This window comes from Acinetobacter sp. ANC 5045 (genome assembly GCF_004331005.1).
Lineage (GTDB): Bacteria > Pseudomonadota > Gammaproteobacteria > Pseudomonadales > Moraxellaceae > Acinetobacter > Acinetobacter towneri.
Window position 1 is genome coordinate 57,672 of record NZ_SJNS01000010.1, and the last position, 57,671, is coordinate 115,342.

The following is a 57,671-nucleotide window of genomic DNA, read 5'->3' on the forward strand; positions in this document are numbered from 1 at the left end:
GTTTTACGGTAGTACATGTTGTAACCACGACGCACACCATCAATCGTGAAGTATGGATCAGTCACACTCAGGTTATAGTAATCTTGTGTTTCAGAACGTGATAAATCAATCGAAACCGAATTACCCGTACCTAAGAAGTTAGTTTGGCTTAAACCAGCTTGGAACGTCACACCACCGCTTTGCGAGAAACCTACCGCTAAAGTACTGGTACCTGAGTGCTGTTCTTCTACATTAACATTTAAGTCAATTTGGTCTGGCACATTAGGAATACGTACTGGCTTAACATCGACGGTTTTAAAGAAACCTGTACGTTCTAAACGAACTTTAGACAAGTCAATTTTTTCATTGCTTGCCAATGCGCCTTCCATTTGACGCATTTCACGACGTAGCACTTCATCGGCAGTTTTACTGTTACCTGCGAAGTTAATACGACGCACTGTAACTTGCTGACCTGGATTAATGTAGTAGTTTAAATCGACCAGTTTAGTTTCTTTGTCAATTTGCGGAACAATATTCACTTCGGCATAGTAATAGCCTGCATTACCATATTTACGCAGCAACAATTGTTTCACCGCATTCACTTTTTCTTGTGAATAGGTTTCACCATCTTTATAAATTTTCAGTGCCGTAAGTTCTTCTGGTTTGTATAAAGCATCGCCCAAGAACTTGCTTTCGCCAAACTTGAATTGCTCACCTTCATCCACCGAAACTTCAACAAAAATATGCTTTTTGTCTTCGCTCAAATTCAAGCTAGAGTTAGTGATATTGAAGTTGATATAACCTTTATTAAGATATAACGCACGTAATGCTTCCAAGCTTGCTGCCATTTTTTCGCGTGCATAGCGGTCATTACGGGTAACAATCGAACTCCAGCTACTTTCTTTAACTGCAAACGCCTGCTTAATGTCGCTTTCTTTAAATACCGTATTACCAATGATGTTGATATCTACCACTTTGGCAGCTTTGCCTTCAACAAACTCTACAGTTAAATCTACACGGTTATTTGGACGTGCTGTGGTAATGACACGTACATCCGCATCATAACGACCTTGCTGCATATACTGCTGTTCAAGTTCAGATTCTAAAGTTTGTAGTGCTGACTTTTTCAGTACTTCACCTTCAGCCACACCCATTTTCTTTAAACCATCTTCCAACGCTTCTTTTGGAATCAGTTTATTGCCTTTAAATTCAACCTTAGAAATGATTGGGCGCTCAACCACTTTAAACACTAAAGTGTCGGCTTCACGACTGGCCTGAATGTCATCAAACAAACCTGTGGCATAGAGTGAACGAATCGCATTGGCCAACACTGCTTCATTGACACGATCACCACTATTCACTGGAATCATTCCATAGACATTGGCTGGCGTTAAACGAACAAGACCATCTATTTTTATATCTCGCGCAATAAATTCATCTGCTGCATATACTTGTTGTGTTGCCGCCATTGCACTAACCAGTGCCAAGGGCATAAATAAATGTGTGTGCTGCATGCCAGTCTTTTCCAGTGTTAAATTTATTTCGTATCTACGTTGTTATAAACGCATAATGTCATTAAATAATGCAAGGAGCATCATACTTCCAAGCAGTACCATACCAATTTTTAAACCAACTAATTGTATTTGTTCAGAAACAGGTTTTCCACGAATCAGCTCGATAAAATAATAAACTAAATGCCCGCCATCCAACATTGGAATTGGCAATAAATTTAGAATTCCTAAGCTTACGCTCATAAGTGCCATAAAGGAAATAAAAGTTTGCCACCCCATTTCCGCACTTTGCCCTGCGACTTTGGCAATAGTAATTGGGCCTGATAAGTTATCTAAACCAATTAAACCACGTACCATTTTGACAATAGAATTCAGAATCATGCTAGACAGCTGACCTGTTTTATCTACCGCCATAAATAAAGCTTCACTCGGGCTGTATTGAATGGTTTGCTTAAAATCTACTGGAATGACAATTTTTCCAGGATCACTTTGCACACCCAATACACCCGAAACATTGCCCATATTGTCACGTTTGCCTTGCGGCATCACTTCCAGTTGCTGTACTTGATTGTTACGCAGCACATCTACTTTCAGTAATTTTTCTGGCGATGCTTGAACAACTTGTACCACATCGTACCAGTCATTCATTTTTACGCCATCAATCGCAACAATTCGATCGCCTTCTTGCATGCCTTGACGAATGGCCGCGCCATCTTCACTTAACTTGCTGACAATCGCAGGAATTTGTGGACGATACGGTGTAAAACCCAAGATATCTAAAGGTGATTGGGATTGATCATTTAAGAAATTTTGAATGGGTAAGCTAAATGTTTTGATTTCACCTGCGCGTTCCGCCTGTACCTGGATCTTGCCTGTTTCACCTACACGATCTACCAAGGCAAAGTTCAGCTTTTCCCATGTCGTCACAGGCGTACCATCAATGGCGGTAATCTTATCACCTACTTGCATTTGCGCTGCCGCCGCAGGTGTATCTGCCAGTACCTTACCCACACGGGTATTCAACTGTTCTTGAGAGGGTAAAAATAATAGCCAGAACAATAATATGGCAAAAATCAGGTTGATTAACGGACCTGCTGCCACAATCACAATACGTTTCCACGGATGCTGACGATTAAAGGCATAAGGTAGGTCTGCTTCTGCAACGTTTTCTTCGCGTTCATCAAGCATTTTGACATAGCCACCCAAAGGCAGTGCCGAAAGCTGATATTGAATCCCCGATTTTTTAGACGTCCATTTTAAAATGGTTGGCCCAAAGCCTATGGAATACACCAAAACTTTGACACCTAATTTACGTGCAACAAAGTAGTGCCCAAACTCATGAATTGCAATTAAAGGTCCTAGCAAAAGAATCGCTGCAACCACAATAAATAAGGCACTCATGCTTTAGCTTCCTTTATTCAACACAAAATGCTGTGCAACAGTACGGGCATTTTGGTCTGCCTGCAAAATCAGTTCAATAGTTTCTGCAGCTGAATTTTGTATTTGGTTCAAAGTATGCTCAACCACTGTCGCAATTTCGGTAAAACGAATTTTTTGCTGTAAGAATGCTGCAACTGCAATTTCATTTGCTGCATTTAAAATAGCAGGCGCCAGACCACCTTCTTGCATGGCTTGACGTGCCAAACTTAAAGCAGGAAAACGTATGGTATCGGGTGCTTGAAAATCAAGCTGATGATTGACAAACAAATCTAAAGGCGGAACATGCGTTTGGATACGCTGCGGCCATGCCAAAGCATGCGCAATAGGCGTACACATATCAGGATTACCCATTTGCGCCAAAGTTGAACCATCCACATATTGAACCATGGAGTGAATAATACTCTGTGGATGCACAACGACTGTAACAAAATGTTCTGAAATTGCAAAAAGATGGCACGCTTCAATTAATTCCAGCCCTTTATTCATTAAGGTTGCAGAATCAACTGAAATTTTTTGCCCCATAGACCAGTTTGGATGTTTGCAGGCTTGTGCAGGAGTAACGTGTTGTAATTCTTCTAGGCTATGTTTTAAAAAAGGGCCACCTGAAGCGGTCAATAGAATTTGCGATACACCCAATTTAGGCTGTCCATTGCGTTCCGCTTGTAAATAATGTTCAGGCAAGCACTGAAAAATCGCATTATGTTCAGAGTCTACAGGCAATAACAAAGCGCCATGTTCACGTGCTGCCTGCATCATAATGTCACCCGACATCACCAATGCTTCTTTATTGGCCAATAATACACGCTTGCCTGCTTTAACTGCTGCCAGTGTTGGCAACAAGCCAGCAGCACCAACAATAGCTGCCATGACCACATCCACTTCCGGATGTTCAGCAACTGCGATCAGCCCCGCTTCATCGCTTAGAATTTCAGTATTTGAAATTTGATTTTGGCTAAACAGTTGCTGTAATTCATCTACTTTGGCGGCAGGTACAACCACAATTTTAGGATGGTACTGTTTGCATATTTGAACCAGTTCTTGAATTCGGCTGTGTGCCGTCACGGCAAAAACTGAATACTGCTCTGGATGTTGTTGCAGTACTTTTAGGGTGCTTTGTCCAATTGAACCTGTCACACCCAAGATACAAACAGCTTGTGACATTTATAAATCTACGCCAATAAGTTTTAAAACATACATACCTGCAGCAAAAATTGGAGCTGCTGCAAGTAAAGAATCAATCCGATCTAGCACACCACCATGACCTGGCAAAACTCGCCCAGAGTCTTTAATACCTGCACGGCGCTTGATCATGGATTCAAACAGATCGCCCAATACTGAGCTAAATACCGTAAATACCGAAAGAATCAAAAATAAAATATGTTGTGCCAAAGTTAGGTCCAAATACACCACTTCGACAACAATCACAATTAGCATGGCTGTAAACACACCGCCATATAAGCCTTCTACTGACTTGTTTGGACTGACATTTGGTGCAAGTTTTTTCTTGCCTAGTTTGCGTCCAACAAAATAAGCACCTGAGTCTGCACCCCAAACCAACAAGAACAAGTACATTAACCACCACGGCGAACTATTCCATACGGAAAAAATTGCAGTGACCGCAGCAGAAATTAGAATAAAACCAATAAAACTTAAGCTTGGGTTATACCATGCATCGTATTCTGGATAAGACTTGACCCAATAAATACTGAGTAACCATGTCAAAATAGAAGCTGCCCAAAGTAACAAGGCAATATCACTAAAATAAAGTGCCATTGCTGCCAAAGCGGCAGTCAATACACCAAAACCCCAAGCCACAGGTTTGAGGACATATTTAGTTTTTCTTGGCATGAGTTTGAACCACTCATAGCCCGCAACCCCTGCTGCAACAATCATCAGCATAAACATTGGATAGTGCGACTGAGTTGCAAACATACAACTCAACACCACAGCAACCAATACCAATGCGGTAATAATCCGCTCTAACATGTATTAATTCTCAATTTTCTCTTGTTGAATTTGCTCAGAAGTTTTACCAAAACGACGTTCGCGACCACCAAATACTGCCAGTGCATCGTCAAATTCTTCTATGCTAAATTCAGGCCACAAGGTTTGGGTAAAATACAATTCAGCATACGCAGCTTGCCAAAGTAAAAAGTTGGACAATCTAAAATCGCCACCTGTACGAATCAACAGATCGACAGGTGGTAGGTCTGCCAGACTGACATATTGACCAAAAAGTTGTGTATCTATTTGTTCAATATCAATTTTATGCGCCACAATATCTGCAGCAATTTGTTTTGCAGCTTGTGCCATATCCCACATACCACCATAACTAATGGCAATTGTGAGTGTCATGCTGTTGAAATTAGCAGTCCTTTGTTCGGCATGCAACATTAACTCACGCAAATGCGGCGACAAACGTGAACGGTCACCAATAAAACGTAAGGCAATATTGAATTTTTCCATGCGTGGTAATTGCTCATGAATTGTGGTTTCCAGCAATTGCATGAGTAAATCCACTTCAAACTGCGGACGATTCCAGTTTTCACTCGAAAAAGCAAAAACGGTTAAAGCTTGAATGTGTTTTTTTCTACAATGTTCAACAATCGGGTCAAGTACATCTTTACCAGAGCGATGTCCTTCCCCTTTTTGCATTTGATTTTTTTTTGCAAAACGATTGTTGCCATCCATAATGATGGCAACATGTTTTGGCAAAGACGCGCTGTCTTCCGATGTGGTCATTGATTAGACCTTCATCAACTCAGCTTCTTTTGCAGCAAGACGCTTGTCTACTTCTGCAACGTATTTGTCTGTGATTTTTTGGATGTCATCTGCTGCACGGCGCTCATCATCTTCAGAAATTTCTTTTTCTTTCAATAATGCTTTGATGTCGCCCAATACATCACGGCGGATGTTACGAATAGCAACTTTGGCATTTTCTGCTTCAGAACGCGCAACTTTTTGCATGTCACGACGAGTTTCTTCAGTCAATGCTGCAAGCGGTACACGAATTGCATCGGCTGTGATTGGGTTTAGACCCAAATCTGACTCACGAATTGCTTTATCAATTGCAGACACCATTGAACGCTCAAATGGCTGAACCAATAAGGTACGTGAATCTTCTACACCAATGTTGGCTACTTGGTTAAGTGGCACATCGGAACCGTAGTAAGAAACCATCACACCATTTAAAATTGATGGATGTGCACGACCTGTACGTACTTTGGCAAAACCATGTTCTAAAGACTCTAAAGTCTTGCTCATACGTTCTTCGCTGTCTTTTTTAAGATCGTTAATCATAAGATCTTCCTTACTGTATTCTAAAATTTGAGTCAAAATATAGGGTTAAATTAAACCGTAGTATAAAGAGCTTTGTGGCTCACGTACATTAGTTCGTAACGTGAGTTCCTTCTTTTTCGCCCATCACTACAGAAAGCAATGCACCTGCTTTATTCATATCAAAAACTTGCAACGGCACATTGTGATCGCGGCATAAGCAGATTGCAGTTAAATCCATAACACCTAATTTTTCATCCAACACCTGGTCAAATGTAAGTGTGTCATATTTCACCGCATCTTCGTATTTGCTTGGATCTTTGTTATATACGCCATCTACTTTGGTCGCTTTTAAGATCAAGTTAGCTTCGATTTCGATACCACGTAAACATGCTGCTGTATCTGTGGTAAAGAATGGATTGCCTGTACCCGCAACGAACACACACACTTCACCTTGAGTCAGGTGACGAATCGCATCACGGCTTGAGTAAGACTCAACCACTGTACCAATAGGCAATGCAGACATTAAACGGGTTTTGATGTTACGGCGCACCAAGGCATCACGCATGGCTAAACCGTTCATCACCGTTGCCAACATACCCATTTGGTCGCCTGTTACACGGCCGACTAAACCATCTTTTTGTAATTGGCTGCCACGGTATAAGTTACCACCACCGACAACAATACCCACTTGCACACCTAAACCGACCAAGTGTGCAATTGCCAAAGACATTTGATCGAGCACTTGCGCATCAATCCCCATGTCTTTATTACCCGCAAGTGCCTCACCCGATAGTTTCAACAAGATACGTGCATAACGTGGCTTTTTTGAATCTAACATTGTCATTACTCCAATTCTAAATTCTAAACTTTAATTTTTTACAATTTGTATGGCTTACAGCTAGCAATCCAAATCTGCAAAGCATTATGCAGATTTGACCTGAATCAGCTTGGCAAATAAGTCGTATTCATCGGCATCGGTAATTTCAACTTCAAGTAAATCACCTGCTTTAATCACGCTCTTGTCAATATCTTCTACAAAGACGTTGCCATCAATTTCTGGCGCATCTGCATAAGAACGTGCCACTGCGACTGGAAATTCTTCTTCCAAATCATCTACCAACACGGTCATGGTTTGACCAATACGTTTTTGCAGTTTAGCTGCTGAAATTTCTTGCTGAACCTGCATAAAACGCTCATAGCGTTCTTGCTTGATTTCTTCTGGCACATGATCTGGCAAGTCGTTTGCTGCCGCACCTTCAACAGGTGAATAAGTAAAGCAACCAACACGGTCTAATTGCGCTTCTTTTAGCCAGTCGAGCAAAATTTGGAAATCTTCTTCTGTTTCGCCTGGAAAACCCACCACAAAGGTTGAACGAATCACCAGCTCAGGGCATTTTTCACGCCAAAGTTTTAAACGCTCCAACGTGTTTTCGCTGTGCGCAGGTCGCTTCATCAACTTTAATACTTTCGGGCTGGCATGTTGGAATGGAATATCCAAATAAGGCAAAATTTTGCCTTGTGCCATTAAATCAATTACAGCATCCACATGCGGATATGGATAGACATAGTGCAAACGCACCCAAATACCCAATTGCCCTAAGGCTTCACACATATCATAGAATTTGGTTTTAACAGGCTGACCGTTCCAAAAGTCCAATTTGTATTTGGTATCTACGCCGTAGGCAGAAGTATCTTGAGAAATTACCAATACTTCTTTTACGCCTGCACGTTTCAGTGCTGCAGCTTCTTCTAATACCGAACCCACAGGACGCGAAACTAAATCGCCACGCATGCTTGGAATGATGCAGAAAGTACAGCGATGGTTACAGCCTTCTGAAATTTTAAGATAGGCATAATGTTTAGGCGTCAAACGAATGCCTTGTTCAGGTACCAAATCAATAAATGGATTATGTTTTGGTGGCTCAGGAACATATTGATGCACCGCTTCCATCACGTCCTGATAAGCAGCCGCGCCAGTCACTTTTAATACGTTGGGATGCATTTGACGAATTTTATCTTCATCTTTACCCAAGCAACCTGTCACAATGACACGACCATTGGCATTCATGGCTTCGCCAATCGCGTCTAAGGACTCTTGTACTGCAGATTCAATAAAACCACATGTATTGACAACAACTAAGTCAGCACCTTCATAATCAGATGCGACATCATAACCTTCAGTTTTTAACTGAGTTAAAATTCGTTCGGAATCTACCAATGCCTTAGGACAACCTAAAGAAACAAAACCGACTTTGGGGGATTTCATAGAATCTGCACTCCACTAGAATGCGCGTATTGTATGACTTTTCTTTGCATAAAAATAGAGAAATAGCCGACTCTTTGCATAATGCACCAAAATACAACCATTCAGGCTGAATGATTTAAATATTGCACCATTTTAATGCATTTTTTTATTTACAGTGTTTCTGTTATCCGTTATATCTTGAAAATTCAGTCCAGTTCCTGCGCATTTTTCCGATTCTTCAGTGATAAATGCACTAAAAACGAAAAGTTGGCGTGCATTTTGCTTAATTCGCCTCAATTCGATCCAAATTTGGAACATGGCTGACACATGACAATGCCCTTGCACAATATTTCATACAGGAAGCATTCACGAATGGATCAGACCCAGAGCATTGACTATCGTCTTTTGGTGGATAACCTCAGCACCGCAATTTTACTGGTTGATCGTGACCTGAATATTTTTTATTTAAACTCGTCTTGTGAAGCATTGTTTGATATCAGTTTAATTCGCGCTTCGGGGCAACCCGTTTTAAATTTGCTGCACATGCCTGATGATGAGTTCAATACGCAAGAGGCTTTCCTGAATACCATCAAAACTGGTCAACCCTACACCCGCCGTGAAGCGACCATTAATGTCAATTTTAAAGATATTCATGTCGATTACACTGCATCACAGTTAAATGCAGGCAAGCCTTATCATCCTCTTTTGCTGATTGAATTGAATCCGATTGATCGGATGCTCAAAATTTCCAAAGAAGAAAACTTTATTCAACAGCATCAAGTCGCACGTCAGCTGATTCGTGGTGTGGCACATGAAATTAAAAACCCGCTTGCAGGAATTCGTGGTGCGACACAACTGTTAGCACGAAGTTTAAATGACCCGAAATATGATGAATTTACCGACATTATTATTAGCGAGGTAGATCGTTTAAGAAACTTGGCCGATACCATGCTCGGCTCACGCCAACTACCAAGCTATGAACTGGTCAATATTCACGAACCTTTAGAACGGGTGCGCAGCCTGATCGTCAATCAAACTAAAAACAAAATAAATATTATCCGTGATTATGACCTTTCTTTACCTGAAGTCATGGCAGACCGCGATCAATTGATTCAAGTCATGCTGAATATTTGCGCCAATGCAGTACAAGCCATGACCGAACATCCCGATTTCTTTACCGAGCATCGACCTGAATTGATTTTAAGAACTCGTATTCAACGCTTGGTTACCATTAATGGTGTGCTGAATCGTTCTACCGTACGTGTTGATATTGAAGATAACGGCCCAGGCGTACCTGAAGACATTTTAGAATCCGTGTTTTATCCATTGGTGACTGGACGCGCAAACGGTACAGGACTTGGTTTGAGCATCGCACAAAATATTATGCATCAACATAACGGAATGATTGAATGCCAATCCATTCCAGGAAAAACAATATTTAGCTTATATTTACCTTGGGAGGCGAGTCATGTCGCGAAATAAAATTTGGGTGATTGATGATGACCGTGCAATGCGCTGGGTACTGGAAAAAACTTTTAGAGAAGAAGGTTTTGAAGTCACCAGTTTTGAAGAAGCACAGTCTGCACTAGATGAGTTAAACCAAGATGCACCCGATGTAATTTTGACCGACATTCGCATGCCTGGAATTGATGGTTTAACTTTTCTTGGCAAAGTCAAAGTCAGTTATCCCGACTTGCCTGTGATTATTATGACTGCGCACTCCGATTTAGAATCGGCAGTATCTAGCTATCAAACAGGTGCATTTGAATACCTACCCAAGCCTTTTGATATTGATGAAGCACTTGCTTTAGTCAATCGTGCAATTTTGCATATCACCAAACTACAACAGCAAGAATCTGCAAAATCGACAGTGCAGCCAATTCAATCGACAGAAATTATTGGTGAATCGCCTGCCATGCAGGAAGTGTTTCGTGCGATTGGTCGTTTATCGCAATCACACATTACTGTGCTCATTAATGGTGAATCAGGTACAGGCAAAGAGTTGGTGGCGCATGCACTGCATCGCCACTCACCGCGTAGCAGCAAACCATTTATTGCGCTGAATATGGCAGCCATTCCGAAAGATTTGATTGAAACCGAACTTTTTGGACATGAAAAAGGTGCATTTACAGGTGCCAATACACAACGTCAGGGACGCTTTGAACAAGCCAACGGCGGCACCTTGTTTTTAGATGAAATTGGTGATATGCCTTTTGAAACCCAAACCCGCTTATTGCGCGTCTTGGCAGATGGTGAATTTTATCGGGTTGGTGGACATATTCCTGTCAAAGTGGATGTACGGATTGTCGCAGCAACACATCAGGATTTGGAAAAACTGGTACAAGATGGACGCTTCCGTGAAGACTTATATCATCGCCTGAACGTCATTCGGATTCATATTCCTAAACTGGCGCATCGCAGTGAAGATATTCCAATGTTGGCACAGCACTTTTTGGCACGTGCAGGCAAAGAATTAGGCGTGAGTCCAAAAATATTGCGTCCTGAAACAGTCGAATATATGCAGCAATTGCCGTGGCAAGGTAACGTGCGCCAATTGGAAAACACTTGTCGCTGGCTTACCGTGATGATTACAGGACGTGAGGTCTATCCTGAAGATTTACCAACCGAACTCAAGCAAATTCCAATTGAAAAATTAGCCGAACATTCTGCGCTTCATGTGGCAGATCGGGTATCTATGCAGCATTGGGATGAATTACTTGGGCAATGGGCAGTACAAAAGTTAAAAAATGGCGAGATGAAACTTCTGGATATCGCCATTCCAATGTTTGAACGCACCTTAATTAATGCTGCACTGCAACAAACCCGTGGACGTAAACGTCATGCCGCTGAATTATTGGGTTGGGGACGTAATACTTTGACGCGAAAACTCAAAGAATTAGGAATGGACAGTGCCGATGATGAAATAGAAGAAGATATGGAGAGCTAAACGCAGAAAAAATATCTAATCCATCAAAATATAGGGAAATTCAGCTTTTGAATTTCCCTATTTTTATATCTTAGACTCTCTAAGTTAAGTGCAATTAAGCCGCGGTAAATCCAACATAGCGAGATAAACCTTGCACGCCTAAATCCGTTTTATAAATCAAATATTGCGGATAACGACTTGAAGTCAGTTCTTGCCACATATCCAACTGATCATCATGTGCATGAATTTCATCGACACTGCGTGGCATGCTTTGTTCAAATACATCTGAGGCATATTCAAAACCCAAATCCATTGCGACAAACAAAGTATGCTCGCAAGGCTGAATATATTGTTCTTCTGCCCAATCAATAACAGCATGTTGGCAATGTGGGCAAAGCAAATTTTCAGTCGCAGGCGTATTCAGTTCAATGAGTTGATATGGCATAGAGCAGCATCACCAATAGTAAAATAGATAAACATAAAATCTGTTTGCATCATAACAAGCAATTTCTATATTTTGCGCTAAGCACGGCTTATAATTATAGAAATTTTTTTAATTATACTTATGGCAACTCTAGAAAATGCAATTACACTTGCAGTACAACAACATACAGGGCAGCTAGATAAAGGCGGTCAGCCTTATATTTTGCATCCCTTACGTGTAATGTTGCAATTACAACAGCCCGATCAGCAAATTGTCGCTGTACTGCACGACATTCTTGAAGATACCCACACCACAGCACAAGACCTGCAAAATTTAGGATTTCAAACGCATATTATTCAAGCAATTCAGGCGCTCACCAAACTGCCGCATGAAACTCGTGTTCAAGCGGCTATGCGTACTGCACAAAACCCGCTTGCCTGTGCTGTAAAAATTGCAGATGTGCAAGACAACATGAATTTAACGCGGATTCCCAATCCTACAGCACGTGATTTAGCCCGTTTAGAAGAATACCGACAAGTTTTAGAGATTCTGCAAAAAGCACAGCAATAAAGCACAATTAAAGATTGACAACATGCAACGATGCCACTTTAATTTAAGTATTGTTGCATAAATGGAATTTAGTCATGCTTACAGATTTGGATGATTTTTATTGTTTTGCCCAAGTGGTCGAACATGGTGGATTTAGTGCAGCAGAACGCGCCACCGATATTCCAAAATCCAAACTTAGCCGACGCGTACACAACCTAGAAGAACGCTTAGGTGTGCGTTTAATTCAGCGCAGCTCACGTCATTTTGCGGTCACAGAAATTGGTATGAATGTGTATCGGCATGCGCAAGTAATGATGAATGCTGCCCAAGCCGCGCACGACTTGGTCGATCACCTAAGTATTCAACCGCGTGGTGTAATTAAAGTCAGCTTACCTGTTTCAATTGCACAAAATGAAATTGCCAAAATCTTGCCTGAGTTTTTGAAAGCCTACCCTGAAATTAAAGTACAGCTAATTGTCAGCAACCGTCGTGTCGATATCGTCAACGAAGGGATCGACATTGCCCTGCGTGTCCGCTCAAATTTAGATGATGATCCAAGTTTGGTGATTCGCAAATTCAGCAACATCGAACAACATCTATTTGCCAGTCAGGCTTATTTGAATGAATTTGGCGATTTGAAAAAACCTGAAGATTTAAGTCATCATAAAATTTTAAGCATGTCGGATGAGCATTTAGATCAATACATGGTTGTGCATGATCAACAACAGCAACCGAAAAAAATTAAGGTCAACCCTACAGTCATGGGTTCAGATTTAATGATGCTAGCGCAATTGGCACGACAAAATTGTGGCATTGTGTTGTTGCCTGACACGATTGTTGAAGATTATGTTGCATCGGGTGAATTGGTTCGTGTTTTACCCGACTGGCACGCACCGCATGGTATTTTCCATGCCGTCTATCCATCACGCCGTGGTTTATTACCTGCTGTACGTGTATTTATCGACTATTTGGTCGAAAAGCTAACCATTCGTTAGCACATAGGATCTTTTGATTTCAGATACGAAACAGCAAAAAAAAAGCTTATCTAAGACAGATAAGCTTTGAAAACTACAATCTAAAATAAGAAAGCTAAAACAAAGAAACTACAGCAAGTATCTTTGACTTCAATTATAGCGATTGTTCATTTTTTAACAAATAGTTTAAAACTAAAGTCTAAGATGTTTTATCTATCAGTCTTAACCTGAAAGCATTCGTGCATTAAATTTCAGGATAACTCCCCGTACCTTCTGGCCACGGCGATAACACTTCAAAGCCTGTATCAGTCACAGCAACCATGTGTTCCCATTGTGCAGAAAGTGATTTATCTGTCGTCACCACCGTCCAGCCATCTTTCAGTTCTTTCACACGCGCTTTGCCCGCATTCACCATCGGCTCAATGGTAAATACCATGCCTTTTTTAAGCACCAAGCCTTGTCCAGGCTGACCATAATGCAGCACACTTGGTTGTTCGTGATACACCTGCCCAATACCATGTCCGCAATATTCACGCACAATGCTAAACCCTTCACGATGCGCCACACTTTGAATGGCATAGCCAATATCGCCCAAAGTCGCGCCCGGTTTCACCGCATGAATCCCTGCGCGCATCGCCTCATAAGTGGTATCGACCAGTTTTTTCGCTTCTGGTTTCACCTGACCCACATAGTACATACGACTGGTATCACCATAAAAACCATCTTTAATCACTGCCACATCAATATTAATAATGTCGCCATCTTTTAAAATGGTTTTGGATGATGGAATACCATGACAGACCACTTCATTGGGTGAAATACAGGTGGTTTTGGTATAACCGTGATAGCCCACATTGGCAGGAATGACTTTTAAGGTATTTACAATATAATCGTGACACAAATCATCTAAGTATTCTGTCGTGACTCCGGGTTTGACATGCTCACCAATCATCTGCAACACCTGAGCAGCCAAACGCCCCGAAATGCGTAATTTCTCAATATCTTGCTCTGATTTAATGCTGACTTTAAGGGCACGCATGATGAACTCCTGACCTGAAGCCTGAGATTATAGCCCTTTCGGCTTGTAAAATCAGCTCAAGCTGCCAAACAAGTATCCATCGTCATGCGACCAACAGTTTTGTTTAAGAACTGCGCATTTAAAATAGCAACCAAAACTTATACTAGATAAGCCATCTATACTATGTGGGATCAGCATTTTTCAAAAATACATCAGATAAACAGTAAGTTATTTAATTTTTATAGTGAAGATTAAAATAGCCTACAAACACATATCATAAAAAATATTCATATGACCTATAAAATAAATTAGAAAATCATAGCTCGATCTACTAAAATCGCTTTCTTTTGTTTACATCTTATTTCTCTCCCATGACGAATTTACGCACACGGGATATTATTGCCTTGGGTTTTATGACCTTTGCGCTGTTTATTGGTGCAGGTAATATTATTTTCCCACCTATCGTGGCACAGCAAGCGGGCGAACACGTCTGGCTTGCTGCGCTCGGTTTTCTCATTACCGCAGTTGGCTTACCCGTGATTACCATTATGGCGTTGTCACGTGTCGAAGGTTCTATACAAATTTTAAGTTCGCCTTTAGGCAAAATCGCGAGCTTAATTTTAACAGTCGTCTGTTATTTAGCGGTTGGCCCGCTTTTCGCCACACCACGTACCGCTACCGTATCTTATGAAATTGGTTTCTCTGCCTATTTTGGCGATTCCGCGAGCACCTTATTCATTTATAGCGCCATCTATTTTGCCTTGGTGATGTTAGTTTCACTGTATCCACACAAAATTTTAGATACAGTGGGCTATGTACTTTCCCCGCTTAAAATTCTGTCATTACTAATTTTAGGCATCACTGCATTTATTATTCCGACAGGTACAATTTCACCTGCCATTCACAATTATGTGAACAGTCCTGTATCTGAAGGCTTTATTAACGGTTATCTCACTATGGATACCTTAGGTGCATTGGTATTCGGGATTGTGATTATTAATGCGATTCGTTCACGTGGCGTAACTGATAAAAAACTCATCACCCGCTATGCGGTATGGGCAAGTTTAATTTCAGGGATCGGTTTAACTTTAGTTTATCTAAGCCTATTTAAACTGGGGATGGGCAGTCACGATGTTGCCGCCAATGCCAGTAATGGTGCAGTCATTTTACATGCCTATGTGCAACATGCTTTTGGCGGATTTGGCTCGGTATTTTTAGCTGCAATGATTTTTATTGCCTGCATGGTTACGGCAATTGGACTGACATGCGCATGTGCTGGATATTTTGAGCAAATTACTAAAATTCATTATCGCCGTTGGGTATTTATTTTAGTGGGCTTTGCCTTTGTTATTTCCAATCTTGGACTCACCAAACTCATTGCAGTTTCAGTGCCTATTTTAAGCGCGATTTATCCACCTGCAATTGTGGTCATTCTACTCAGCTTTTTCTGGGGATTATTCCGTATTCCAACCCGCGTGATTGCACCTACTGCCGCAGTTGCATTGCTCTTTGGCATCATTGATGCAATGAAGGCCGCAGACTTAGCTAGATTCTTGCCAGCCACACTGACCAATTTTCCCCTGAGTGAACAAAACCTCGCTTGGTTGATTCCTGCATTACTGATTTTTGTATTCGCTACAATTCATGATCGAATGAAAAAATAGCCAGTACGGACTTCGAGCTCGGCTATTTTTTCAAGTCATGCTCTATTTTCGAGCTGTATTGTATTAAAGTCGTGTTTTATCCAAATACGAATTTAAGTTAGACAATAATTGTCAGGTTTTACCCAAACCCGCACTTATTGTTTCTTGTGCTAAAACTGCCTCTTTTTAAGGCAATTTATCAGTCAAGATAATAGCAACCCAAATAATTATTTGGTATAAATAAACAAATGAAATTAAAATATTTTCAATAAAAAACTAAAACAAAATAAATCATTCACCCATTTTAAGCAGAGCTCAAATTAACGCTAAAGTCGTATAGTCGCCCTCAAAATTAGCTGGCATAAAATATGCAAGTACGATTGAAATCGTATTTAAATGGCTTAAAAAACACACTACTTTTTATTATTTTGTAAATAAATGATAACAAATAGTAGTATTTCATATGAAAATGATGTTTTTTATCAAAATATGACTATAAGGGCTTGAAATAGTTTGCTAAACAAGGTAGAACAATAAAACCAATCTGACTAAAATGCTCTGATTTTAGTGATTTATAACAAGGAGGGATGGAGATGTTTTCACATTTCAATACGCAAGTCTTCATTAACGCTCTGAAGGCTAACCAAAATCTAGTTACTTTTTTAAGCACCACTTTTGCACTGATGCTGACCCTATTGCTCCAAGGCTCAATTCAAGGCAACTTGAAACCAACCTATTTTTTATATGCCTTATTGGTATGTATAGCCTTTGCGATTTGGACATCCATTGACCAAAAGTTTCGTGAACATAAAAACGTAGAAGTTCATTAATCATACCCTAGCACCCACTCATTTTAGCTTTTTCGCTTTCACTTTGCGGCAGATGGATCACTCCTCTGCCGCCAAACTCAAAAAGTAGATTCTAATCATCATTCCTGATCTACAGCAAAAATCTCAAAATCTTCTACGGGCTACCAAGAAAAAATTAAACTGAGCAATTAGAATTACAACAATCCATAGATTGCGCCAAGCAATAACACACTAGTCCCACCCAATTCAGCCACAATCAATAACAGCATCGCCAAACTCATGCACCAACTTGGCAATGTCCATGCTGCAATTTGATGCGGTTGTTTAAATTGATTAGTGGTATCTTTAAGCAATCCATGCAAGATATAACTCAGAATAGAAAAGCTAAAAAATACTAAATTTAGAATCACACAAATTAAAATTACAGTGGCATCCCAAATACAAAAATAAGCCAAGACCGCTAAAATTAAACTTGCAGGTGCATATAACAAACTACTGCGATGTGCGATATCCACATAATAATGAGCACGCGCTTGGGCAGAAGCACGAATTTGCCAATATTTCCACACGCCTGTAAGCATCCCCACCCACAAAAATATTCCACTGAAAATAATCGCAAGGCGCACTGCCAAAGATAAACTTTCCATGTTTAACACTCTTTTATTTTTCGTGTGGCTATTTAACTACACTCGCAGACTACTAAGCTTGACTTTAGAGTCAGAATAAATACAAGTTTCTTTTTGGAACTCGTGTAAAGTAACTTTATTCTCATCATCCTTAAAACATTATGAGCACATTTGAAAGCTTAAATATTATATGTGCAGATGGTTATGCCCTCGCTGCCCGTTATTATCCAAATCAATATACACAAGCACAGCGTCTACCCGTCTTGATTTGTCCCGCGACAGGCATTACCAAGAATTTTTATCACGCTTTTGCCACATGGCTAAATGAACAAGGCTATGCTGTGCTGTGTTTTGATTTTCGTGGTATTGGTGATTCGTTACACGAACCATTGAAACAATGTGAAGCCAGTATTGTTGATTGGGGGCAGTTAGATATTCCTGCAGCAGTAAATACTTTGCTGCAAAAAACGCAAGCTGAACAAGTGGTTTTATTGGGACACAGCGCAGGCGGACAATTACTGGGGATTAATCCTGAATATCATAAAGTGGCAAAAGTCGTAGCTGTTTCAGGCTCTACAGGCCACACAAAAGGTTTAAAAGGTCGTACTCGCCTACTTGCCCCTGTGATGTTTAAAGTTATTTTTCCACTTGCCAGAATCACACATGGTTATGGCCCAACCAATGCAATTGGCATGGGCGAAAACCTACCTAAAAATGTGGCCCAACAATGGGCACAATTTTGCAGCAAACCCGGCTATGTCATCAATGCTATAGGCAAAACAGTTTCACAGCATTATCACGATAAAATTCGTTGCCCGATTACTGCTATTTGGAGTTCGGATGATGAGATTGCCACCGAAGCCAATGTGAAAGATTTACTCCGTCTCTATCCCCATGCATCGACTAATATGATTGAACTTAAACCAAAGCGTTATCAGCATAAAGCCATTGGGCATATGGCGATGTTTAAAAAGTCACATCGAAATTTATGGAATGTGATTGAAAATCAATTGGCAGTTTAATTTTTAGTGGCGAAGTCACATACAAATTAAACATTTGTTTTAGTTTCTCGCTTTTTCTTTTCCCTATTTAAGCAACCAAATTTGTAATCCTGTTTGGTTGTTTCTTTTTTTCTATTCCATGCCACATTTCATGTTCAGCTTTTAAAATCCAGACTTATCGCTGATACACATTTTCAGGATGAAACATCACAATCTTTTTATTACACCATAAAAAAGCTCCACCATTTCGGTAGAGCTTTTTGAGTGATTTAATTCAAAGCTTAGTAATTAGCGTAAGCGAATCATCACAGTTTTAATACGGTTACCATCAAGTTCTGTCACTTCAAAGTGCACACCTTGATAATCCAACTGCGTGCCGACCTGAACTTCACCTTGGGTTTTATCTAAAATCAAACCTGCAACGCTAATGTAGCCTGCATCTTCTTCAATCAGATCCATCATACCCAGTTCAAGTTCAAGCTGGTATAAATCCAGCATACCTGTTGCTTTCCATTCGTTTTCATTGGTTTTAACCAAATCTAACTGTTCGTCTGCATCAGGGAATTCACCTGCAATCGCTTCAAACACATCAAGCGGTGAAATCAAACCTTGAACATTACCAAACTCATCGCTGACTAAAACCAAAGAACCTTTAGAGGTACGTAACGTATTGATCGCATCAATCACTTTCATTTTTTCAAAAATGTAAATTGGACGCTGACGTTTAATTAAAGCTTTAAGCTCTTCTTCTTCGTCCAATACATCCAACAACTCTTTGGCACGTACAATACTAATGACTTTATCTAAACTACCACGACACACTGGGAATAAGCTGTGTGGTACAGATAGAATCTGTTCGCGGATTTGTTCAGGTGAATCTTCAATATCGACCCATGAAATTTGGCTACGTGGCGTCATAATTGATGCGACTGAACGCTCTGCCAAGGTCAAGACACCACCAATCATGTAGCGTTCTTCATCTGCAAACGCTTCTTGCGCTTCGTTATGCAAATCAGGGCTACTGGTTTCAACTCGCCCCCCCATCAATTTTAAAATTGAATCTGCAGTACGGTGACGTAACGGAATTTTTGCTTCATGTTTTGCAACATTGCGCTGACCAAATTGGTTAAACGCTTCAATAGCAATCGCAACACCAATACCCGAATAGATATAACCTTTAGGGATATGGAAGCCAAAACCTTCTGCAATCAAGCTGATACCAATTAATAGTAAGAAGCTTAAACACAAAATCACCACTGTTGGATGACGGTTCACAAAAGCAGTTAATGGCTTAGATGCAAGTAACATCACCAACATTGCAACCACCATGGCAACCATCATCACATAGATGTTGTCGACCATGCCAATTGCGGTAATGACTGAGTCTAAAGAGAAAACTGCATCTAGAACAACAATTTGTGCTACAACTGCGGCAAAACTTGCATAAACCACATTGGTCGTGACTTTGACTTCGGGTTTGCCTTCCATCTTCTCATGCAACTCTCCTACCGCCTTATAGACGAGGAACAAACCGCCACCCAAGAGAATGAGGTCACGCCCTGAAAAGGTTTTTTCAAATAAGGTAATTAACGGTTCGGTTAAAGTAACCAACCAAGAGATTGCAAATAACAATCCTAAACGCATAAACAACGCTAAAGATAAGCCAATCACACGGGCTTTATCACGCTGTTCTGGGGGTAATTTTTCTGCAAGAATTGCAATAAAGACTAGGTTATCAATACCTAATACGATTTCTAGAATAATAAGTGTAATTAAACCAACCCATATTCCCGGATCTAATAAAAACTCCATTAGTTCATAGCTCCGAGATAGTTAGCAGAAATCGAAATATAAAGTAGACCTGCGCACGGCGACGGATCCATAAAAGTAACCTTTTTAGCAATAGATAGCTTAATTATGCACAATCTTGAACATTTGTAATTAAATTTTTAATTTTTTTGAATAAAACTAAACAGTACGATCTATAAGAAGGTTTTTACTTTATTTTTCACATTCTTAATTTTTTTAGAGCGATGACAGCCAAACAAAAGCCGTGAGAATGGATTAAAAATGTCAAATGAATTGTAATGTATTTTTAGACGCATTAGTCATAGATTACAACTGTAAGCCAACCCACACTTTAATCTAAACTTAAAATATTGATAAAAAACAACTATTGTTAAAAGATTAGACCAAAGCTTATAATTTTTTTGCAAAATTCAACGCAATAACCCGCACTTTTACCTAAAAGCCAAGTGTACAAATGTATTTTTTTAACTAAAATGCAGCCTAAGTTGATGGTTAAATTGATAATTCAACTTATAAAACCAGATAACTCACTACTAATCCAAACTAAAACAATTCTATAGGATTAATTGATATGACACATGAATATGGATTGAACTTAAACAAATGCCTACGCGCTTGGAAAAATAGCCATTTCAAAGCCAGCTTCTAAATCGAGATTCATCATATTTCGTCAGATTTCAACCAAATTTTAGCCACTGAAAGCATCTTGCTAAGCACATGAGTTTTCACATAAAATGTGAAATATCAAAAATACAATTAAAACAATGCAGGGAATATGCAATGTCCAAGAAATATTCAAAATTTCTACCATCCGCCGACCAATATGATATTGAACAATTTCCGTATTATTGGGTCACACAAGTACATGCTCAATATGTACAGAATGTCGATCAGGCACTTAAAAAGTATGGTTTAGATAATTCTCGCCGTCGTATTTTATTGGCATTAAGGTCAAAAGCACATGCGAGTGTGTCTGATTTGTCAGACATGGTGGTGTCAAAAATGTCAACTACAACTAAAATTGTTTATCGTTTAAAAGATGAAGGTTTGGTTGAAACTTATTCTTGTGATGATGATGCGCGTATCACTCGTGTCGTGCTTACTGAAAAAGGTAATGAGATGACCAACAAAATTAATGATCTGACTAGCGTTGTTTTAGAGCAGTCATTTGATGGTTTAACTCCACTACAAATTGAAAAAATGATGGAAAGTTTACGTCATATTTTTAATAATTTAGCACGCTAAACATCACGTTATTGTTCCACATCTGTTCTTATCCTATATAAGCACAAGATGTACTTAAAGATCGAAAAAATTGAGCTGGGGGCTTACTTTTTCGATCTTTGCTTTTGGTACATGTGAACACTCAAACTCGTCTAAAGGAAAGCCCTGCACAAAGCTGTGTATGTTCGGTGTTTTCAAACTTAGCCATTCATCTAAACGTGCATGTGGAATAACAATAACAGAACGTTTGACTGGCCCAGGCTCATGAAATTCCTTCATCATCGCGTGATCAATTGCGTCCATGGTAATCATACTCGCAGAACGGCCAATTTCTTCCGTGCCTTGCCCATCCTTTAAACGGCAAATTTCATACAGTGCTGCAATAAAAAAGGCCTGTCCATCTTTACGACGTACACCCCAACGCTGCGGTTTACTGTCTATATATTTGGATTCATAAAATTCTGACACAACAATCGCGCCAAATTTACACTTATAAGCAGTTTCACTAAAACTTGGTTTTTCTAATAAAGTTTCGTTACGGCAATTATAGGTTTTTTGCGCAATACTTCTGTCTTCCGCCCATTTGGGAATCAAGCCAAAATTCACCGAGCGCCACTCTAAACCTTGTTCAGACTTAAACAATAGTGGCACACTCGAATTTGGATACGCTTCTTCAGCATATTCAAACGGAATTTCAGGCAGACCTAATGCAGATAATTGCGCTATGCTTATTGGTTTAAAATTGGCACACATATACAAATTGGATGATTAGACACACGCACTATATTATGCGTTTTGATCATGAACAGTAAGTGCGCACCCACGCATTCCTTCTTACTCAAACAAAACGCAGGACAAATAATTACCGTTAAGCTGGCAATGTCAGCCAATGCGTGCGGGTAAATTCTTCAAATATCCAGCGCCCATTAAAACGACCTAAGCCTGAGTTTTTCTCACCACCAAACGGTGCATTGGCATGATCGGCAACGGTAATACCATTAATATGTGTCATTCCAACATCAAACTGTGCTGCAAATTCTGCACCGCGTTCTACATTTGTAGTGCATACAGCAGCAGATAAACCATAGCGTGTATCGTTCGCTAACTGTAAGGCATGTGCGGTATCTGCTGCTTTGAGAATCGGTAAAATAGGTCCAAAACTTTCATTTTGTACAATTTCTGAATCGGCAGCGACATTCACAAAAACATGTGGTGCAACTAAGTTCCCCGTAACCCCGCCCGCATAAACCAATTCTGCACCCTGCGCCTGTGCTTTTTGAATAATATGCTGATGCTTTTTCACCTGTTCTGCATTAATAATTGGCCCAATCAAGGTGTCATTTTTATTCGGATCACCTACTACTAATTGCGACACACTTGCTAACAATTTTTCAAGATAGGCTGCATAAATAGACTGATCGACAATGACCCGATTGGTACTCATGCAAATTTGACCTTGATGCAAAAAGCGCCCCATCACAGTTAGTTCTACGGCCAAATCTATATCTGCATCATCCAAAATGACTAAAGGTGCATTGCCACCGAGTTCTAAGGCGACACGTTTTAAATGCTCACCCGCAACGGCCAGTTGCCCTACATGCTGTCCAACTTCTGTAGAGCCTGTAAATGAAATCATTTTAGGAGTTACATGCTCAACAAAGTAATCACCAATTTCACGACTCGCACCCGCCACCACATTGAGTACGCCTGCAGGCAAGTCTGCTTCTTCGAACAGTTTACCGAGTATAGTTCCACCTGTGACTGGCGTATCACTGGCAGGTTTGAGCACTACACTATTACCACAAGCAATCGCTGTAACCACTGAACGCATAGACAAATGGAAAGGGAAATTCCACGGACTGATCACAGCAATAACACCCAAAGGTTTACGCAAAACAACACTACGGACTTTCGGATCTTTGCTTTCCAGTTGCGTCGTGGTCATTTGCTCGGGAAATTGTGCAGCTTCTTGAATAATCCCTAAAGCAGCATCGACTTCGATATTGGCTTTTAAACGGGTACTGCCCGACTCATCAATCAGCCACTGGATAATTTCTTCGCGTCGTTGCTGAATGACTTGCTCTAAGTTCTTAATGATGTATTGACGCAGACTTGTGGATTGAATCAATTGTTCATCAAAAGCTTTTTGCGCTGTACTATAGGCACTATCAACATCTACCACGCTGGCGCCCTGCATCTCAAAAATTGTAGTTTGATGATATGGATTCAAGTTTGGAATGGTTTTAGTAGATGTCCCAACCGACCACTTGCCGCCAATAAATTGTTGATTCAAATCTTGATATGCTGGCATGTATTTGTCCTTGCGCTACTTTTTATATATGACTTTCACTCTACTCCGCAGCTTGATGTTTTTCTAGCAGCAAGTACATCCTGTAACTATTCAGCTGCAAAATTTTCAAAAAACCATAAGCAAAATACAGGCAACAAAAAAGCCTCCGAAGAGGCTCATTTGTTTGTATTACACAATCAGTAAATCAAATCCTAAAGGATTAATCACCTGTATAACCTTTTAACTTTAAACGCGCTGCGTGTAAAAGTGGCTCTGTGTAACCAGAAGGTTGCTCGCCACCTTTGAAGATCAAGTCAGATGCAGCTTGGAATGCAATGTTATTAGCAAAGTCGTTAGACATAGGCGTGTATAGTGGATCATCAGCATTTTGTTGATCTACAATTTTCGCCATGCGCTGCATTACTTCTTCAACCTGTTCACGCGTTACAATTCCGTGACGTAACCAGTTGGCAACGTGCTGAGAAGAAATACGTAAAGTTGCACGGTCTTCCATCAGGCCCACATCATTGATGTCTGGAACTTTAGAACAACCTACACCCAGATCAACCCAACGAACGACATAACCCAAGATACCTTGGCAGTTATTTTCCAGTTCTTTTAGTTTCTCTTCTTCAGACCAGTTGGTATCAGTTGCAAGAGGTGGAGTTAACAAATCATCTAAAGGCAATGCTTCAGTTGCAAGCAATTCTTGCTGACGGTTTGCTACATTAATTTGATGGTAGTGAATCGCGTGAATCACTGCACCTGTTGGAGACGGAACCCATGCACAGCTTGCGCCTGCTTCAGGATGTTCAGTCTTGGTTTTGTACATGTCTAACAGCATGTCTGGTTTTGGCCACATGCCTTTACCAATCTGTGCTTTACCACGTAGACCTGTTTGTAGACCTACCATGACGTTACGGTTTTCGTAAGCTGGGAACCATTTTTGGCCTTTGATTTCGCCTTTACGAACAAATGGACCTGCTTCCATGAAGGTATGGATTTCATCACCTGTACGATCCATGAAACCGGTGTTAATAAAGATGGTACGGTCTTTCGCCTGAGCAATACAGTTTTTCAGGTTAACAGAGGTACGACGCTCTTCATCCATGATACCGATTTTCAGGGTTTTAGCAGGTAAGCCAAGCGCTTGTTCAGCACGTTCAAACAGCTCAACCGCAAATGCTACTTCTTCTGGACCGTGCATTTTTGGCTTAACGATATACATAGAACCGGTACGTGAGTTCTTGATCGTGTTCTCACCACGGATATCAGCCACAGAAAGCAATGGAGTGACCAATGCATCCATGATGCCTTCATAAATTTCTTCGCCATCTACAAGGATCGCCGGGTTTGTCATCAAGTGACCCACGTTACGAAGCAGCATCAATGAACGGCCATGAACCTTGGTCTCACCGCCTTCAACATTTTTGAAGGTGCGGTCAGCATTTAGTTTACGGGTAATGGTCTTGCCATTTTTCTCGATAGACTCTTCAAGCGTACCTTTCATCAAGCCTAACCAGTTACGGTAGCCTTCAACTTTTTCTTCAGCATCAACTGCTGCAACAGAGTCTTCCAAGTCTTGAATCGTCGTTACAGCCGCTTCAAGCACAACATCTTTCACGCCAGCTGCATCTGTCTGTCCAATTGGGCTGTTTGCATCAATCTGGATGATTGCGTGCAGGCCGTTATTTTTCAGTACGATTTCAGTTGGTGCAGAAGCTTCGCCATTGTAACCAACGAATTTAGAGCTATCCGCAACAGTTGTTGTAGAACCATCTTTTAGGCGAACAACAAGTTTGTTTGCTTCTACAGCATATTGAGTCGCGTCGGCATGTGAACCTTGCGCCAATGGGAAAGTTTCATTTAAGAAGTTTTTCGCGAATGCAATTACTTTTTCACCACGAACTGGGTTGTAGCCTTTACCTTTTTCTGCGCCATTTTCTTCAGAAATAACGTCAAAACCGTAAAGTGCGTCATATAACGAACCCCAACGTGCGTTTGCTGCGTTCAAGCAATAACGTGCGTTACGTACAGGTACTACGAGCTGTGGACCAGCCAATAATGCGATTTCTTCATCAACATTTTCGGTGGTAATTTGAAAATCTTCTACTTCTGGTAATAAGTAGCCAATTTCAGTCAAGAAAGCTTTGTAAGCTTCTAATTCAAATGTATTATTGCGGTGCCATTCATCAATTTTAGCCTGAAGCTCATCACGCTTTGCGAGTAATGTTTTGTTCTTAGGGCTAAGATCGACAACGACTTGCTCAAAGTTTTTCCAGTATGTATCACTGTCCAAACCAGAACCTGGTAATGCTTCATTTTCGATGAAATCGTAAAGTTCTTTAGCAATCGCTAACTTGCCTTTTTGAATACGTGCAGTCATTGTCTTTCCTGATATTGCTACTTTTTATACAAGAGATTCTAGTATACTGATTTATATTTAGCTGAATAGTATTATCACATTTCAAAATAACGATCATTTATTACAAGATGAATGACAACAATCATCATAAATCCTGATCAGAAACACGACACTATTACTCATCTAAATACACTTTTACAGTGTATAAAGTTTTTGAAATGTCGAAATTAGACTTAAGTTCAGATTTTGTTGTAAAAATCGGCGTCAGTCTTATTGCAACCCTTCAAGATTAAGCCATGTTTATGACAAAATGTCGATAAAACCAACAGTCACATCTTTTCTATCATAAAAAAGCGCCTAGTTCTAGGCGCTTAAAAGATCAACTGATTTGATGTTTGGCTTCGGTGGCCTGTATCTGTCGATGTTCTTCATTTAAGTAATCATCAGACTGCATTTCCAATAAACGTGAACGTGTGCGTTCAATTTCAAATGCCAGTTTTTCGCCCTGATAAATTTCAATAATCGAATCTTCAGAAGTCAGTAATAACTTGACACCACGATCATAAAATTCATCGACCAAATAAATAAAACGACGTGTTCCTTCAGACAAGAAGTCTGTTAAATGCGGTACATTGCTCACCAAAACCGTGTTGTAGATGTTGGCAATTTCAATAAAGTCTGCAGGACTACGCGGTTTAAAGCACAGTTCTGAAAATTCACACCACAACACATCTTCAGTATGCGCAATTGTTTCAACAATACGTTGGTTGATAATAATTGGCTCAGAAGAATAATGTTGTGTATTACTCAAAGCACTGAAACGCTGTGCCATCCAGTTTTGATTATCATGCGTTAAAGGCGATTTAAATAATTGCGCCTGTTTCAAAACACGTAAGCGATAATCTACACCAGCATCGACATTTAGCACTTGGCAATGTTTTTTGACCATTTCAATGGTTGGAATAAAACGATCTCGATGGATACCATTTTTATATAAACCGTCTGGGGCGATGTTAGATGTTGCCACCAAAGTAATGCCACGATGGAATAATTTTTGGAACAAGTCACTCAGAATCATCGCATCAGTCACGTTAGATACGAAAAATTCATCGAAACAAATCACCACTGCATCTTTATAAATTTGGTCTGCAACAGAATCGAGCGGGTTACGCTGCCCTGAAAGTTTGTTCAGTTCACGATGCACATGCTGCATAAAGTGGTGAAAGTGCATACGTGTTTTACGTCTAAATGGAATCGAGTCGTAAAACTGATCCATGAGCCATGTTTTACCACGACCTACACCACCCCACATATAAACACCCTGTGGTGCTGTTTGGCGGCGGAAACGGCGGAACGCTTTTTTTGATGCTTTATAGCGTTGAATTAATTCCTGCCACACACGCTCAAGTTCGTGTACAGCCTGCGCCTGCGCATCATCTGGCATAAATTGTCCAGAGGCTAACGCTTGTGCATAACGCTCCGCAGGCGATAATGGAGTAAAGGCTGTGGTTTGTGGCGAATTAAAATCAGACATATTCATCAGTACTTATTTGGGCTTGTAGATTATAACGAAGATCGAATCGGGAGATATAGCACTTTGGCATAGTTTGCAAAATACTTAGGCTATTTTGTATATTGGCGTGGACTTTGTCCAAACCACCGTTTAAAGGCATGGTTAAATGCCGCAGGTTCTGAATAACCAAGTAACTCTGCAATCATTTCAATTGAATATTCCTGATATTCAATTAATCGCAATGCTTTATCTTTGATAAGATCTTCACGAATTTGTTTGTAACTAGTGTTCAATTGTTGCAGTTGATGGCGCAATGTCCGTTCAGGAATTTGCAAAGCATGTGCTGTTTCTGCCATGCTCGGCATACTGCCTTGTTGTAATTCCAAATAATCTTTTACGCGCTGTACCACCGAAGGCGCATCATCTTCGAGTTTAAGTCGCTCTAACTCAATCACGCATTTGGCTTCATAACTACTAAAAGTGACTGCATCGGCAGATGGAATACGTGCTGTGAGAACTGCATCATCAAACCAAAACGCTGCTTGGGGTTGATTAAAAACAATATCTTGACCGTAATAATCATAAAAAGTTTGCAAAACTTCACTTTGCTGCGGCTGTGCAAATGGCAATTCTATGCGAATACGTGGCGCACTCATCCCCATCATTTTATATAGGTCTTGAATAAATTTGAACGTGCCTGAAATTTCACACTGCGCACGCAATACACCTAAACTACTATGTAAATCATTGGGTTGATAACACAAGGCAATATGTCGCGTGCTATGTTGCAAACTCAGTTTCCCGCTTAAATGCGTCAATCCCTGATATTGAATCCCTTTTTCTAATGCAGTGGCAATATCTGGACTGGTCACCAATAACATCAGTAAAGGACCATAACCTGCCAAAGCATAATGCTGTCCAATAAACAGCCCCATTTCAGGCTCTACATCTTCACCAATGACTTTGAGAATATCCCATTCCAAACTCGGATGAATAATTGAACTGGTATCCAGCGCATCTGCACGCAAGCCGATACTTTGCAATTTTGCATCGACATCAACGCCTGCTTTACGCATGCCTTGTATTAAATACATTAAGCCAAGTATGGATCTTTTCATAAAATGAACAGTGCGAAACGGAATATCCTTTTTACCCGATTCATCCACAGATAGAAATTGCCGAAAATATCAATTTTTATGTCAGCACGATCATGTTACCACATGCTGGCTTATTCTATCCTGACTCAAACAAACTCAAGTCAAACAAAATAAATATAAGGATGTCTTCATGCAGGATGCAGCAGCTCATTATCAAGTCGCAATTATTGGCGCAGGCTTTGGTGGATTAGCCATGGCGATTCGTTTGCTACAACGCAACATTCATAACTTTGTGATTTTAGAAAAGTCTAATGAAGTGGGTGGTACTTGGCGTGAAAATCAATACCCTGGCGCGGCTTGTGATGTGCAGTCGCATCTGTATTCATTGTCATTTGCACCCAAAACTGACTGGTCAAAACGCTATGCCGAAGCACCAGAAATTTTTCAGTATATTCAAGATGTGGTGCAACAGTTTAATCTGCGCGAATATTGCCAATTTAACAGCGAAGTGGTGCATACCGAATACCATGAAAAAGACTGTGTATGGCATGTTGCGTTAAAAGATGGCAGACAATTGAGTTGCCAATATTTAGTCTTTGCTTCTGGCCCACTGCATGTGCCACAAATCCCGCACATTAAAGGCATTGAAAAGTTTCAGGGCAAGGTTTTTCACTCGTCTCAATGGGATCATCAATACAACTTAAATAGCAAAGTTGTGGCATCTATTGGCACAGGCGGCAGCGCGATTCAATACATTCCTGAAATTGCACCTCAAGTTAAACAGTTATATGTCATGCAACGTACAGCTGCATGGGTCATTCCACGAGATGAACGCAAATATCTGAATATTGAGAAAAAACTGTTTAAACAAGCAGACTGGTTTAGAAAGTTGCATCGTGCGCGTTTGTATTGGTCGAATGAATCACGTGCAATTCCAATCATGCAACCTAGCGTGATGAAATATACCCAAAAACTGGCAGAAGCCTTTATTCGTTTTCAGGTCAAAGACAAACAATTGGCACAAAAACTCACGCCTGACTACATTATGGGATGTAAACGTATTTTAGTGTCCAATAAATACTTCCCAACTTTTAACCGTGACAACGTCGAATTAGTGACTGATGCAATACAGGAATTGACTGCAGACAGCATCATCACCAAAGATGGTAAAATGCGAAAAATTGATTGTCTGATTTATGGCACAGGCTTTATTACCGATCCGCGTATCTATCTACAGCCATTTAGCTGCATTGGTGAACATGGCGTTGAATTAAAACAGGCATGGAAAGATGGCGCAGAAAGCTATTACGGCATTAGCCACAAAGGTTTTCCGAACCTGTTTCAGTTGCTTGGGCCAAATACAGTTTTGGCGCATAACTCGGTTATTTTTATGATCGAATCGCAAGTCGATTACATTCTGCAAATGATGGATTTGGTGGCACAATCACAGAGCAATGCAATTGTAGTAAAAGATCAAGTACAAGATCAATTTAACCACGATGTGCAAGACATGCTAAATAACACGGTTTGGCAATCTGGCTGTGTAAGTTGGTATCAACAAGATGGTGGAAAAAACTTTGCACTTTGGCCAACCTATACTTGGAAATATTGGCTAAAAACCAAGTCGCTGCATCCGAGTGATTTCAGATTAATCAGTAAAGCGGCATAAATTTCCGCTTTTAAAAGCAAACTGGCATAATCAACAGGTTTTTATCTATCTCCCACCTGTTGATCTCATGCAATCTCTTTGGCTGATTTTCCAATTACTCTGCTGTTTATGTCTAGGCTTTGTACTGGCAAAACGCCTCCCTCGAATAATCGAAAAAATTGCGTTTCAACTGCTTCCATATTTTAGCTATATCCTGCTAATTGCAATTGCGATGGAATTTTCACAAACGCTCGGTTCACTACAGCAGCCATCGCATATTCTATCTACAGCTTTACAGATTGCATTTGCTACATCAATTGGTGCTTTTCTGTGTTGTTATTTGCTTTACAAAGGTTTGGGGCTGCAAGCAACGCAAGGCAAAGTTTCATTACAGTTGTTGATTCAATCCTGCATCAACATCAGTTATGCCTTTTTTGCACTTTTGGCAGGCTACGTGCTGCATCTACTTTTTAGTGCTATGGATTTCCAAGTTCAGATCAACACTTGGTATTTACTGTTGCTGTTTATGTGGATGATTGGACTCGATCTCGCTTATTCGCCTTTAGATCGTTCTTGGCTGAATTGGAAAATTTTAATGGTGCCCGTAGGCTGTATTTTCGGTTCAGTTGCAGGGGTACTACTTTGCGCACTTTGGCTCCCCATCGCTCTACAAGATTTGCTTATGCTCTCACAAGGTTATGGATTTTATTCCATGAGCGGGATTGTGGTGTCGGAACTTTGCAATGCCGAATTGGGTAGTATTGCGTTAATGAATGATTTATTCAGAGAGATTTTTGCGATATTGCTGATGTATATTTTGGGATGGCGTTATCCACGTGCTGCAATTTCTGCCGCAGGCGCAACTGCCATGGACGTCACTTTGCCCATGGTAAAACAAGCCTGTGGCAACGATTTTATTCCACATGCCATGGTCAGTGGATTTGTATTGTCAATCCTTGCACCCATTGCTGTAAGTGTATTGGCTGCTATTTAAAAAGAATCAACAATTGTCCTCTCTCCCTCTGGGAGAGAGTTGGAGAGAGGGTTTGCGCTCTATTTAGGCGAGAGTTAGAGAGAGGGCTTATCTCCCTTTTAGAGAGTCAGCGATAGTAAAATTAAAGCGTCGCTAAAATATCTTTCAAAGTCTGACGTGGATTTTCAGATTTTGTAATTGGACGACCAATCACCAAATGCGTAGAACCATCCAGCATAGCTTGTTTGGGAGTCACAATACGTTTTTGATCATCGGCATTTGAGCCTTTAGGACGAATCCCTGGAGTTACTAAGGCAAAATTCTGCCCTAAGATTTCACGCAACATTTTGGCTTCTTGCGCAGAACACACCACACCATCTAAACCACTTTCTTGAGTGAGTTTAGCTAAACGCTGAACTTGCTCAAAAGGCTCAATATCTAAACCTAAATCTTTTAAATCTTCACGCCCCATAGAGGTTAGTACAGTCACTGCAATCAGTTGAGTCTGATAATTCCCTGCTTTTAAACGCTCCACACAGGTTTCCATCATTTTACGACCACCTGAGGCATGCACGTTGACCATCCATACGCCTAAATCTGCTGCAGCACATACAGCCTGAGCCGTTGTATTTGGAATATCGTGAAATTTCAAATCTAGAAAAACCTCAAAACCTTTGTCATGCAAGGCTTTCACGGCTGCAGGACCTTCATGGGTAAATAACTCTTTACCAACTTTTACTCGACATAATGCAGGGTCTAATTGTTCTGCAATGGTTAAGGCGTCATATTGGCTTTTAGCATCGAGGGCAACAATGATACTCAAGAGAATTACCTCTGGATTTGACAAAGAGTCGCTATTATAAAGTGATTCGTGCTAAGCAGATAGTCAAAAAGACAGCTTATCCCCCATCGCAGCGATAATCAGCCATTCGTCAAAGGCACACATAAAAAAACACCCCAAGATAACCTTGAGGTGTTGATGATCAATTCGCTCAACAGAGCAAATTAAAGTGCATTAGAAGAACGATCTTCAGTATGCACATCTAATACCGTTTTTTCATGACGAGTATGCGCAGCAGCTTCAGCAGCAGCCAGTTGAGCTGCATGAATTTGCTCTTTGCGTAGGTATTCAATATCTTTACGTAGTCGCTTAATTTCCCAACTATTTTGGAATACACGGAAAACCTGCACGCCCAACAATAACCCTAGCACCAAACCAAGTGCCAATGTAATCAGTAGCAATAGACCCAAACGCATTGCAGGCACTTGAGTAAATAACAGGTCAACTGAAAGTTCAGTGCCGTTTTGCAAAACCAATGCCAGAGAATATCCAAATAGAATAACTAAAATAGCGACTAGAACGTAACGCATAAACACCCCTAGGAATTTTATTTATTTACAGACTCGTTTACTGCATCACGTAGTGCTTTACCCGGTTTAAAGTGCGGTACAGCTTTAGCCGCAACTTCTACAGACTTACCTGTTTTTGGGTTACGACCTACACGTGGTTCACGGTGATGCAATGCAAAACTACCGAATCCACGAATTTCAATTCGGTTATCTGCCGATAGTGATGCAATCATTTGATCAATCATGATCTTCACAGCTTCTTCCACCAATGGCTCAGCCAAATGTGGATTTTTCAAAGCAATTCGTTCTATCAAGTCAGACTTATTAAGTGCTTCAGTAGTCATCTGCGACCTCTTTAATTATCAAGCTACTTTTACCTAAACTGATAATAACCTGTTTAAATACAAAACGGTAGCGTAATAATTGAATACTACGCTACCGTTTACAGTATTTGTGTAAAAAGTATGTGCTAATTTACATTAACCATACAGTTTACCCGCAACTTAGTTGCCCATTTGAGCTTTGATCAAGTCACCAATTGTCTTAGGACCATTGTCTTGACCGCTAGTTGCAGTTTTCAAGTTAGCAACAGCTTCTTTCTCTTCAGCTTCGTCTTTCGCTTTGATAGACAAGTTGATAGAGCGAGATTTACGGTCTACGTTGATGATTTTCGCTTCAACTTCTTGACCAACTTCCAAGAACTTAGTTGCATCTTCAACGCGATCACGGTTGATTTCAGATGCTTTAAGTGTTGCTTCAACTTCGTCAGCTAACTTAACAGTTGCGCCACGAGCATCAACAGCAGTTACAGTACCTTGAACCAAAGCACCACGTTCGTTAGCAGCTAAGAAATCGTTGAATGGATCGCTGTTCAATTGCTTGATACCAAGGCTGATACGGTTGCCTTCAGCGTCTACAGAAAGGATAACCGCTTCAACAGTGTCACCTTTCTTGTAACGACGAATAGCTTCTTCGCCTTGCTCGTTCCAAGAAATGTCAGACAAGTGAACTAGGCCATCGATACCGCCTGGTAAACCGATGAAGATACCGAAGTCAGTGATTGACTTGATTGTACCTGAAACTTTTTCACCTTTGTCGTGGTTCTTAGCAAACTCTTCCCATGGGTTAGCACGAGTTTGTTTGATACCAAGAGAAATACGACGACGCTCTTCGTCCACTTCAAGAACCATAACGTCAACTTCGTCACCAATCTGAACAACTTTAGATGGGTGGATGTTTTTGTTAGTGTGGTCCATTTCTGAAACGTGTACTAAACCTTCAACGCCTTCAGCGATTTCTGCGAAACAGCCGTAGTCAGTTAAGTTTGTTACGCGAGCTTTAACGATAGAACCTTTAGGATAACGGCTCATGATCGCTAACCATGGATCTTCGCCTAATTGCTTAAGACCTAAAGATACGCGGTTACGCTCTTTGTCAAATTTAAGTACTTTAACAGTAACTTCTTGACCCACTTCAACCACTTCTGATGGATGCTTGATACGTTTCCAAGCCATGTCAGTGATGTGAAGAAGACCGTCAATACCGCCAAGGTCAACGAATGCACCGTAGTCAGTAAGGTTCTTAATCGTACCAGTAACAGTTTGACCTTCTTCAAGCTGAGCAAGAAGCGCTTCACGGTCAGCTGAAGATTCAGCTTCCATAACTGCACGACGAGATACAACAACGTTGTTACGTTTAGCATCAAGTTTGATAACTTTGAACTCTAACTCTTTACCTTCAAGGTGAGTTGTGTCACGGATAGGACGAGTGTCTACCAAAGAACCTGGTAAGAACGCACGAACTGGACCGATGTCTACAGTGAAACCGCCTTTAACTTTACCAGAGATAACACCAGTAACGATTTCGCCGTCTTCAAAGATTTTTTCAAGTTTAGTCCAAGTTTCAGCACGTTTCGCTTTTTCACGTGATAAAACAGTTTGGCCCATACCGTTGTCAAGTGCTTCAACAACAACATCAACGGTGTCACCAACTTGAACTTCAAGTTCGCGTTGTTCGTTTAAGAATTCAGCGCGGTCAACAACGCCTTCTGATTTAAGGCCAGTATCAACTGTTACCCAGTCAGAGTCGATGCTTACTACAACGCCTTGGATGACAGCACCCTTTTCAACGTTGAGGTTTAATTCGCTTTCTTCAAAGAGGGCTGCAAAAGATTCGGTCATGATATACCTGATAAAGTCAGCGGTCTTGGATCAGACAAGGCCGGTTTAGTTAAGCGTCTACATAGTCCGTATAGAACTGATCAAGCTATGCGTTCGCTGAATAGGTTTATTTCACGCGGTTAAGCGCGGCAAATAGCAAGCTTCTGATCGACATAAGCTGTCATTAATGCAAATACTTCATCAATGTTCAACTCAGAACTATCAATGATGTAAGCATCTTCTGCAGGCTTGAGCGGAGCAACTGTGCGCTCCATGTCTCGTTTGTCGCGAGCCTGTATATTCGCTAAAATGTCGCTTATTTTAGCATCCAGCCCCATACCCTGCAACTGTTTTACACGTCTTTGTGCACGTGACTCTGCCGAAGCAGTTAAATAAATTTTAGCCTGCGCATTTGGGAAAATACTGGTCGCCATATCGCGTCCATCTGCAACCAAGCCCGGTGCTTGGGCAAAGGCATGCTGACGTGCAAGTAATGCTGTGCGCAATTCAGGTACTGCCGCAACTTTTGAGGCATACTCCCCCACACGTTCGGTACGTATGGTTTGCGTGACATCTTCACCATCAAGTAAGACTTGTGTGCCATCTAGCTGGGTCACAAATTGAATATTGAGCTGTGTTGCAATGGCAACGCATTGACTCAATTTAGTATCAAGTTGATCTAGCAGATCCTGCTTATGTAACGCCAAACCCAACAAACGATACAACGCACCAGAGTCGAGCAAATGAAACTGATAATGTGCTGCCAATTTTGCCGCGAGTGTGCCTTTACCTGAACCGCTAGGGCCATCAATGGTAATAATTTGAACCGTCATGCTGTTTCCGAAATGATTAGAGAGATTTTGCGAGTTTGGATAAACCAATTTTAATTGCAGTTTTCAACTGCGCAAGAATAGCTTTGCTCACAAATGGAACTCGCGCTTGTAGCTCAATGCGATACGTGACCAAGGTTTTGTGATCTGCCACTTGCTGAAATTCAATGGTACCCAAATGATGTTTGATCAATGGATTTTTAATGATTTTATATTCAATCCGCTGATTCGGTTCAAGCACGGTAATTTGCTCTTGCAAAGGTTTAATTGGCCCAATCCCCATACGACGCACCGAACCCACCCCATCTGGACGTTCAGGATCGGCAGAATCTTTAATGCGTACCACTTGCATTGGTGCAAATGCGATATTATAAGTTGCATGTTTAGAAAGTAATTCAAATACTTGCGCAACTGGCGCATTAAATTCTTTTTTAATTTGAATAGCGTGCATAGTTTGCCCTGATGATGAATGCTGTGTTGTGTTTGATTTAGTTTAACGCAAATCAAGCCTAAAACTCAGAACTAGTTTTGATCATGAAGGTCATTTATCAACTGTTGCTGTTTTTGTTGTTTCTTTTGCGCCCGGCGCAGCTTAAAAAAGTCGCTCAATTGGGCTGAACATTGCTGTTCTAAACAACCTGATTGATACTCAAAAATATGATTGTAATAACCCGACTCTAAAAGCTTTCTGGCACTGATTAATGAGCCAGCTTTGGGTTCAGTTGCTCCAAATACCACACGTTTGATTCGCGCATGAATGAGCGCACCCACACACATGGTACAAGGCTCCAGTGTGACATAAAGCGTGGCATCTTCAGGTAAACGATAATTTTGAATATGATCACATGCTGCACGGATTGCCACAATTTCGGCATGTGCGGTTGCGTCGTGTAAGGAAATAGGCGCGTTATAACCCGCGCCAATCACTTGATTTTGACTAACGATGACAGCCCCCACAGGAATTTCCCCCTGTGCTGCAGCCAAAGCAGCCTGCGCATAGGCAAGCTGCATCCAGTCTTCATCACTATAGTTCTGTTCTGACATTTAAATATGAGTAAAAATCAATACGAATTAAATAATCTCGTATTGTTTCAATAACTCATTCCAGCTTTCAATGCTCGTCACAGGTGGATTGTCTGCAAAAATGGTTTTGAGCTGCACTGGCCCATTTTGCTGCCAAGCTGGTGCAAGGTCTTTATCGACCAAACGTGCGCGCACACCTTCGACAAAATCTGCGTGGCGAATTTTCCAGTCTGAAATTTGCGTTTCCAGTTCAAACACTTCATTCCAAGCGTGAACCTTCTTACCCCATTGCCATAGTAACCACGTTAAAGCTGCTGTGGTTGGTGAACCTTTTTGCAAGTTTTCACTGGCTTGACGTAACCAATCGCTACGTGCATCGCTTAGACCAATGATGGATTCATAATCACTTTCAAAACTCACACCACGGCACACGCTTTGAATCACATCCAAAGAATTCTGTAGCGGCCCAGGCCCTACAGGACGGTGCATGCTGTTCAAGGTATCATCAATGGCACGGAAGTCACCTGCAGGGTAATGATTCCAGTCAATATTAATGACTTTTTCTAATACAGAAGCGCGTTGTGCATCACAAATATGGGTTGCCCAACCAATACCATACGCACCTGCAGCAGTCATAATTGAACCCGTTAAACCTGTGAACAAGCCAATCGCACCACGGTCAGCCAAGAAACGAGTTGCCCCTACATCTGGGTATAAACCAATGTTAATTTCTGGCATAGCTAAACGTGAATACGGTGTCACCAAACGGAATGGTGCAGCCATAAATAGACCTAAGCCACCACCCATGACATAACCTTCACCCCACACTAAAACAGGCTTGGCATAGTTATGTAGCAACAAGTCCAACGCATATTCTTGCTCAAAGAATTTATTGGCAGTTGCAACCTCATCATTAATGACAAGCTGACGTAATTTACGCACATCACCGCCTGCACAAAATGCTTTTGGTGTGGTCGAATCTAGCCAAATTGCTTTTACGCTATCATCGGTATGAAAGTCTTCAAATACTGCCAATAATGCAGAAACAATAGATTCATCTAAAGCATGCAAAGATTTTGGGCGATTCAAACGTACAATGCGCCAACCGTTATTTGCTTCTTCGACAATTAAATCCGGATGATATTCTTTAGAAATGGGAGAATGTGTCATGCGTCCAGCTGCCAGTCTATAGGCTCAATGCCATTTTGTTTAAGATAATTATTTGATTTTGAAAATACTTTACATCCAAAAAAACCACCGCGGTTTGCTGCCAATGGGGATGGATGCGCTGCCTTCAAAATCAGATGTTTATTTGGATCTATACGTTGTCCTTTACGTTGTGCATACGCGCCCCACAAAATAAACACAATATGCTCACGTTGTTGATTTAACACATCAATCACATGATCTGTAAAATCTTCCCAACCCTGCTTTTGGTGCGAGGTTGGTTGTCCTGCTTCTACCGTTAACACGCTGTTGAGCAGCAATACCCCTTGCTCTGCCCAATGGGTTAAATCACCGTGTCTTGGAATAGGCACACCTAAATCTGTATGTAACTCATGGAAAATATTACGCAAAGATGGTGGCAATGCAACCCCTCTTTGTACAGAAAAACTAAGTCCATGTGCCTGATTAGGTCCATGATAAGGGTCTTGCCCAATAATCACGACTTTCACCTGATTTAAAGGCGTGGTATTTAGAGCATTAAATATCAGTGAACTTGGTGGATAAATCACCTTATTCTGTTGTTTTTCCTGCAACAAAAAATCGCGTAGCGCATCCATTTGTGGACTCAATAAAAATTCAGCTAGATTGTATTTCCAACTCTGATCTAACTGAACTTTATTTAAGCTCGCATATTGCTGCTCAGTAAAAGACATACCGCTATCAATCCTTGTTGATGTCTAATGATGTGATTTAAAGTTTAACTTGTAACTCGACATTCGGGTTTTGGAATGTCATCCCCTGTTTTAATTTTTCATACATTTGTGGGTCTGACCATTCTGTCTGTACTTGCTCAGAGAAATGAATTTGATCCAGACTTAGCAATCCCATCTGCGCATTTTCAATATCTTCCAAAAAGCTTTGTGCATAGCCTGTATCAGTTTCATGTACAATCACAGAATAGACTTCTACATCACCTTCCCCATTTTGTGTGATGGTTGATGCCAAAACTTGTTGTGCCAAATAAAAGAAAATACGTGAAAACTGCTCTGCCGATGGCGATACTGGTAAAGAAACCCAACGTGCGCTGAACGTTTTGCAGGCTTGAATATATGCAGGATCGTCCTGCTCCCAAAAACAAATGGCATGATCAAAAGCATCAAATAATTCTTTGATTACACCTTTAAGCAAACCAAAGTCATACACCATTTGTCCATGATCGAGTTTTGAAGCTTTCAGTAACAATTCTACTTTATAGCTATGACCATGAATCGAGCGCTTACAGCGGTCTGAAGTGCAATTACGCACAATATGCGCATTTTCAAACTTAAATAACTTTCGAATTAACATGGGTCTTAACGTCATCAAAATATTTGGGGGATATTCTTTTTAAGTATAATGCAAAACGTGAACAATAAGCCAATTTTAGCCCACAGATTGCCAGACAAAAATCGTAATGATCAGTTTCAGCACAGACATGCAATGCATTTACATCTAAATAGCAGCACAAGGTTAATGATGATACTTAAAATGGCGTCAGACTTCGCCCACTAACATTGACAGATTTTTCACTACGCACCAAATCACTGCTAAATTGACGTTTGCGCTCGCCCAATACCACTTCAATTTTGGCTTTAAAATAATGGGATTGTACACCCAATAAACCTGTAAATTCATTGCGTATCGCGCTATCGACAGCTTGAAAGCCATCTAACTCCCACAAAGCATTTACATTGCTAAAGTGCTCTAAATTGGCATTACGACGATCAAGTAGATTTTGCACAGCAACCACATCCAATTTTTCATCAAAGCTCGCCAAAACTAAAGCAGGTGCTGTATTAATATTGATAGTGGTATCTCGTTTTGGCAAGGCACTCACATAAGGTGCAATTTGCTGATACTTCGCACCTTCAAAACCACGGACTTGTTTTAATTCTTCCGCACTATGAAACAAGCTATTGGGCGGTAAATAAGGAATTGGCAAACCTTGGTAATAACTCGACTCTGCACCCATAGCACCACTCGGTTCATCATCTGCATCTTGCCAATCAATCACAGCTTCACTTAATTGCGCAGGTAGCCCAACACGCTGCAATAATTTTTCAAAATATTTTTTTGCTTTTTCGTTTACTTGATCTTCGGTTGTCAGCAAACTATTTAAATTAAATTTCCCTGACTCATCTTGCAGCACGCCCGATACATAACCATCTTCGACTGGAAATGGCGGCATCGGTTTTGCCCAGTTCTCTTGTAAGTGATCAACTTGGCCTGCATTTTCAGCATCATCTTGCAGTAATTCTGCAAAAAATACTTCAGCACTTTTGGCATATAACAATGCCTGATTTTGACGCATCAAATAGGCGGTATTTTCACTGGTGTACATTTGCCGCTTGGCAATGGTCGCTGCCAAAATCGTAGCTAAGGCAACCAACATCAAAATCGTAATCAAGGCGATGCCTTGTTGTGATTTGATGATGCTACCTAAGCGCTGAGTCGATTTTGAATACATTGCCACTGTGCCTTTAATTGTCTTTCTTCTTTAAAAAATCAGTCTGCAATAAGCTAAATATCCATTCGTATTGCACGTCACGCACGGTTAAATTTATTTTTATTCCTTTCGGGAGTAGCCTTAATTGTTCAGTTTGCTGCGAATCGACACTGCTTTCAGGCCAACTGCTCAATTCATTTGGATTCAAAACCATAATCTCAAAGGCTTCGACTTCATCCAACATCACGCTCGACTCAGGCTGATCATTGCCCGTTTGATGCAAATTACGATATTTTAAACGATACAATTTTTTTTCATCGGCACGATATTGATATTCAACACGCTCATGGGGTGAAATACTCTGCTGCAAAGGATCGGTCACCCCTGTTTTACTGAAATTAAAACGTCCATTTTGTAAAACCAAAGCAGGTTGTTGCTGCCCTTTGACATTGGCCGTTAATGGAACAGCCTGCATCGTGTCACGTAATATTTGTTGATAGCTTTCTTGCAACTGTTCTAGATTGGCTTCATGCATCGCATTGCGATCTTTGACTTTGGCGAGATAATCAAATACTTTCCAACCCAAAGCAGACAGCACTGCAAAAATTGCAATAGCGACTAGCAACTCAACTAAAGTGAAGCCTTTCTTTGTACTCATGATTGCTGCTCACGGGCATTAAAAAACACCAAAGAAGTCACTCCTGCTTCAACTTGTCCTGTGTCTTGATTATATAAACTGATTTGAAGATCGACACGTTGCACATTCGGACTAATGGTTGGCTGTGTGGACTTGTCAATTTGCCATGTTTCGCCCTGTTGTGTCACTTGCTTTGACTCTGTTCCACTTAACCATTGCCGATTCATTTCCATCAATGCCACTTCATTCAAAGCCACAAATTGTGCTTTGGTTCTTAAAATTGCATTGGCGGTGGATTGGGTATATTGCATCGCCACTTTGGTCATTGCCATAGCTGCTGTTGCAAAAATTGCCAAAGCCACCATAACTTCAAGTAGTGTAAATCCTTTAGCTTTCATGGATTTTTCCTAAATGATCGACCTCTATTTCCGCACCTACAGGACGCTGTTCTAAATAGAACTGAATACGCACAGGTTTGGCTTCACCATTGCCCAGCCAAATCAGTGCGGGTGCATTACCTTGCAGCAACTCACTATTGTTAGCATTCGGATAGCTTTGTTCTAAAGATAAAATTTGGATAGAAACTTGTTCAGGCAACGTTCTGCTTTTAAATTCGCCATAGTTTTGCCATTTTTGATTATTTTGCAGGGTTAATTGTTGTTCTGAAGCATAAGGCTGATATTCCAGTACATCATATCGCGCAGGTGAAACATCGGTTGCTTGATGCAAATTGAGTGCAAAAATACGCGCTTGATCATTGGCTTCACGATTCAGTTTACGCAAATCCAATAAAAACACTTCCCGCGCCTGCATGGCTTTACGCTGATCAACACCACCGATATTCATTAAAACCAGCGATGCCATAATCGCCATAATGACTATCACCACCATCAATTCAATGAGCGTAAAACCGCGAACCGAAGATAGTGGTGTGTTCATAGCGTATTAATTCAATTGCTCGAAAGATTGTGCTTGTTTGGGCATCGCCAACGCTTGATCGATATAGGCCACACGTAAAGTATCCCGGGAACCTAAATAACGCTGATAGAAACTTGAGTTTAAAATGGCTGCCGCACCATGCGTAAGTGCCCAAATTGAAGCCAGATAATCACGCACTTCCATGTGACTATTAATAGATTCCAAATATTGTTCAGTCATACGGATAATGATGCGTAATCGGCTTTTACGAACCTGATATAGTTCACTAAACAACAAGCCAATGCCAACACCCGTTGTAGAAAGGCGTTCTTCAATTTGATGAAAAAGCACAGTACGTTCAGGATGATGTAAGTGATGCAGCATAAAAAATGCTAGATGTTCAGGAAACTGTTTTTCCGCATCTTTAATCATTTCTAGCAACATGCGCTCATTACGAATAATAAGCAACATATATAGTTCATCTTTACTTTGAAAGTGTTTATATAGAGTACCTTTGGCCAAATCCAGTTCTGCTGCCAAAGCATCAAGGGTCATTCCTGCTTCACCATTTTCCAAAAGCAACTGCTCTGCCACTTGGAAAATTAACGTTTCTCTTGCTCGAAACTGAGCCTGACGATCCATCTTCACCCGATAAACTCTCTTTTCACTATTCAATCAATGGAAATTTTTAATATCACCAGAACATTAAATTTTTGCATCATTCCACTATGCAAATTAATGTCCTTTGAGCAGGTTTTCAAAGTTTTGTGTTGTTATGAAAGCCATTTCCTCTAAGGACTTATCATATACATCACTTAGGGCTTTGGCTACATACGGAACGTATTTTGGCTCATTTGTCTTACCGCGATATGGCACAGGTGCCAAATATGGACTATCAGTTTCAATTAAGACACGGTCTAAAGGTACTTGCTTAGCCACATCACGTAAATCTTGTGCATTTTTAAAGGAAACAATGCCTGAAAACGACACATAATAACCGCAATCTAACACCGCTTTGGCGGTTGCCCAGTCTTCAGTAAAGCAATGTAATACACCATGTGTCGATTTTTCTGCACGGATAATATCTACCGTATCTTGCTTAGCAGCACGGGTATGTACCACCACAGGTTTTTTTACAGCTTGTGACGCATGAATATGCCGTGCAAAACAGGCTTTTTGCTCTGCGACAAAATCGGTACTGTGAAAATAATCTAGACCTGTTTCGCCCAAAGCCCAGACTTTGTCTGCTTGTGCCAAAGCAATCAGTTGCTCGGTAGTGGCGCGTGCCATATTTTCAGCATTTTCACAAGGATGCACACCCACGCTATAACCGACATCGGCATGACGTGCTGCAATTTTTGACAATGCAATATGATCGTCTAAATCGACAGAGATACCCATAATTTTAGACACCCCCGCTAGGCGTGCCTGAGCAATTGCTGCGTCTAAGTCACCATCATAAGGGCTTAAATCCAGCATCGTTAAATGACAATGTGTATCTACAAACACGATTTTTTCCTAAAAGCAAACAACCTACATAGTGTAACTGTTACGGTTGTCAGACTTAAGCCCCGCAAGGATTCTTTCGGCTTCAGATTTGTAATAAACGCCTTTTTCACCGCTCAGTTGAATGCCAAAGCCCTGCAATTTAATGCCATTTTGCTTTTGCGAAATCCAGATGACTTTTCCTGTAAGTGGAATTTTTTGTGATTGTTCAGGCAAAGTTGCAAGTACGAAGATTTCTTCACCCATTTTTACAGGTTGTTTTGAGGGTACAAATAAGCCACCACCCACAACGTATGGCATATAACTTAAATATAGCGTTTCGACATCAGGAATATTGGCCTGAATAATACCGCCCATACGTGGTTGCATCATGTTCCCCTTAAATATTCATTAACTTAATACATAGCTGATCAAGCACCAGATTACTTTGCACGTTTTGCTCAAGCATTGGCTTGGCTTGCTGTAATTCTGCATATAAACCAAACAGACTTTCCAAGTCATATTGTTCAGCCAAATGCTGCAAAGCGGTGCTTAAATCCAAATTTTTAATGCTTTGATTTAGCTTGACACAAATTAAATCACACAACAAGTATTCAAACATCTGACTAAAATCAGTAAAGCTCAGCGCCTTGTTCCACTTGGTTGCGATTGCCAGCGGCATATTTTTTTGCGTCACCAGTTTATACCAGTCTTTGAGAAAATCTGTACGCTGTTCTAGCCATTCCACCTGAGCCAACTGTAAAGCCTGCAACGGCATTTGATTAGATAAATTCATCAATAATTGCTGCTTTTCCGCATCTACATCAGGTAAATGTTGCTGCAAATATGCCGTAGCCTGTGCAGCATCAATCCGGTCTAAAGCAAAGTGCTGTAAACGACTGCGAATGGTTGCAGGCAATTTAAGATAATGATCTGCCAGCAAAATAATCACGATGCGATCACCTGGTTCTTCGAGGGTTTTCAACAACGCATTGGAAGATGCAATATTTAAGGCTTCAGCAGGTTCAATCACAATCACCCGCCAGCCATCTACCGTTTGCTGGACAAAAGGTAATAAATCACGGATCTTCTCGATCTTAATTTTCGCGTTTTGCTTTTTATTCTCTTCATCGGTGCTGATATAGACATAATTTGGATGTGTATCTGATTTTAACCACTGACAACTACTACATTCACCACAAGGCTGTGATTGCACATCACGCTGCTGGCACAAAATCCAAGCCACAAATTGCTGTGCGAAGGCTTCTTTACCACAACCCTGTTTGCCAAAAAATAACAAACCATGCCCCATTTTGGGAAATCGCCCTGTCAGGTTTTCCCAAACTTGTTGCTGCCATGGATATACTTGTCCAATTACATCACGTTGCATGGTAGGTATTTCACTTACTCAAAATGCGCAATATCCATTGCATTCAAACGGTCTAAGTCTGCTTGGGTATCTACACCCGGTGGTAAATTGGCTTCTGCAACTGCAATGGCAATACGATGTCCATTTTCCAATACACGCAATTGCTCTAGGCTTTCCAGCTTTTCCAATGTTCCCATTTCCCAAGTCACATATTCTTGTAGCAATTCCACACGGTACGCATACAAGCCTAAATGACGATAAGCATGTGCATGCAATTGTGGTGTCGCTGCTTTTGCACCATCGCGGTCATAAGGAATCGTGGCACGGCTAAAATACAAAGCCTGATTGTGTTTAGACATGACCACTTTAACAATGCTGTCGCGAGTAAATTCATCTAGTTGCTGAATCGGCTCACATAGCGTAGACATCGAGCATTCAGGTTGAGCTTCTAACAACTGCGCCACTTGTTGCACCAATTGCGCAGGCAAAAGTGGCTCATCGCCCTGCACATTGACGATAATATCGTTTTTATCCCAACCTTTAATGCGCGCCACTTCACTTAAACGATCTGTACCTGATGGATGGTCTGCCGAAGTCAGCACTACATCTACACCTTCGGCACGGCATAATTCTGCAATACGAGCATCATCGGTCGCCACACACAAGTCATCAAAACCTGCCACTTTTTTTGCCTGATCAACCACACGTAAAATCATGGCACGACCATGAATTTCCAGTAAAGGTTTGCCTGGCAGGCGTGAACTAGCATAACGTGCAGGGATAACAATGTGCTTCATAATTTTCCTTATCATGGTCTTTCAGGCAGGTTTAAACCCAATTGTTTCAATTGTTGATGTAAGGTGACATAGCAGGCCGATGACAATACTGCATCTACAGGTACAACCCAAATTTCACGCTGAAAATCTGGATATTGTTTTAACAGAGGCAATAACTTTACTGCATCTTTTTCTGTGGTAATAATCGGTTGCGAATCTTCAAACTGCAAATCGGTAATTTCATAGTCATGGTGGTCTGGAAACTCATGGCATTGAAATTGGGTCACACCCATCGACTCTAAAGTTTTATAAAACCGCTCAGGAAAGCCAATGCCCACGACAGCATAAAAATTTTGGGTCGGATCAAAAATTAATTCTTGTGCGGGATGCAATAAGTATGGCGCTGCAACGGCCAAATGCATATTTAATTCAGAACTCGGTTGCGCTGCATGTTCAATCACCGTGGCATGCTCTAATCGAGATTTTGGTTCACGCAAATAACCTTCGGGCAATATTTTCTCGTTACCCAAACCACGATTATTATCTAAAACAATCCATTCCAATTGACGGTTTAAAGCCAAATGCTGCAAACCATCATCACTAATAATTAAATCCAATTCATGCTGTGCAAGTAACAATTCAATACTTTTTTGACGATTTGGCCCCACAGCCATCGGTACGCCTGTAGATTGCACAATCAAAGTCGGTTCATCGCCCACTACGTCAACATTAGCGTCAATGCTGACATAGGCTGGAAATGGGCCTTTTCCGCCATAACCACGGCTAATCACGCCAACACGAACATCTAAACTTTGTAGATATTTGACCAAGTGAATCAGCAAAGGGGTTTTGCCGCTGCCACCCACAGTAATATTGCCAATCACCATCACAGGTACGGGCGCAGTATAAGCGGTTTTAATACCTGAGCGATATAAATTTTGATTGAGCAAACTCACACCACGGTACAATAAAGACAAGGGCCTAAGCACAACCAGCCATTTGGCTTGTTGCTGCCAAGCGTCCTGAATAAATTGTGCCAAAGACATGAATTAATGTTCCTCGAAGTTACGTTGATGCAACTGGAAGTACGCACCTTTTCGCGCTATGAGTTCCTGATGAGTACCTTGTTCTAAAATACGTCCCTGATCCATCACTACAATACGGTCAGCATTTTCGATGGTAGATAAACGGTGTGCAATGACAATGGTGGTACGGTCTTGCATAGCCGCATCAAATGCACGTTGAATAAAGTATTCAGATTCATTGTCTAAAGCACTGGTGGCTTCATCTAAAATTAAAATCGGTGCATTTTTCAAGATTGCACGTGCAATGGCAATACGCTGTCGCTGACCACCAGACAAATTCAAGCCTTGCGCACCTAATGCTGTGTCGTAGCCTTGCGGTAAAGCCATAATAAAGTCATGTGCATAAGCCGCTTTGGCTGCAGCAATCACTGCTTCATCACTCGCACCTTCAAGCTGACCATAGGCAATATTTTCACGCACCGTACGGTTAAACAATACCACTTGCTGATTGACCATAGCAATTTGTGAACGCAGGCTATTCAGCTCAATGTCACGAATATCCTGCTGATCAAACAAAATTTGCCCTGAAGATACTTCCTGAAAACGTACCAACAGATTGACCAATGAGGTTTTACCCGCACCTGAACGCCCAACTAAAGCCACAGTTTCACCTGCTTTGACATCCAGATTAAAATCATGAATGGCATGATGCCCATCGGAATACACCAAATTCACATTCTTAAATTGCAAATTACCTTTTAAGTCTGGTGTAAGCGTCCCGTGATTATCTTCTTCAGGCATATCGAGCAATTCAAAAACCGAATGCGCTGCTGCCAAACCGCGTTGTAATTTTTCATTAATATCGGTAAGGGCTTTAATTGGTTTGCTCAACATACCTGCGGCAGTAATGTAGGCTACAAACTCGCCTGCTGAAATATCACGTAGAATTTCTGGGCGTAAGGCAATCCAGATAATAATTGCCAAAGCAATGGACATAATGAACTGCACCACAGGGCTGTTCAATTGCTGCACTGCCACCATCTTTAAACCACGACGCAGGTTTTCTAAAGAGTTTTCTTTAAATCGGCTTTGTTCATAGGTCTGACCACCAAAACCTTTGACGACCAAATTACCATTCACCGTTTCTTGCACCACGTGGTTTACATCCCCCATGGTGTCTTGTACTTGAATAGATAAACGACGCATGCGTTTTGCAGCTTTACGAATCAGCAAGCCAATTAATGGGCCAAATACCAAAATACAGAGGGTCAAACGCCAGTTGGTATACAGCAAATAGCCGAGCAAGCCGAGTGTAATCAAACCCTGTTGTACCAATGTACGCAGCGATTCTGTAGATGCAGCGGTCAACTGCTCTACGTTATACATAATTTTGGCAGTAATGTGCCCACTGGTATTATCTAAGTAATACTGTGCAGGTAAACGCAGCAATTTAGCAAAGACTTCCTGACGGATATTGAATACCAAATTACGTGAAATCACTGCGGTATAGTAACCGCCAATAAAAGTTCCCAAACCACGGAAAAACATCAGTGCAATGACTAATAGCGGAAATAGTGTGGTGAAAGATTGGTCACGCTCCTGAATGGCATTAATAATTTTTTCCAAGAGTTTTGCCACAGATACTTCTGTGGCTGCATTAATGGCGAAACCGATAATCACCAAGATTGCCAAGCCCCAAAATGGGAGCAAATATCTCAGAAGACGGCGATAGACCTGTAAATCCTTCTTCACTAATAACCTCGAGTTGGGACTTTCGTACTGATATTGATGTTGACGAAACCAAGTTGTCCTGCGACATCCATCACTCGAATCACATCTTGATGAGTGGCTTTGGCATCTGCAGCAATGATAAACATTAAATCACGTCGATCTTGAGAAATTTGTTTAATTGCTGTGCTTAAATCTGCCACTTCCTTAGTCGAAAGTGCCTGACCATTGACAGAATAATGCCCTGAAGAATCTACCACGACTTCAATTTTATGTTCATAAGATTTTGGTGGTACGCCTTGCGCATCTGGCAAAGTTAAATTCATACGGCTAAATTGGTTAAATGTGGTCGAAAGCAACAAAAACACCAAGATGAACAGTAAACAGTCAATCATTGGAGTCAGGTTAATATGAATATCTTCAACTTGCGAGCGTTTGAATTTCATAAACTCACCTTAGCTTACTTTTTTCACATCTTGCACATCCGCATCAAGCTGATGAGGTTGACTCTGATGAAATAATCCTGCGTGAAACAAAGTCGCTTGCTGCTCTAACTCAGCAGTATATTCTTGCACCAAACGCTGAAAATAACGATAGGCAAATAAGGCTGGAATTGCAATTAACATACCTGCAGCAGTGGTAATTAAGGCTTTAGAAATCCCTGGAATCATTAAGGTTGGATTACTTGCACCCACATCAATCACTAAAAATGATTCAATAATCCCAAGCACTGTACCCAATAAACCCAATAATGGCGCAACTGCACTGAGCGTACCCAAGAAGTTGATATTTTTTTCTAAATAACCAATTTCTTGTGAAGCTGTCGCTTCCATTTGTGCACGCGCATAGTGTTCTGATTGTTGTTTGTTACGCGCACCCGCCTCAAAAATACGGCCTAATGTACTGTTTTTTAAGTTGGCACTTTGATTCAGTTGTTGCAACACAGTCGCTAAACTTTGCCCGCGGTTGAGCAACAACGCATTGGGCAAAATACCTGCTCTCTTTAAACGCATAAAACGCTCAATGGTAATTGCAACGGTAAATACCGAGCACAATACCAACGGCAGCATCAGCCAGCCACCTGCTTTTACCAATTCCCACATTCGCTTTTCCCCAATAAAATACGAATTAAAATTAATCGGACAGGCAAATATTTAAAATACCATCCAGCTCTTCCAGAGAGTGATAACTGATGGTCAATTTGCCCTTACCTTGCTTGTTATAATCAATTTTAACATCTGCACTAAAACGCTCAGAAAGACGTTGCGTGAGTTGTTGAATATCAGGCGCAATAGCCGTTTTCGGCTTTTCTTGTTTTGGCGCATTAAAGTCACGTACCAACTGTTCGGTTTGACGTACCGATAAATTCTTTTCAATTACATGCTGCGCGACTTTGAGCTGATCTTTAGCTTTCAAAGTTAAAATAGCACGTGCATGACCCATATCTAGCAAGCCTTGCTGCATCAACTCTTTAACAGGCTCAGCCAAAGTGAGTAAACGCAATAAATTACTGACCGTGGTACGTGCTTTACCTACTGTTTCGGCAATTTCTTGATGACTCAAGCCAAACTCATCGTGAAAGCGTTGCAGCGCCATTGCCTGATCAATCGGATTAAGATCTTGGCGCTGAATGTTTTCAATTAATGCCAAAGCAATCGCGACCTGATCGGTCAAATCACGCACAATTGCTGGAATTTCAGTTAAACCAGCCAACTGTGCAGCACGCCAGCGACGTTCACCTGCAATAATTTCATAAGGATGTAGTTCGTCATCAATAGGACGAATCACAATTGGCTGCATTACACCATGTTTTTCAATAGATGCCGCCAGTTCCTGCAAATCTTGTTCTTGAATAAAACGACGCGGTTGATATTCACCACGTTTTAATAAATTGACATCAATTTGTTTGAGCTGACCATGATCTAAAGATTGCACTTCAAGTTGTAATTTTTCTTTCTGGATTGACCCCAATAAGGCATCCAAACCACGACCTTTGGCTAATCCGCGTTTTTTTGTGGTCATGCTTTACTTCCTTTTTTCACTTTGCTTTTTTTCAACATTTCAGCTGCTAAATTCAGGTAGGCAACTGCACCCTTCGAGCTTTTTTCAAAATAAATGACGGGTAAACCGTGTGCAGGTGCTTCTGCCAAGCGTACATTACGCGGAATCACGGTATCGTATAATTTTTTACCAAAATAGTGCGATAATTCTTCAGACACGTCACGGGTTAAGGCATTGCGCGCATCATACATGGTGCGTAATACACCAATAATTTCTAAATCAGGATTGAGTGCTTGTTGAATACGGTCAATGGTTTGCGTCAGGTCAGCCAAACCTTCAAGTGCATAATATTCGCACTGCATTGGAATGATTACACTTTGCACTGCTGCTAAAGCGTTTACTGTAATTAAGCTTAAACTTGGTGCACAGTCGACAATAATATAATCAAAGTCTTTGGCAACTTCTTGCAAGGCATTGCGCAAAATAAACTCACGCCCCTCTTGCTCAGCAATCACCAATTCAACCCCAGCCAAATCACGATTGGCACCCAAAACTTTATAACCAACTTCTGCCTTGCTAATTGCAGTTTCAATCGGCACTTCGCCCAACAATACATCGGTCACTGAATACAGCAAATCATTTTTTTGAATGCCTGAACCCATGGTGGCATTGCCTTGTGAGTCCATATCGACCAATAAAATGCGCTTTTTCAAAACAGCCAAAGATGCTGCCAAATTTACTGCGGTTGTGGTTTTTCCGACACCACCTTTTTGGTTCGCAATCGCAATAATTTGTGCCATGATCACCCCAGTCCTTTGAAAATTAGATACGTTTTAATAAAAGTAAATGACGTTGTTCGTCTAAGCGCGGAACTTTAAGCTCGATAATTTCACAGCTGAATTCATCTTTCAATGCCTCTACTTCATCGGCAGGAATCAAACCTTTCATAGATGCAATAATACTTTGCTCATGCATAAATGGTTTTGACGCGGCTACAAAGTCAGTTAAAGATGCAAAAGCACGACTGGTAATTACATCAAACTGACCTAACTCGCGGATGCTGTCTTCATTTTCAACACGGGTCTGAACTGCCACGACGTTTTTCAGTTTTAAATCGGCAATAAACTGTTTTAAGAAACGAATCTTTTTACCATTCGAGTCCAATAACACGCAATCGCGCTCAGGCTGACACAAGGCAATAATCATGCCCGGCATACCACCGCCAGTACCAATATCCAGTAAACGACCTGCAGGCAAATCTTTGAGGATGCTCAGACTATCTAGCAAATGCTTCACTAGCATTTCTTTCGGGTCACGAATTGCAGTGAGGTTGTACGCTTTGTTCCATAGCACCAAAGCATCTTGGTATTTGAGTAATAAATTTAAAGCCTCATCACTGAGCTCTAAACCTAAAGCCTGACTACCTTGCTTGAGTTCCTGAAAAAACGAATGCATCACAATTCACATCTCGAAAAAGTTAATGGAAGTATACCGATTTATAGTTGCAGTCATAGGGGCGAATGCTTAGTGAATATGCACTTAAGCGTACACACCCTGCTGAATTTGTTGATCTAGCGTATTTAATCGTTCAGGAGTGCCAACATCCACCCAAACACCCTGCAATTTCTGTGCAGAAATTTTTTCTTGCTGCATGGCTTGTTTGAGCAATGGCGCAAGCGGACGTTTGCCCGATTCCAAACCGTTAAACATTTGCGGATGCATCACCGCCACGCCACTATAAGTCAGATTTTCACCTGAGCGTGCTTGCTCAAAAGTATAGGCTTTGTTTGCAGCCAAAGTGAAATCACCTTGCGGATGCTGCACAGGGTTTTCCACCAAAACCAAATGTGCCAAGTCGTCTTGAAGCTGCACATTTAATAGTGGCGCAAAATCCATGGTGGTCCAAACATCGCCATTCACCAATATAAAAGGTTCATTGCCCAATAATGGCAACGCATTGATGATGCCACCTGCAGTTTCTAAGCCTTCGCCTTCATGCGACCACAAAATTTTCACACCAAATTGCGAACCATCACCCAAAGCATCTGCAAGTTTTTCACCCAACCATGCCGTATTGATGACAATTTCCTGCACACCCATCTTTTGTAATTTTTCGATGTGCCACACAATTAAAGGCTTACCACCGACTTCCAATAATGGCTTAGGTGTATGCAACGTTAAAGGACGCATACGATTACCCATGCCTGCAGCAAGAATCATGGCTTTCATTTAGGCAACCACCTCATACTGACCATATTTGGCTGTAAATTTTGGCATTACTGTCGTGTGAATAAAGTGCATAAATGGTTGTAATTCTGGATAAGGTTTACTTTCTTCAAGTAAATACCACATTACGCGCGGTAAATCCTTGAGATAACCCGATTTACCATCACGCTCAAATAAACGCACAAAAATACCTAAAATTTTGATATGACGCTGAATCGCCATCATATCGGCATCTTTTTTAAATTGTTCAAAATCACGGTCTTGCTTAGATGCTGCCGGCAACAAGTCATAAAACATTTTAAACCAGCGATACACACGCTCAGCATTCCACTGTACATAAGCATCACGCGTAATTGAAATCAGGTCATAGGTGTCTGCACCAATCACTGCATCCTGAAAATCGATTACACCTAGCTCGGTATCATCATTAATTTTCATTAAGTTACGACTATGAAAATCGCGATGCACAATCACTTGTGGCTGAGCCAAAGCGGCATTGGCCAAAATTGCAAATGTACGTTTAATTAATGCACTTTCTTCAGCCGTTGGCTGAATCTGTAAGGCAGGCAATAACCAATCGGTGAGTAACTCCATTTCACTGATGAGTTTGTCATAGGAATATTCAGGGAAATGTGCCGTACCATCAATATCTTGTAATTGAATTAACTGCTTAAAACACTGCGCATAGTAGTCATCTACAGTCTGATCATTCAGCAAGGTAGATAATAAGACATCACCAAAATCTTCAAGCAACAAAAAGCCTTGTGTCAGGTCTTTGGCTACAATTTTTGGCACGCGCACGCCATGGGCAGCAAAAAATTCATCAATCGTCACAAAAGGACCACAATCTTCTTTTTCTGGTGGTGCATCCATGAGCATAAATGTTTTATTATTCAACTTGATTCGTGCGTAACGACGAAAACTTGCATCGCCTGCTAAAAAATGAGTTTCAAATTGATCTGAACCAAGTACAGATGTTATCCATGTTTGTATCAATTGTTCGCGTTGTGTATTCATTTGCAATAAATTCTAATACAGGCTGAGTTTTTAAAGTGCTAAGTGTAGCTACTTCTGCGCTTTTTCTCTATGATGCGACAATAATTAATTGCGATTAAGCATTCTTGGTTGATGAGATAAATGAAGCATCAGTTTAAATTTAATCCTTTAGCGACTGCGGTCTTAACTCTGTTATGTGGTCACTCTGTTTCCAGCTATGCGCAGACCACAGATCAGACTTCATCTGTCACAAATCTCAATAACCAGCAGCTTAAACACACCATTCAGGAAGCTTATCCTGGGCAGCAGTTCTTTGAGCAATATTATGTTGATAAAGCTGCACCTGAAGCACAACAACAATTTGGGCACACTCAAAGTTCTGCCTATTGTGAAGGTGCATGGCTAACGCCAATCAGCTCAAGCACCGTTGCCGTAGATGCTGCAGAAGCGACCTCTACCGTTACTGCCGATTATGGGCACTATGACCCAAATGGTGATTCAGTCTTAGAAGGCAACGTGGTGATTGACCAAGAAGGTCGTCAAATTCGTGCCGATAAAATTACCATTGATCAAACTCAGACCTTTGCCAAAGCCGAAGGTCGGGTACAAATGGCGCAAGCGGGTTTACTGGCGCAAAGTGATGAAATTAATTACAACCTAAAAACCCAGCAAGGTGACTTAAACAACAGTTTTTATATTGCCGAAGAACAACATGCACACGGCATGGCAGAAAAAATTGCACGCACCTCAACCAATACGATGGTGCTGAATAATGCCACTTACAGTACTTGCCCGCCTGAACAAGCCCCGACTTGGAAAATTCAAGCCAATGAAATTAAGCTGAATCAGGAAACGGGACGCGGTGAAACACGCGGCACCAAATTGTATGTGAAAAATGTACCAGTTTTAGCTGTACCCTACTTCAATTTCCCAATTGATGACCGCCGTACCACAGGTATTTTGACGCCTAGTTTTGGCTTTACCAATGATGGTGGTGTCGAGCTGTCTGTGCCTGTGTATTTAAACCTTGCACCGAATTTTGATGCAACCGTTAGCCCGCGTTATATTGCCGATCGTGGCGCGATGCTAGAAGGTGAATTCCGTTATTTAACTGAAAATTTTGGTTCAGGTAAAATTTGGGGCGGTTATTTAGCATCGGATGCCAAATATGATGACCAAGACCGTAAAGACTTACATTTTTTACACGGCTGGCAAATCAACGAACAATTTTCAACCAACTTAGAATATAACTATGCATCGGACAAAGACTACTTTGCCGATTTAAATAACAACCCGAACTCTAAAACCGACCTAAATTTACGTCGTGCTTGGGAGTTGAATTATCGTAACGGCATACCGGGTTTAAAAGCACAGCTCAAAGTTGAAGATTTCCAAACCCTGGATAAGACGATTCCATCTGTGGATCGCCCTTATGCACGCCTACCACAATTTTTATTGAACTATAAAACGGGCAATCCTCAAGGCTTCCAAGTCGAATTTAATAACGACACAGCTTACTTCAAAAAAGATCTAGCTGCGCAAGATGGGGAACCAAGTGGTACGCGTATTTATAATGACTTTGCAGTGCGTTACAACTACCGTAACCCGTGGTCATTTGTGATTCCAGAAGTATCGTTACGCAACATCAACACCTTCTATGATAAAGAAACTCTAAGTACAGACACGTATAAATCTTCAAGTAAAAGTGAGTCGGTTACTGTTCCGCAATTCACTTTAGACACAGGGATTACCTTTGAAAAAGATGGTCGCTTCTTGCAAGCCATTACCCCGCGCGCGTTCTATGCCTATGCACCGTACCGCAATCAAAACGACCACCCAAACTTTGACTCTGCAACAGCTTCGATTAATTATGACCAGTTGTTCAGTCCAAACCGTTTCTATGGTCATGACCGTTTAGAAGACAACAACTTTTTGTCTTTGGGTTTAAACTATAGCCTATTTGATGAAATTGGTTTGGAACGCCTTAGAGCAGGAATTGGTCAAAGTTTTTACTTTGAAGATCGTCGTGTCACGCTGGATAATACCGAAGACGAATTTAATACGGAAAACCGTACTGGGCCAATTGTTAGCCTAACCAGTCAGCTAAGCCAAAACCTTAGTGTAGGTGCCAATGCTGCATGGATGTCAAATGGCGACAATGCACAGCGCAGTGTCAATATGCTTTACACGGGTGATCAAGGCAACTTATATAGCTTTGGTTATATTAACCGCCGTGTTATTCCAAACCGTCAAGATCATTATGATCAAGTCGTGGCATCGTTTATTCAACCTATTCACAACAACTGGCGCATTTTAGGTCATGCTCAATATGACCTAGACAACAGCGTTGCGCGTGAATATTTGCTAGGTGTGAACTATGAGTCGTGCTGTTGGGGCATCTCAGTCTATGGTCGCTCTTACTATAACGACTTGGATGATGTGACGGATGCGGGCGTTAAACCCAAACGTGCCATTATGGCAGAGTTAAATTTAAAAGGTTTAGGCAGTTTCAATAATAAACTTGCATCTTTACTTGAAAACCGTATTTTAGGTTTTAATAAAATTAATCAATCTTGGACACAACGTTAATGAAAACAGAACAGTTAAAACGATTTTTAAAAGCATCTACCTTGGCACTTTGCATGACAGCAGCGCTGCCTGCATTTGCTGCGAATGATCAAATTGTGGCTGTAGTTGACAATAGTGTCATTTTAAAAAGTGATTTAGCGCAAAGCGTAGTTGAACTCAAACAACAACTTGAAATGCAAAAGCGCCCTGTTCCGCCACAACACATTTTAGAACAACAAGCTTTAGAACAACTGATTGTACGCCAAGCGCAATTAGAACAAGTCAAACGCTATAACATTAAAGCTGATGAAAAATCCCTGAATGAAGCTGTGTTAAAAGTTGCACAGCAAAATGGAAGCAATAGCTTAGAGGCTTTTCAGCAAAAGTTAGATAAATCATCTCCTGGCAGTTATGCGTTTTTACGTAATCGTATTGCCGAAGATTTAGCTATGAATCGTTTGCGTCAGCAAGTGGTGATGTCACGTATTCAAATTAGCGATCAAGACGTTGATAACTTTCTGAAAACCCCACAAGGTCAGGCTGCCTTAGGCAACCAAGTCCATATTTTGCATGTGCGTGTTTCTGGAGCAGAAAATGCCGCACAAGTTGCGCAACAAGTCAAAGCTGAATTGGCGCAGAACAATGACATTCAAGCCATTAGTAAAAAATATACAGGCAATGGTGTAACCGTTCAGTCTGCAGACATGGGTTTACGTAACTTGACCGATATTCCCGCGGAACTTGCTGCACGTATTACGCCATTAGATGTGGGGCAAACCAGTGAACTGATTGAAGTCCGTGATGGTATTCATGTCGTAAAATTACTGGAGCGCAAAAGTACTGAGCAACGTGCACTAGTTCCACAATATCAAACTCGACATATCTTGATTCAGCCAAGTGAAGTCGTAAGCCCTGAAAATGCGAAACACATGATTGACAGTATTCACAACCGTTTAAAAGCGGGTGAAGACTTTGCAACCTTAGCAGCGACGTTCTCTAATGACGCTGGCTCTGCACGTGATGGTGGTAGCTTGGGTTGGGTTAATCCTGGGGTGATGGTACCTGAATTTGAAAACCAAATGAAAAATACTGCAAAAGGTGAAATTAGCGCACCATTCCAAACCCAGTTTGGTTGGCATGTACTGCAAGTGACCGATACACGCCAGCAAGATATGACTCGTGAATACCAAGAACGTATGGCACGTCAAATACTAGGTGAACGCCAGTTTGATACTGAATTGGACAGTTGGTTACGTGAAACACGCAACAATGCTTTTGTAGAAATCAAAGACCCAAGCCTAGATCGTAAAAAGAACTCCTAAGCGCATATAGCTTTTAGAGCTTTAGATCACAATCAAAACCAGTGCCACCGCACTGGTTTTTTTATTTGCAAGGGTATCTGCTCAAACTTATGTCCTCATCCGTTCGACTTTCATCAAGAAAAGTTTTTATTTTCTATTAGTTCCAATGGTAGCTGCAATTCTCCACACTCTTCTTCTGGCTCAGATGGGATAGTAATTTTGACTTGATTATTTAACTGCCATACTCCTTTTACAGGTTCAAATAACTTGTATTTAAGCTGAAA

Annotated in this window: 58 protein-coding genes (2 of these 58 cut by a window edge); 12 read left to right on the forward strand and 46 right to left on the reverse strand. The window is 41.0% G+C overall.

The genetic code is table 11. The features are described 5' to 3' along the window. The 8 genes from bamA to rimO form a co-directional block, all read right to left on the reverse strand. Positions 1 to 1,493, reverse strand: partial view of an outer membrane protein assembly factor BamA gene (gene bamA / locus E0H79_RS09385; RefSeq protein ID WP_131261466.1) — the 5' portion only. Its footprint begins 1,018 nt before the window's first position; the window shows 1,493 of its 2,511 coding nt (coding positions 1–1,493); it begins with the start codon at positions 1,491 to 1,493; its stop codon lies beyond the left edge, outside the window. A gap of 42 nt (positions 1,494 to 1,535) precedes the next feature. Continuing rightward, on the reverse strand, positions 1,536 to 2,891 hold the full coding sequence (rseP, locus tag E0H79_RS09390; RefSeq protein ID WP_131261467.1) for an RIP metalloprotease RseP: 1,356 nt from the start codon (positions 2,889 to 2,891) through the stop codon (positions 1,536 to 1,538). A gap of 3 nt (positions 2,892 to 2,894) precedes the next feature. Next, on the reverse strand, positions 2,895 to 4,091 hold the full coding sequence (gene ispC / locus E0H79_RS09395; protein WP_131261468.1) for a 1-deoxy-D-xylulose-5-phosphate reductoisomerase: 1,197 nt from the start codon (positions 4,089 to 4,091) through the stop codon (positions 2,895 to 2,897). Continuing rightward, a complete protein-coding gene (locus E0H79_RS09400; protein ID WP_004976707.1) occupies positions 4,092 to 4,916 on the reverse strand; it encodes a phosphatidate cytidylyltransferase in 825 nt (274 codons plus the stop codon). Positions 4,917 to 4,919: 3 nt separating this feature from the next. Beyond that, complete coding sequence (uppS, locus tag E0H79_RS09405; RefSeq protein WP_131261469.1) at positions 4,920 to 5,672, reverse strand: polyprenyl diphosphate synthase; 753 nt, start codon at positions 5,670 to 5,672, stop codon at positions 4,920 to 4,922. Positions 5,673 to 5,675: 3 nt separating this feature from the next. Continuing rightward, positions 5,676 to 6,230, reverse strand: coding sequence for a ribosome recycling factor (frr, locus tag E0H79_RS09410; protein WP_004976711.1), 555 nt, complete (start codon positions 6,228 to 6,230; stop codon positions 5,676 to 5,678). Positions 6,231 to 6,318: 88 nt separating this feature from the next. Then, positions 6,319 to 7,047 carry a UMP kinase gene (gene pyrH / locus E0H79_RS09415; RefSeq protein ID WP_004976712.1) on the reverse strand — a complete coding sequence of 243 codons (729 nt, stop codon included), beginning with the start codon at positions 7,045 to 7,047 and terminating at the stop codon, positions 6,319 to 6,321. Between the two features lie 84 nt (positions 7,048 to 7,131). After that, the gene (rimO, locus tag E0H79_RS09420; protein WP_096901422.1) at positions 7,132 to 8,475 is read right to left on the reverse strand and encodes a 30S ribosomal protein S12 methylthiotransferase RimO; all 1,344 of its coding nucleotides are present in this window, start codon (positions 8,473 to 8,475) and stop codon (positions 7,132 to 7,134) included. 351 nt (positions 8,476 to 8,826) lie between these two features. Here rimO and glnL point away from each other — a divergent pair, with 351 nt between their 5' ends. Together glnL and glnG are read left to right on the forward strand one after the other, a co-directional pair. Then, positions 8,827 to 9,936: a nitrogen regulation protein NR(II) gene (glnL, locus tag E0H79_RS09425; protein WP_004976718.1), complete on the forward strand. Its 1,110-nt coding sequence runs from the start codon at positions 8,827 to 8,829 to the stop codon at positions 9,934 to 9,936. Further along, positions 9,923 to 11,401 carry a nitrogen regulation protein NR(I) gene (gene glnG / locus E0H79_RS09430; RefSeq protein ID WP_096901419.1) on the forward strand — a complete coding sequence of 493 codons (1,479 nt, stop codon included), beginning with the start codon at positions 9,923 to 9,925 and terminating at the stop codon, positions 11,399 to 11,401. The genes glnL and glnG overlap by 14 nt, the downstream gene beginning before the upstream one ends. Before the next feature lie 94 nt (positions 11,402 to 11,495). Here the strand turns inward: glnG and E0H79_RS09435 are convergent, their stop codons facing one another. Beyond that, entirely contained in the window at positions 11,496 to 11,825 is a 330-nt protein-coding gene (locus E0H79_RS09435; protein WP_004976724.1) for a hypothetical protein, read from the reverse strand. A gap of 120 nt (positions 11,826 to 11,945) precedes the next feature. Here E0H79_RS09435 and E0H79_RS09440 point away from each other — a divergent pair, with 120 nt between their 5' ends. Together E0H79_RS09440 and E0H79_RS09445 are read left to right on the forward strand one after the other, a co-directional pair. Beyond that, on the forward strand, positions 11,946 to 12,374 hold the full coding sequence (locus tag E0H79_RS09440) for an HD domain-containing protein (protein ID WP_004976725.1): 429 nt from the start codon (positions 11,946 to 11,948) through the stop codon (positions 12,372 to 12,374). Between the two features lie 74 nt (positions 12,375 to 12,448). Then, positions 12,449 to 13,348, forward strand: a complete 900-nt coding sequence (locus tag E0H79_RS09445) for a LysR substrate-binding domain-containing protein (protein WP_004976726.1) — start codon at positions 12,449 to 12,451, stop codon at positions 13,346 to 13,348. A 223-nt stretch (positions 13,349 to 13,571) separates the two neighbouring features. On the opposite strand, the gene map is transcribed toward E0H79_RS09445, so the two are convergent. Then, positions 13,572 to 14,366: a type I methionyl aminopeptidase gene (gene map, locus E0H79_RS09450; protein ID WP_004976729.1), complete on the reverse strand. Its 795-nt coding sequence runs from the start codon at positions 14,364 to 14,366 to the stop codon at positions 13,572 to 13,574. Between the two features lie 350 nt (positions 14,367 to 14,716). Here map and brnQ point away from each other — a divergent pair, with 350 nt between their 5' ends. Further along, positions 14,717 to 16,009, forward strand: a complete 1,293-nt coding sequence (brnQ, locus tag E0H79_RS09455; RefSeq protein ID WP_131261470.1) for a branched-chain amino acid transport system II carrier protein — start codon at positions 14,717 to 14,719, stop codon at positions 16,007 to 16,009. Positions 16,010 to 16,581: 572 nt separating this feature from the next. After that, positions 16,582 to 16,818, forward strand: coding sequence for a hypothetical protein (locus tag E0H79_RS09460; RefSeq protein WP_004976747.1), 237 nt, complete (start codon positions 16,582 to 16,584; stop codon positions 16,816 to 16,818). 173 nt (positions 16,819 to 16,991) lie between these two features. Here E0H79_RS09460 and E0H79_RS09465 read toward each other — a convergent pair whose 3' ends face one another. Further along, positions 16,992 to 17,444: a hypothetical protein gene (locus E0H79_RS09465; RefSeq protein WP_004976749.1), complete on the reverse strand. Its 453-nt coding sequence runs from the start codon at positions 17,442 to 17,444 to the stop codon at positions 16,992 to 16,994. 140 nt (positions 17,445 to 17,584) lie between these two features. On the opposite strand from E0H79_RS09465, the gene E0H79_RS09470 reads away from it, so the two are divergent. Further along, a complete protein-coding gene (locus tag E0H79_RS09470) occupies positions 17,585 to 18,445 on the forward strand; it encodes an alpha/beta fold hydrolase (RefSeq protein ID WP_104851904.1) in 861 nt (286 codons plus the stop codon). A 267-nt stretch (positions 18,446 to 18,712) separates the two neighbouring features. Here E0H79_RS09470 and E0H79_RS09475 read toward each other — a convergent pair whose 3' ends face one another. Beyond that, positions 18,713 to 20,236, reverse strand: coding sequence for a TerC family protein (locus E0H79_RS09475; RefSeq protein WP_004976753.1), 1,524 nt, complete (start codon positions 20,234 to 20,236; stop codon positions 18,713 to 18,715). 777 nt (positions 20,237 to 21,013) lie between these two features. On the opposite strand from E0H79_RS09475, the gene E0H79_RS09480 reads away from it, so the two are divergent. Further along, complete coding sequence (locus tag E0H79_RS09480; protein ID WP_004976754.1) at positions 21,014 to 21,478, forward strand: MarR family winged helix-turn-helix transcriptional regulator; 465 nt, start codon at positions 21,014 to 21,016, stop codon at positions 21,476 to 21,478. A gap of 54 nt (positions 21,479 to 21,532) precedes the next feature. Here E0H79_RS09480 and E0H79_RS09485 read toward each other — a convergent pair whose 3' ends face one another. The 5 genes from E0H79_RS09485 to E0H79_RS09505 all read right to left on the reverse strand — a co-directional run bounded on the left by E0H79_RS09485 (position 21,533) and on the right by E0H79_RS09505 (position 28,743). Further along, complete coding sequence (locus E0H79_RS09485; protein WP_131261471.1) at positions 21,533 to 22,210, reverse strand: SOS response-associated peptidase family protein; 678 nt, start codon at positions 22,208 to 22,210, stop codon at positions 21,533 to 21,535. Positions 22,211 to 22,325: 115 nt separating this feature from the next. Continuing rightward, positions 22,326 to 23,768 carry an aldehyde dehydrogenase family protein gene (locus tag E0H79_RS09490; RefSeq protein ID WP_131261472.1) on the reverse strand — a complete coding sequence of 481 codons (1,443 nt, stop codon included), beginning with the start codon at positions 23,766 to 23,768 and terminating at the stop codon, positions 22,326 to 22,328. Positions 23,769 to 23,967: 199 nt separating this feature from the next. Continuing rightward, entirely contained in the window at positions 23,968 to 26,133 is a 2,166-nt protein-coding gene (locus tag E0H79_RS09495) for a malate synthase G (RefSeq protein ID WP_096901411.1), read from the reverse strand. A 358-nt stretch (positions 26,134 to 26,491) separates the two neighbouring features. Further along, a complete protein-coding gene (gene zapE, locus E0H79_RS09500; protein ID WP_004976758.1) occupies positions 26,492 to 27,646 on the reverse strand; it encodes a cell division protein ZapE in 1,155 nt (384 codons plus the stop codon). A gap of 89 nt (positions 27,647 to 27,735) precedes the next feature. After that, positions 27,736 to 28,743, reverse strand: a complete 1,008-nt coding sequence (locus E0H79_RS09505; RefSeq protein ID WP_165492532.1) for a helix-turn-helix transcriptional regulator — start codon at positions 28,741 to 28,743, stop codon at positions 27,736 to 27,738. Between the two features lie 169 nt (positions 28,744 to 28,912). Here E0H79_RS09505 and E0H79_RS09510 point away from each other — a divergent pair, with 169 nt between their 5' ends. Both E0H79_RS09510 and E0H79_RS09515 read left to right on the forward strand, forming a co-directional pair. After that, on the forward strand, positions 28,913 to 30,391 hold the full coding sequence (locus E0H79_RS09510; protein WP_131261473.1) for a flavin-containing monooxygenase: 1,479 nt from the start codon (positions 28,913 to 28,915) through the stop codon (positions 30,389 to 30,391). A gap of 67 nt (positions 30,392 to 30,458) precedes the next feature. After that, positions 30,459 to 31,364 (forward strand): lysine exporter LysO family protein, encoded by a 906-nt coding sequence (locus E0H79_RS09515; RefSeq protein WP_131261474.1) that lies wholly within the window; start codon positions 30,459 to 30,461, stop codon positions 31,362 to 31,364. Positions 31,365 to 31,485: 121 nt separating this feature from the next. Here the strand turns inward: E0H79_RS09515 and pyrF are convergent, their stop codons facing one another. The 28 genes from pyrF to E0H79_RS09655 all read right to left on the reverse strand — a co-directional run bounded on the left by pyrF (position 31,486) and on the right by E0H79_RS09655 (position 53,539). Then, positions 31,486 to 32,166 (reverse strand): orotidine-5'-phosphate decarboxylase, encoded by a 681-nt coding sequence (gene pyrF / locus E0H79_RS09520; protein WP_131261475.1) that lies wholly within the window; start codon positions 32,164 to 32,166, stop codon positions 31,486 to 31,488. Positions 32,167 to 32,348: 182 nt separating this feature from the next. Next, positions 32,349 to 32,714, reverse strand: a complete 366-nt coding sequence (locus E0H79_RS09525) for a lipopolysaccharide assembly protein LapA domain-containing protein (RefSeq protein WP_004976771.1) — start codon at positions 32,712 to 32,714, stop codon at positions 32,349 to 32,351. A gap of 17 nt (positions 32,715 to 32,731) precedes the next feature. Further along, a complete protein-coding gene (locus E0H79_RS09530) occupies positions 32,732 to 33,037 on the reverse strand; it encodes an integration host factor subunit beta (RefSeq protein WP_004976773.1) in 306 nt (101 codons plus the stop codon). A gap of 159 nt (positions 33,038 to 33,196) precedes the next feature. Continuing rightward, on the reverse strand, positions 33,197 to 34,873 hold the full coding sequence (gene rpsA, locus E0H79_RS09535) for a 30S ribosomal protein S1 (RefSeq protein ID WP_131261476.1): 1,677 nt from the start codon (positions 34,871 to 34,873) through the stop codon (positions 33,197 to 33,199). 119 nt (positions 34,874 to 34,992) lie between these two features. Further along, complete coding sequence (cmk, locus tag E0H79_RS09540; RefSeq protein ID WP_131261477.1) at positions 34,993 to 35,685, reverse strand: (d)CMP kinase; 693 nt, start codon at positions 35,683 to 35,685, stop codon at positions 34,993 to 34,995. A gap of 16 nt (positions 35,686 to 35,701) precedes the next feature. Then, positions 35,702 to 36,133, reverse strand: coding sequence for an SRPBCC family protein (locus E0H79_RS09545; RefSeq protein WP_004976780.1), 432 nt, complete (start codon positions 36,131 to 36,133; stop codon positions 35,702 to 35,704). Between the two features lie 71 nt (positions 36,134 to 36,204). Further along, on the reverse strand, positions 36,205 to 36,726 hold the full coding sequence (gene tadA, locus E0H79_RS09550; protein ID WP_131261478.1) for a tRNA adenosine(34) deaminase TadA: 522 nt from the start codon (positions 36,724 to 36,726) through the stop codon (positions 36,205 to 36,207). Between the two features lie 27 nt (positions 36,727 to 36,753). Then, on the reverse strand, positions 36,754 to 37,875 hold the full coding sequence (locus E0H79_RS09555) for an enoyl-CoA hydratase/isomerase family protein (RefSeq protein ID WP_004976784.1): 1,122 nt from the start codon (positions 37,873 to 37,875) through the stop codon (positions 36,754 to 36,756). Further along, a complete protein-coding gene (ung, locus tag E0H79_RS09560; protein ID WP_131261479.1) occupies positions 37,872 to 38,585 on the reverse strand; it encodes a uracil-DNA glycosylase in 714 nt (237 codons plus the stop codon). Before ung ends, E0H79_RS09555 begins: the two co-directional genes overlap by 4 nt. A gap of 37 nt (positions 38,586 to 38,622) precedes the next feature. After that, positions 38,623 to 39,219 (reverse strand): 6-pyruvoyl trahydropterin synthase family protein, encoded by a 597-nt coding sequence (locus E0H79_RS09565; RefSeq protein WP_104851897.1) that lies wholly within the window; start codon positions 39,217 to 39,219, stop codon positions 38,623 to 38,625. A 175-nt stretch (positions 39,220 to 39,394) separates the two neighbouring features. Further along, positions 39,395 to 40,378, reverse strand: a complete 984-nt coding sequence (gspK, locus tag E0H79_RS09570) for a type II secretion system minor pseudopilin GspK (protein WP_004976789.1) — start codon at positions 40,376 to 40,378, stop codon at positions 39,395 to 39,397. 13 nt (positions 40,379 to 40,391) lie between these two features. After that, the gene (gspJ, locus tag E0H79_RS09575; RefSeq protein ID WP_131261480.1) at positions 40,392 to 41,015 is read right to left on the reverse strand and encodes a type II secretion system minor pseudopilin GspJ; all 624 of its coding nucleotides are present in this window, start codon (positions 41,013 to 41,015) and stop codon (positions 40,392 to 40,394) included. Next, on the reverse strand, positions 41,012 to 41,392 hold the full coding sequence (gspI, locus tag E0H79_RS09580; RefSeq protein WP_004976793.1) for a type II secretion system minor pseudopilin GspI: 381 nt from the start codon (positions 41,390 to 41,392) through the stop codon (positions 41,012 to 41,014). The genes gspJ and gspI overlap by 4 nt, the downstream gene beginning before the upstream one ends. Continuing rightward, complete coding sequence (locus tag E0H79_RS09585; RefSeq protein ID WP_131261481.1) at positions 41,382 to 41,933, reverse strand: prepilin-type N-terminal cleavage/methylation domain-containing protein; 552 nt, start codon at positions 41,931 to 41,933, stop codon at positions 41,382 to 41,384. The genes gspI and E0H79_RS09585 overlap by 11 nt, the downstream gene beginning before the upstream one ends. Positions 41,934 to 41,939: 6 nt before the next feature. Further along, on the reverse strand, positions 41,940 to 42,554 hold the full coding sequence (locus tag E0H79_RS09590) for a TetR/AcrR family transcriptional regulator (RefSeq protein ID WP_004976797.1): 615 nt from the start codon (positions 42,552 to 42,554) through the stop codon (positions 41,940 to 41,942). Positions 42,555 to 42,647: 93 nt separating this feature from the next. After that, positions 42,648 to 43,421 carry a TatD family hydrolase gene (locus E0H79_RS09595; RefSeq protein WP_004976800.1) on the reverse strand — a complete coding sequence of 258 codons (774 nt, stop codon included), beginning with the start codon at positions 43,419 to 43,421 and terminating at the stop codon, positions 42,648 to 42,650. Positions 43,422 to 43,445: 24 nt separating this feature from the next. Next, a complete protein-coding gene (locus E0H79_RS09600) occupies positions 43,446 to 43,787 on the reverse strand; it encodes a PilZ domain-containing protein (protein WP_026438361.1) in 342 nt (113 codons plus the stop codon). A 10-nt stretch (positions 43,788 to 43,797) separates the two neighbouring features. Then, the gene (locus E0H79_RS09605) at positions 43,798 to 44,787 is read right to left on the reverse strand and encodes a DNA polymerase III subunit delta' C-terminal domain-containing protein (protein WP_131261482.1); all 990 of its coding nucleotides are present in this window, start codon (positions 44,785 to 44,787) and stop codon (positions 43,798 to 43,800) included. Positions 44,788 to 44,801: 14 nt separating this feature from the next. Then, complete coding sequence (gene kdsB / locus E0H79_RS09610; RefSeq protein WP_004976805.1) at positions 44,802 to 45,563, reverse strand: 3-deoxy-manno-octulosonate cytidylyltransferase; 762 nt, start codon at positions 45,561 to 45,563, stop codon at positions 44,802 to 44,804. 11 nt (positions 45,564 to 45,574) lie between these two features. Then, positions 45,575 to 46,588 (reverse strand): tetraacyldisaccharide 4'-kinase, encoded by a 1,014-nt coding sequence (gene lpxK / locus E0H79_RS09615; RefSeq protein ID WP_131261483.1) that lies wholly within the window; start codon positions 46,586 to 46,588, stop codon positions 45,575 to 45,577. A gap of 3 nt (positions 46,589 to 46,591) precedes the next feature. Beyond that, entirely contained in the window at positions 46,592 to 48,319 is a 1,728-nt protein-coding gene (gene msbA / locus E0H79_RS09620) for a lipid A export permease/ATP-binding protein MsbA (protein ID WP_004976810.1), read from the reverse strand. Next, a complete protein-coding gene (locus tag E0H79_RS09625; RefSeq protein ID WP_004976812.1) occupies positions 48,319 to 48,741 on the reverse strand; it encodes an ExbD/TolR family protein in 423 nt (140 codons plus the stop codon). Before E0H79_RS09625 ends, msbA begins: the two co-directional genes overlap by 1 nt. Positions 48,742 to 48,750: 9 nt before the next feature. Continuing rightward, positions 48,751 to 49,398: a MotA/TolQ/ExbB proton channel family protein gene (locus E0H79_RS09630; RefSeq protein ID WP_004976814.1), complete on the reverse strand. Its 648-nt coding sequence runs from the start codon at positions 49,396 to 49,398 to the stop codon at positions 48,751 to 48,753. A 31-nt stretch (positions 49,399 to 49,429) separates the two neighbouring features. After that, positions 49,430 to 50,317: a ParB/RepB/Spo0J family partition protein gene (locus E0H79_RS09635; RefSeq protein WP_131261484.1), complete on the reverse strand. Its 888-nt coding sequence runs from the start codon at positions 50,315 to 50,317 to the stop codon at positions 49,430 to 49,432. Next, positions 50,314 to 51,096 carry a ParA family protein gene (locus tag E0H79_RS09640; protein ID WP_096901175.1) on the reverse strand — a complete coding sequence of 261 codons (783 nt, stop codon included), beginning with the start codon at positions 51,094 to 51,096 and terminating at the stop codon, positions 50,314 to 50,316. Before E0H79_RS09640 ends, E0H79_RS09635 begins: the two co-directional genes overlap by 4 nt. 22 nt (positions 51,097 to 51,118) lie before the next feature. Beyond that, entirely contained in the window at positions 51,119 to 51,751 is a 633-nt protein-coding gene (gene rsmG / locus E0H79_RS09645; protein WP_131261485.1) for a 16S rRNA (guanine(527)-N(7))-methyltransferase RsmG, read from the reverse strand. An 84-nt stretch (positions 51,752 to 51,835) separates the two neighbouring features. Continuing rightward, on the reverse strand, positions 51,836 to 52,525 hold the full coding sequence (gene murU / locus E0H79_RS09650; RefSeq protein ID WP_131261486.1) for an N-acetylmuramate alpha-1-phosphate uridylyltransferase MurU: 690 nt from the start codon (positions 52,523 to 52,525) through the stop codon (positions 51,836 to 51,838). Then, entirely contained in the window at positions 52,526 to 53,539 is a 1,014-nt protein-coding gene (locus E0H79_RS09655; protein ID WP_131261487.1) for an aminoglycoside phosphotransferase family protein, read from the reverse strand. Positions 53,540 to 53,659: 120 nt separating this feature from the next. On the opposite strand from E0H79_RS09655, the gene E0H79_RS09660 reads away from it, so the two are divergent. Both E0H79_RS09660 and E0H79_RS09665 read left to right on the forward strand, forming a co-directional pair. Further along, positions 53,660 to 56,107 carry an LPS-assembly protein LptD gene (locus tag E0H79_RS09660; protein ID WP_131261488.1) on the forward strand — a complete coding sequence of 816 codons (2,448 nt, stop codon included), beginning with the start codon at positions 53,660 to 53,662 and terminating at the stop codon, positions 56,105 to 56,107. After that, positions 56,107 to 57,408, forward strand: a complete 1,302-nt coding sequence (locus tag E0H79_RS09665) for a peptidylprolyl isomerase (protein ID WP_131261489.1) — start codon at positions 56,107 to 56,109, stop codon at positions 57,406 to 57,408. Before E0H79_RS09660 ends, E0H79_RS09665 begins: the two co-directional genes overlap by 1 nt. Before the next feature lie 113 nt (positions 57,409 to 57,521). Here E0H79_RS09665 and E0H79_RS09670 read toward each other — a convergent pair whose 3' ends face one another. Next, positions 57,522 to 57,671 carry the 3' end of a hypothetical protein gene (locus E0H79_RS09670; protein WP_131261490.1) on the reverse strand. Its footprint extends 504 nt past the window's final position, so only the last 150 of its 654 coding nucleotides appear in the window; its start codon lies beyond the right edge, outside the window; the stop codon is at positions 57,522 to 57,524.

What these genes read in the sequence shown, in the direction of transcription:
- E0H79_RS09480 (WP_004976754.1), top strand. Translation starts at nt 21,014, where the DNA reads ATGTCCAAGAAATATTCAAAATTTCTACCATCCGCCGACCAATATGAT.
- E0H79_RS09440 (WP_004976725.1), top strand. Translation starts at nt 11,946, where the DNA reads ATGGCAACTCTAGAAAATGCAATTACACTTGCAGTACAACAACATACA.
- E0H79_RS09600 (WP_026438361.1), bottom strand. Translation starts at nt 43,787, where the DNA reads ATGCAACCACGTATGGGCGGTATTATTCAGGCCAATATTCCTGATGTC.
- E0H79_RS09510 (WP_131261473.1), top strand. Translation starts at nt 28,913, where the DNA reads ATGCAGGATGCAGCAGCTCATTATCAAGTCGCAATTATTGGCGCAGGC.
- E0H79_RS09665 (WP_131261489.1), top strand. Translation starts at nt 56,107, where the DNA reads ATGAAAACAGAACAGTTAAAACGATTTTTAAAAGCATCTACCTTGGCA.
- E0H79_RS09400 (WP_004976707.1), bottom strand. Translation starts at nt 4,916, where the DNA reads ATGTTAGAGCGGATTATTACCGCATTGGTATTGGTTGCTGTGGTGTTG.
- gspK (WP_004976789.1), bottom strand. Translation starts at nt 40,378, where the DNA reads ATGTATTCAAAATCGACTCAGCGCTTAGGTAGCATCATCAAATCACAA.
- E0H79_RS09635 (WP_131261484.1), bottom strand. Translation starts at nt 50,317, where the DNA reads ATGACCACAAAAAAACGCGGATTAGCCAAAGGTCGTGGTTTGGATGCC.
- E0H79_RS09625 (WP_004976812.1), bottom strand. Translation starts at nt 48,741, where the DNA reads ATGAAATTCAAACGCTCGCAAGTTGAAGATATTCATATTAACCTGACT.
- E0H79_RS09485 (WP_131261471.1), bottom strand. Translation starts at nt 22,210, where the DNA reads ATGTGTGCCAATTTTAAACCAATAAGCATAGCGCAATTATCTGCATTA.
- map (WP_004976729.1), bottom strand. Translation starts at nt 14,366, where the DNA reads ATGCGTGCCCTTAAAGTCAGCATTAAATCAGAGCAAGATATTGAGAAA.
- E0H79_RS09465 (WP_004976749.1), bottom strand. Translation starts at nt 17,444, where the DNA reads ATGGAAAGTTTATCTTTGGCAGTGCGCCTTGCGATTATTTTCAGTGGA.
- glnL (WP_004976718.1), top strand. Translation starts at nt 8,827, where the DNA reads ATGGATCAGACCCAGAGCATTGACTATCGTCTTTTGGTGGATAACCTC.
- E0H79_RS09525 (WP_004976771.1), bottom strand. Translation starts at nt 32,714, where the DNA reads ATGCGTTACGTTCTAGTCGCTATTTTAGTTATTCTATTTGGATATTCT.
- ung (WP_131261479.1), bottom strand. Translation starts at nt 38,585, where the DNA reads ATGTCTTTTACTGAGCAGCAATATGCGAGCTTAAATAAAGTTCAGTTA.
- rseP (WP_131261467.1), bottom strand. Translation starts at nt 2,891, where the DNA reads ATGAGTGCCTTATTTATTGTGGTTGCAGCGATTCTTTTGCTAGGACCT.
- gspI (WP_004976793.1), bottom strand. Translation starts at nt 41,392, where the DNA reads ATGAAAGCTAAAGGATTTACACTACTTGAAGTTATGGTGGCTTTGGCA.
- cmk (WP_131261477.1), bottom strand. Translation starts at nt 35,685, where the DNA reads ATGACGGTTCAAATTATTACCATTGATGGCCCTAGCGGTTCAGGTAAA.
- E0H79_RS09475 (WP_004976753.1), bottom strand. Translation starts at nt 20,236, where the DNA reads ATGGAGTTTTTATTAGATCCGGGAATATGGGTTGGTTTAATTACACTT.
- ispC (WP_131261468.1), bottom strand. Translation starts at nt 4,091, where the DNA reads ATGTCACAAGCTGTTTGTATCTTGGGTGTGACAGGTTCAATTGGACAA.
- E0H79_RS09470 (WP_104851904.1), top strand. Translation starts at nt 17,585, where the DNA reads ATGAGCACATTTGAAAGCTTAAATATTATATGTGCAGATGGTTATGCC.
- zapE (WP_004976758.1), bottom strand. Translation starts at nt 27,646, where the DNA reads ATGTCTGATTTTAATTCGCCACAAACCACAGCCTTTACTCCATTATCG.
- E0H79_RS09555 (WP_004976784.1), bottom strand. Translation starts at nt 37,875, where the DNA reads ATGACACATTCTCCCATTTCTAAAGAATATCATCCGGATTTAATTGTC.
- E0H79_RS09445 (WP_004976726.1), top strand. Translation starts at nt 12,449, where the DNA reads ATGCTTACAGATTTGGATGATTTTTATTGTTTTGCCCAAGTGGTCGAA.
- uppS (WP_131261469.1), bottom strand. Translation starts at nt 5,672, where the DNA reads ATGACCACATCGGAAGACAGCGCGTCTTTGCCAAAACATGTTGCCATC.
- E0H79_RS09655 (WP_131261487.1), bottom strand. Translation starts at nt 53,539, where the DNA reads ATGAATACACAACGCGAACAATTGATACAAACATGGATAACATCTGTA.
- E0H79_RS09505 (WP_165492532.1), bottom strand. Translation starts at nt 28,743, where the DNA reads ATGAAAAGATCCATACTTGGCTTAATGTATTTAATACAAGGCATGCGT.
- E0H79_RS09460 (WP_004976747.1), top strand. Translation starts at nt 16,582, where the DNA reads ATGTTTTCACATTTCAATACGCAAGTCTTCATTAACGCTCTGAAGGCT.
- E0H79_RS09495 (WP_096901411.1), bottom strand. Translation starts at nt 26,133, where the DNA reads ATGACTGCACGTATTCAAAAAGGCAAGTTAGCGATTGCTAAAGAACTT.
- rimO (WP_096901422.1), bottom strand. Translation starts at nt 8,475, where the DNA reads ATGAAATCCCCCAAAGTCGGTTTTGTTTCTTTAGGTTGTCCTAAGGCA.
- gspJ (WP_131261480.1), bottom strand. Translation starts at nt 41,015, where the DNA reads ATGAGTACAAAGAAAGGCTTCACTTTAGTTGAGTTGCTAGTCGCTATT.
- E0H79_RS09590 (WP_004976797.1), bottom strand. Translation starts at nt 42,554, where the DNA reads ATGGATCGTCAGGCTCAGTTTCGAGCAAGAGAAACGTTAATTTTCCAA.
- brnQ (WP_131261470.1), top strand. Translation starts at nt 14,717, where the DNA reads ATGACGAATTTACGCACACGGGATATTATTGCCTTGGGTTTTATGACC.
- E0H79_RS09660 (WP_131261488.1), top strand. Translation starts at nt 53,660, where the DNA reads ATGAAGCATCAGTTTAAATTTAATCCTTTAGCGACTGCGGTCTTAACT.
- glnG (WP_096901419.1), top strand. Translation starts at nt 9,923, where the DNA reads ATGTCGCGAAATAAAATTTGGGTGATTGATGATGACCGTGCAATGCGC.
- frr (WP_004976711.1), bottom strand. Translation starts at nt 6,230, where the DNA reads ATGATTAACGATCTTAAAAAAGACAGCGAAGAACGTATGAGCAAGACT.
- E0H79_RS09585 (WP_131261481.1), bottom strand. Translation starts at nt 41,933, where the DNA reads ATGAACACACCACTATCTTCGGTTCGCGGTTTTACGCTCATTGAATTG.
- murU (WP_131261486.1), bottom strand. Translation starts at nt 52,525, where the DNA reads ATGAAAGCCATGATTCTTGCTGCAGGCATGGGTAATCGTATGCGTCCT.
- tadA (WP_131261478.1), bottom strand. Translation starts at nt 36,726, where the DNA reads ATGTCAGAACAGAACTATAGTGATGAAGACTGGATGCAGCTTGCCTAT.
- E0H79_RS09515 (WP_131261474.1), top strand. Translation starts at nt 30,459, where the DNA reads ATGCAATCTCTTTGGCTGATTTTCCAATTACTCTGCTGTTTATGTCTA.
- E0H79_RS09490 (WP_131261472.1), bottom strand. Translation starts at nt 23,768, where the DNA reads ATGCCAGCATATCAAGATTTGAATCAACAATTTATTGGCGGCAAGTGG.
- E0H79_RS09530 (WP_004976773.1), bottom strand. Translation starts at nt 33,037, where the DNA reads ATGACTACTGAAGCACTTAATAAGTCTGACTTGATAGAACGAATTGCT.
- lpxK (WP_131261483.1), bottom strand. Translation starts at nt 46,588, where the DNA reads ATGTCTTTGGCACAATTTATTCAGGACGCTTGGCAGCAACAAGCCAAA.
- pyrH (WP_004976712.1), bottom strand. Translation starts at nt 7,047, where the DNA reads ATGTTAGATTCAAAAAAGCCACGTTATGCACGTATCTTGTTGAAACTA.
- rpsA (WP_131261476.1), bottom strand. Translation starts at nt 34,873, where the DNA reads ATGACCGAATCTTTTGCAGCCCTCTTTGAAGAAAGCGAATTAAACCTC.
- E0H79_RS09640 (WP_096901175.1), bottom strand. Translation starts at nt 51,096, where the DNA reads ATGGCACAAATTATTGCGATTGCGAACCAAAAAGGTGGTGTCGGAAAA.
- E0H79_RS09565 (WP_104851897.1), bottom strand. Translation starts at nt 39,219, where the DNA reads ATGTTAATTCGAAAGTTATTTAAGTTTGAAAATGCGCATATTGTGCGT.
- E0H79_RS09605 (WP_131261482.1), bottom strand. Translation starts at nt 44,787, where the DNA reads ATGCAACGTGATGTAATTGGACAAGTATATCCATGGCAGCAACAAGTT.
- E0H79_RS09630 (WP_004976814.1), bottom strand. Translation starts at nt 49,398, where the DNA reads ATGTGGGAATTGGTAAAAGCAGGTGGCTGGCTGATGCTGCCGTTGGTA.
- E0H79_RS09435 (WP_004976724.1), bottom strand. Translation starts at nt 11,825, where the DNA reads ATGCCATATCAACTCATTGAACTGAATACGCCTGCGACTGAAAATTTG.
- kdsB (WP_004976805.1), bottom strand. Translation starts at nt 45,563, where the DNA reads ATGAAGCACATTGTTATCCCTGCACGTTATGCTAGTTCACGCCTGCCA.
- rsmG (WP_131261485.1), bottom strand. Translation starts at nt 51,751, where the DNA reads ATGCATTCGTTTTTTCAGGAACTCAAGCAAGGTAGTCAGGCTTTAGGT.
- E0H79_RS09545 (WP_004976780.1), bottom strand. Translation starts at nt 36,133, where the DNA reads ATGCACGCTATTCAAATTAAAAAAGAATTTAATGCGCCAGTTGCGCAA.